This window comes from Olsenella sp. Marseille-QA0557, from assembly GCF_965119725.1.
GTDB lineage: Bacteria > Actinomycetota > Coriobacteriia > Coriobacteriales > Atopobiaceae > Coprovicinus > Coprovicinus avistercoris.
The window spans coordinates 1,671,518-1,729,188 of the sequence record NZ_CBCPMI010000001.1; the positions used below are offsets into that span (position 1 = coordinate 1,671,518).

The window sequence follows — 57,671 nt, forward strand, 5'->3', positions numbered from 1 at the left end:
CATCTCGAAATATTGCTCCGGCAGAGAGGCCACGAGTACAACGCAGAAGAAGCGATGTTGGCAGACGTCAGTTGCGCAGCAGAGATGAACGTCGTGCGCCACAAAGAAGCGGCATTGTGGGAATGCTTCAGGCGTATTTCTCGGATTCACGCAGGGCTATCATTACCGTTCTTGTCGGACTTGTTGTCATTTTGATTCTGATCATTATGTTGTCAGTACGAGCGTGCACCAGTCCTGCCCCAACGACAAATCGTTCGGTTTCAGTGCAGACGGTTTCTCCTTCCACCGATGATGAGGAGAACGATGATCAAACATCTCAAAATACTGACACTAACTCTGATGATGCATCGAATTCGAATGCCTCTCAAAATACGTCGTCAAAATCAAACGAATCCGTTGAGGAAGTAAACGTCACGGTAACAGTTGCGGATGGCTCGGTTACCTGGATTGAGATTACCAATGGTGGCCAGAGTGAGATTGCTGAAACTATTACAGGACCTTGGGAGGCAACCTATAGCGTTTCAGGCAGTATGACAATTCAGGTGAGTGACACCTCTGCAGTGACCGTAACAAGCAACGGCAAAAACGTCAGCTTTGATAGTCGTGCGTCTGGCATTGGAACAGCGGTTATTCAGGGACCTTCGAAGACTGATAATGCCAGTTCACAGAATGATTCATCTGATGGTGAAACAACAAACACCACGTCAGATGAAAATACAAACGAATAGATACGCAGAGTTTATCAATCGTTTCACACATGGGGAGGAGTAGGAGTTATGGCTAAAGAATCTAGCTTTGATGTGGTATCAACGGTAGATATTCAAGAAGTTGATAACGCTTTTCGCCAAACTGAGCGTGAACTTTCTCAGCGATATGATCTTAAGGGCTCCGGAGCACAAATTGCATTTGCTAAGGGCGACAGTACTGTCACTATTAGCGCTCCTTCAGAATTTGTTGCTCAGCAGGTTGTAGACGTTTTTAATACTCGTCTTACAAGGCGTAAGGTTGATCTTAAATCTGTGCGTTGGGACAATCCTGTTGCTGCAGCCGGTTCTTCCGTGCGCCTTGTTGGCCATTTAGTGCAGGGTATCGACCAGGACACTGCCAAGAAGATTTCAAAAGATATCCGAGACCTCAAGCTGAAAGCAAAAGCTACTATTGAAGGAGATAAGCTGCGCGTAAGTTCAGCTTCCAAAGATGTCTTGCAGTCGATAATTGCTTCATTAAGGGAAAAGGATTATGGACAACCGCTCCAATTCGTCAACTATCGCTAATCAGCAGCGCGTCCTCTATGTGACGCTCGGGTGTGCAAAAAATGAAGTTGATACCGACCGCATGCGCGCGCTTCTGAGGGATGCTGGCTTTGAAGATGCTCAAGATGTACGGGAAGCAAGTATCGTACTGATAAATACGTGCTCTTTTCTTGCGAGTGCAACTTCAGAGAGTATTGAGCGCACCCTTGAGCTTGCTGAAGAGGTTGCAGAGGGCGCTCGCAAGCTTCCCATCGTTATGTGCGGCTGCGTTCCTTCTCGATATGGGGATGACTTGCCTGAACAGCTTCCTGAGGTTGCCGCGTTTGTAAAAAGTGATGAAGAAGACGGCATTGTATCGGTAGTAGAAGAGGTTTTGGGTACCCCTCGGAGTTTTGCCGAAGTAGATGAATTGTTGCCGAATCATCCTCTCAGAACTGTTGAGGGTGCGAGTGCATACGTAAAGATTTCTGAGGGTTGCGATCGTTTCTGCACGTTCTGCGCGATTCCCTACATCCGTGGTCGTTATAAGTCTCGTGTTGCTGCAGAGATTCTTGAAGAGGTTCGTGCGCTTGTTGCCGGTGGCGTGCGAGAAATTGTACTTATCGGCCAAGACACAGGCATCTGGGGCCATGATCTACCTGGTAAACCCACTCTTGCGTCATTGATGCGTCAGGTTGCTCATGAACTGCGTGAGGTGCATGGCTGGGTGCGGGTACTCTATCTCCAGCCTGAAGGTATGACTGATGAGTTAATTGCGACCATCCGTGATACGCCTGAAATTCTTCCATATATCGATATTCCCATTCAGCATTGTTCTCCATCTGTTTTGAAGCGTATGGGACGCAAGGGAAGTTCTGAGGAATACGCTGCTCTCTTTGCTCGACTGCGCTCAGAAATACCTGGGATGGTGCTGCGCTCTACAGCAATGGCAGGATTTCCCGGTGAAACCGATGAGGATTTTGAATCCCTCATGGACTTTCTTGAACGTGAACAGCTCGACTATTGTTCCGTTTTCGCCTATTCACAGGAAGATGGCACACGAGCTGCAACGATGGACGATCAAATTGATGAGAATATCAAGCTTGAGCGTACTCAGGCACTTATGGATCTCTCCGAGCAGATGGGTTTTGCTGCAACAGCAGCACACGTTGGCCAACGAGCTCGAGTCATTATTGATGGCGTAGAAGAGGGTTCCGATGGAATTGAGCTTATTGGTCATGCTTGGTTCCAAGCACCTGATTCTGATGGCGCTGTCCACATTGAGTCAGGTGAGGCAACGGTTGGATCTGTCGTCACGTGTGAGTTCATAGATTCATTTTGTTACGAGCTTATCGGCGTTATCGTAGATGACTAAGGGAGGAATTGCATTGACGTCTTCTGCAACCGCACCAAAGCGTGGTATTAAATGGACGCCTGCGAATATTGTTACCACCATTCGCATTGTTTTCATTCCGCTTTGGCTGTTAGTCGCTGAATTAGTCACTGTGCAAGGCACAAGCGAAGTGAGTATCGGCGGAATAGTTGTATTTGCGTTTTATGCGTTGCTTTCTCTCACAGATAAGGTCGATGGATATCTTGCCCGCAGCCGTGGAGAGGTAACGGTGTTTGGTAAGTTTATTGATCCTATTGCCGACAAGCTCCTTGTCGTAACGGGTATGGTATGGCTTCTTACCTATGATGTGGTGCCTGTTTGGGCTATTGTTCTCGTGGTTGCACGTGAGTTTCTTGTTTCTGGTTTGCGTATGATTGTCGCCTCCGGCGGAACTGTAATTGCCGCGGGTACCTTGGGCAAATGGAAGACTGCAACTACGATGCTATCGCTTTGTGGATATATGCTTTTGCTTGCGCTGCCTGCTTCACCTGTTGTTGCAACAATAAAGTTTGGTTTGGATTTGGTGTTTTACCTTGCCATGATTCTTACTGCCTGGTCTGGCATTGATTACTTTATAAAGTCTAAGGATTACCTTGCCGAGGAATAGCATGCAAAACGATCTTGAGATTTCGACGCCGTCGGATGAAGAAATTACTTCTCTTGCTGCAAACGTTATTCACAAGGCTTTGAGTCGTGATTGCTCACTCGGAACTGCAGAGTCTTGTACAGGAGGACTGGTTTCAGGAGCCCTCACGGCTGTACCAGGGTCTTCTGCGGTCGTTTTGGGAGGCGTTACGAGCTATGCCCTCTCAGTGAAACAAGCAGTGTTAGGAGTTCTTCAGGAGACACTCGATGGTCCCGGTGCAGTTTCTAGTGATTGCGCTCGTCAGATGGCGGAGGGCGCCTGCCGCGTTTTGGAGTGCAACATTGCAGTTTCCACTACAGGTATAGCAGGGCCTGGAGGTGCAGAGCCTGGAAAGCCTGTTGGAACGGTTTGGTTTGGCATTTGTTCACATGGTTCAACGCAAACTGAGGTTTGTCTGTTTGAAGGTGACAGATCGTCGGTGAGAAAACAGGCAGTATTACATGCACTTCAATTGCTTCTTCAGGCGTTAGAAAACGAGTAGTGAACACGTGTTGACTGTCTGACAGATTATTGTTGTCACGTTGAGGGTTCGTATACAGCCATTTGTTTGAATGCTTTGAGAACATGGCGAAAGCAGTCGTTGACTACGAACGTCTGTTCGTATACGCTGACGGAGTCAGAGAAAAAGGAGTCGCCATGGCAAAGAGCAAGAACAACGTTCGAGAGGTTCATCCAAAAACAACCGGTGAAGAACGCGAGCGTGTTATAGACGTTACAACCGCAGAGATAGAAAAGAAGTTTGGTAAGGGTTCCATCATGCGTTTTGGTGATGGTGGTCCTGCCTTAGAGGTTGAAGCTATCCCAACAGGTTCGCTCGCTTTGGATGCTGCTTTAGGCATCGGTGGTGTTCCTCGCGGCCGTATTATTGAAATATATGGTCCCGAATCTTCTGGTAAAACAACACTCTCGCTCGAAATTCTTGCTGAAGCACAAGCTATGGGTGGTGTTGTTGCCTTCATCGATGCTGAGCATGCCCTCGATCCTGGGTATGCCGCTCGTATTGGTGTTGATATAGATGAGGTACTCATCTCTCAGCCTGACACCGGAGAACAAGCTCTTGAAATATGTGACATGCTTGTTCGCTCGGGAGCAATAGATGTTGTCGTTGTAGACTCAGTTGCCGCTCTTGTTCCTCGTGCAGAAATCGAGGGTGAAATAGGCGATACCACTGTCGGCCTTCAGGCGCGTCTTATGAGTCAAGCTCTGCGCAAGCTTGCTGGTTCGCTCTCAAAATCAAAGACTACCTGCATTTTTATTAACCAGCTTCGTGAGAAGATTGGTGTTATGTTTGGAAGTCCTGAGACTACGCCAGGTGGTCGTGCGCTTAAGTTCTTTGCTTCGGTTCGCATGGACATTCGCCGTATTGATAGCATTAAAGAATCAGGCGAAATTGTTGGTAATCGCGTTCGCGTAAAGATCGTAAAGAATAAGGTTGCTCCGCCCTTCAAGCAAGCAGAGTTCGACATTATGTATGGCATGGGTATTTCTAAAGAAGGCTCTGTGCTTGATATGGGTGTCGAGTACGAGATAGTGAATAAATCTGGTGCTTGGTATACCTACGAAGGCGAGCGTCTTGGTCAGGGTAGAGAAGCAGCTAAGGAATTTTTACGCACAAATCCCGAGCTGCTTGATGAGATTGACCATAAAGTACGTAAGGCTTGCGGTCTGGAATTTGACGATGATGAGCCAGTGGGAACTCCGGTTGCCGATAACTAAGTAAGGCATACCATCATGGGGCATTCATCGTTTGATTGGTCGTGCGAGCTGCCAAATAGAAAATCCTATGTCTCTGCGCAGCCTGCGCAGAGAGCAATTCTTATCGTGCGACCAGATTCTGCGGAGGAAGAACGGCTTTCGATTCCTGTGGCTGTAGGACGAATGTTGCGTCAGCAGTCCAAGGCGCTCGACGTTCATTCACGCGCCGAGCTTCTCTATGAGCTCAAGCGGTGTGCTGAATCATGCGCATGGGAGAAGGTCTGCTCACTTGTGAGTAGGCGAGATTACTCTTCAAAAGAACTCGATGACCGACTCAAAAGAAATGGTTACACCTCTTCTGTGAGGGAGCTCGTTGTTAAGCGTGCGCTCTCCTGTGGTCTTATTGATAATGATCGATTTGCTTCGGCATATATTCGAACAAAACTAGCCGCTGGATGGGGTGAACGCAGAATTGCCCTTGAGCTTTCTCATAAAGGAATAGAACTTGGAGATGTTCCTGGATGGCCTGAAGAGTTTATTGATCCGGACAATGAAGTAGATAGAGCACTGTCCCTTCTTGAACGGAAATCTCTTCCACGTGGCGATGCGTATGGAAAGCTCATGAGATTTCTGGTGTCTCGTGGTTTTCGTATGGGGTGTGCTCGCGCCGCCGTAGAAAGACGGCTTTCAGAAATCGAGGGTAACGACCAGCGTTAGTTCTTAAGACAACCGCATCGGTATCTCTCATGATGCGGTCTGTTAGCTGCGCATTGTTCGTTTGACAGGTTCGTTTTGTAACCATACGATAAAGGGGCTATTCGAGCTCAACGCCCGCCGCCTGGCGGCAGACGTCTTATATATGCCGCTTTTTGTTTCTTTACAAGCGAGCCAGATGATCTGCATGCCCTTTAGCCTGCGGTCGAAAAAGCCCGATGGCGGGTTCCGGTGGGCTGTGCCTGTCGGTCTCCTGAACTACCTTACTGAACTCGTAAATAAGGAGTACCGAATGGATACGTATCTAGCTATCGTCATTGGCATTGTGTGCCTAGCACTCGGTGCCTTTGGCGCTTCTTTAATGGCAAAAAGCCAACGCAATACAAAGGTACGGGATGCTGTCCAGCAGATTTCCGATGCCGAAGACAAAGCGAAAGAAATTCACGCTGAGGCACTTCGTCAAGCTGAAACCACCAAAAAAGAAGCTCTTATCGAGGCAAAAGAAGAAATTCTTCGATTGAAGCAAGAGTCAGAAGATGAGGCGGAGCAGCGTAAAGGTGAGCTTCGTTCTCGTGAGTCACGTATTATGCAGCGCGAGGAGTCTCTCGATAGGCGTAATGATGCGCTGGATAAACGTGAACACCAACTCTCTAGCCTGCAGGGTCAGCTCGATAGGAAACGCACCGATCTTGAGGATCTAGAACAAAAGCAGACTGCTGAGCTCGAACGAATCAGTGCTCTTACGCGTGATGACGCTCATCGTGAACTTTTAGAGCGAGTTCGCAAAGACGCAATTAAAGAAGAGGCTCAGATTCTTCGTGAATCCGAGGCGCGAGTTCGTGCGGAATCTGAAAAGACAGCTCGAGAGATTGTGTCTGTTGCTATACAGCGTTGTGCCGCAGATCAGGCAGGCGAGATTACCGTCACCTCGGTGCATATTCCCTCCGACGATCTAAAGGGTCGTATTATCGGCCGTGAAGGTCGTAACATCAGGACTTTCGAGCAGGTTTCCGGCGTTTCTCTTGTTATCGACGACACGCCAGAGACGGTTGTTTTGTCCAGTTTTGATCCGGTTCGTCGAGAGACTGCTCGTGTTGCTCTCGAAAATCTTATTGCTGACGGTCGTATTCATCCTGCTCGTATTGAGGAAATGTACCGTAAGGCTGAAGAGCTTGTAAATAAGCGTGTTCAGGAGGCTGGAGAGCAGGCAGCGTTTGATGCTGGTATTCATGATCTCCATCCCGAGTTGGTAAAGACGCTTGGCGCCCTTCGTTACCGCACGTCCTTTGGACAGAATGTGCTTTTCCATTCTGTTCAGGTTTCTGAGCTCTGTGGAATTATGTTCTCCGAGCTTGGTTTGGATCCAACTCCTGCAAAACGCGCTGGTCTTTTGCATGACATTGGCAAGGCAATCGATCATGACGTTGAAGGCCCGCATGCTGTTATCGGAGCTGACCTTGCACGACGCTATGGCGAGCGTCCTGAAATTGTTCATGCCATTGAGGCTCACCATGCTGATGTTGAGCCCTCCTCAGTTCTGGATGTGCTTGTACAGGCTGCTGATGCCATCTCCGCTGCTCGCCCCGGTGCTCGTAGGGAATCCGCTGAGGCCTATATCAAGCGTCTGGAGAAACTCGAAGAGATTTCAAATGCTCACGAAGGCGTAGAGCGTACCTATGCCATGCAAGCTGGTCGTGAGCTTCATGTTATGGTCGAGCCTGAGAAAATATCTGATGCCAAGGCAACAGTTCTTGCTCATGACATTGCTCGTCAAATTGAGGACGAGATGGAATATCCCGGACAAGTTCGTGTTGTTGTCATCAGAGAGTCTCGTGCTACCGATATTGCAAAGTAGGTAGTCGATTATGGCTGTTAACAACGAAGCCGGCAATTTGCTCGGCTTCGTTGCTTCGGTAACAGGGGAGCAGAATCTCCGAGTTGAAGAAAATCTCGGAGATGGTTTTGTTCGTCTTCGTGTTGCTGAGGCTGAGCGCCGTCAAGCGAAACATGATATTCGCTGCATCGAAGATGTGGTAATTGAGATGCTACGAAATGCGCGTGATGCTCGTGCGCGAAAGATTTTCGTCGCAACAACTCGTGATGCCAACACACGCACCCTGGTAATGATCGACGATGGAGACGGTATACCCGCTCATATGCAGGATCGCATTTTTGATGCTCGTGTTACCTCTAAGCTCGAAACTATTCATACCGATCGCTGGGGTGTGCATGGGCGTGGTATGGCGCTTTTCTCAGTGAGGGAAAATGTTTCAAGTGCCAAAGTTGTGACTTCCACACCCGGCTTGGGTACTTCACTGTGTGTTGTTTCGGATGCGACGAAGCTTTCTGAGCGTGCAGATCAGTCTACTTGGCCGACAGTGGGAACTGATGACGATGGACAGACTTCTGTCGTTCGCGGGCCTCATAATATCGTTAGGACATGCTGTGAGTTTGCTGTAGAAGAGCGTGGGGTCTGTGAAGTGTATTTGGGTTCACCCTCTGAGATTGCAGCGACTCTTCGCGATAGATGCCGTCCCGATGATGAAAGCCGACATCTGTTTGTTGATGATATTGCCGAACTTCCTGTATGTGAACGGCTCTATGCCGCCTCCGACGCTTCGGATTTTATGGAAATTGCTGCATCTTTAGGCCTTGTTATTTCTGAGAGAACAGCTCATCGTATCCTCTCTGGTCAAATAAAGCCCCTGCGCAGCGTGCTTGCAAGGCTTATGCATCGCAGTGATCCTTCAACTCCTGCCGAAGTAGATCTTATGAAAGATAGGCGAGGTCTTAAGGTTTCTTCAGACGATCTTGGTGAATTTTCACGCATGATGGAGCGGGATTTTTCCTATCTTGCAGATCGTTACTATTTATCCCTTTCGGCAGCTCCTCATGTTCGCGTTACAAAAAATCGTATTCTTGTAAGCTTTGATCTTGATAAACCGGATTAGTGAACTTGTACTTGAGCTTTAGATGTCTGCCTAAACCAGTACAATCATGAAATACAACACATGACTTCAGTCAAGAAGCTAAAACGTTGCAGGAGATAGTAATGGATTTTCTGAAGGTTTCGAGCAAGTCTTCACCGGCCTCAGTAGCCGGGGCGATTGCCGGCATGGTTAAAGATGGTGTTCCGGTAAATATGCAATGTGTCGGAGCGGGTGCTGTCAATCAAGCGATTAAGGCTATGGCCATTGCACGTGGTTTTCTTATTCCTACCGGTATTGATATCTCCTGTGCTCCAACCTTTTCAGATATTGAAATAGGAGGGGAGAGTAGAACGGCCATTCGTATTGCTGTTTACGTACACAAACTCCCCACTCCAGGATCCTTATCATCCGTATAAATGAGGCGGTAATTTTTGATGGTTGATTATCCTCATCTTGTTGGTCTTACCTACCATATAAAGACCTTCGGTTGTCAGATGAATCTTCATGACTCCGAAAGGGTTTCCGGTCTTCTTGATAGCTGTGGGCTGGTAGAGGTTGCAACTCCAGAAGAGGCTGATGTTGTTGTATTCATGACGTGCTGTGTTCGCGAGAAGGCGGATACGCGTTTATATGGACAAGTTTCTTCCATGGTAAGTGCTCCCGTTCCTCCAAGCGGCCGCAGGCTTGTTGCTGTTGGTGGTTGTATCGCTCAACGAGACGGCGAGAATATCCGTAAACATATTCCTAACGTTGATGTTGTATTTGGCACTCAGGCGATTGCTCGACTTCCGTATCTTCTGGAACAGGCACTTCTGGATGACTCTCATCAGCTTGAAGCGGATACGGCTGAGCCTTATGAGGGCTTTTCGACCGATCTCCCAAGTCATCGAGCACAGTCGTTCCATGCGTGGCTGCCTATCATGACTGGCTGTAATAATTTCTGCACATACTGTATTGTCCCGTATGTTCGTGGGCGTGAGCGTAGCCGTATCTTCGAAGACGTAGTCATGGAATGCGAACATCTTGTTCGTGATGGCGTTCGCGAAATAACACTCTTAGGGCAAAACGTTAACTCTTATGGCCGAGACCGCTATGGTAAGCCTCGCTTTGCGGAGCTTTTGCGCGCAGTTGGTCAAACGGGAATTGGACGTATTCGCTTTACGTCTTCGCATCCAAAGGATCTTTCTGATGAGACCATCGCTGCCATGGCAGAAACACCGCAGGTGATGCCACAGCTTCATTTGGCTGTGCAGTCCGGTTCGACCGAAATACTCCGACGTATGAATAGGAAGTATAGTCGCGAGGATTACTTAGAGTTGGTTCACAAAATTCGTGCAGCTATGCCAGATATTGCTCTTTCGACCGACATTATCGTCGGATTTCCCGGAGAGACTGAAGAGGACTTTGAACAAACACTTTCGCTTGTTCGAGAAGTTGAGTTTGCCTCTGCCTTTACTTTTATCTACTCAAGGCGCGAGGGAACTCCTGCTGCAAAGATAGTCGACAATACGCCCCATGAAGTGATTCAGGAGCGTTTTGAGCGGCTTGCAGCCCTTGTTGCAGATCTTGCTCATAAAGCAAATGTACGCGAGCTTGGCTCCACTGTCGAAGTGCTTGTTGAAGGTCCCTCAAAATCCGATGCACATGTCTTAGTTGGCCATAGCCCAAAAAATCAAACGGTACATTTTGCCTTGCCGGATGGCATGAGTGCTCAAGATCTTACGGGTCGTTACGTAGATGTGCGCGTGGATGAAGCAAAAACCTGGTATCTTCGCGGTCCCATGGTAGGTTCTGCTCGGTAAGACTGGAGGACTTTGGAACCTGTAACTGTTTGCATAGTAGGCCCAACTGCCTCTGGAAAAAGTGAACTTGCCGATAGGCTCGCCTTTGCTCTTGGCACTACTGTTATCTCAGTGGATGCTATGCAAGTTTATCGCGGCATGGATATAGGTACTGCTAAAGTTCCTGCTGCTAAGAGGCGTGTAGCGCTCGAGATGGTTGATATTTGCGATGTATCAGACACCTATTCTGTTGAACGCTTTCAAAAGGACGCGCGTGCTTGTGTAGATAGGGCTATCGCAGACGGACGTATTCCAATTCTGTGTGGCGGAACTGGTCTTTATCTTGATGCAGTTATAGATGAGATGGATTTCCCGGCAGGAAAACATGGCGATGCTCGTCGCACTTTTTGGGAGCAAGAGGCTGAGCGTCTTGGTCCTGATGAGCTTTATGCAGTTTTGCAACAACGAGATCCTGCAAGTGCTTCTCTTATTCATCCACATAACGTAAGGCGTTGTATTCGTGCGCTTGAACTGGCTGACGAGGGGCTTAGTTATGCCAAGCAGCATGAAGGTCTCTTGAAACGCACTCCTCATTACCATGCTGTGCTTTATGCCCCTGCAGTTCCTCGAGAAAAGCTCTATACGCGTATAGATGAGCGTGTAGATCAAATGTTTGCAGATGGCTTGCTGGATGAGGTGCGTCAGCTTCAAACAGATAAGCTTAAACAATCAGTTACCGCATTCCAGGCAATTGGCTACAAGGAAGCTCTTGCGGTTTTGGATAATGAGATGTCTCTGGAGGATGCGATACAGAAAACAAAAACGCGTACACGTCATTATGCAAAGCGCCAACTCAATTGGTTACGACGCGATGGTCGTGTGCACTGGCTTGATATCGACACGCTTGGAGTTGATGGGGTTGTCGATTATATCCAGCATGATATTTCGAAGACTGTCCAAGCCTCCCAATCTAAGGAGCGCATGTAATGGCGTCTCGGTTTGCTCCTTACTCTACTTCCCATGAGAAAGAACGTGCTGTTTTAGTCGGGGTCGATCTTGGTCCTGATAAATCTGAATGGCCGGTTGAGACTTCCCTTAACGAGCTTGAACGTCTTGTTGAAACTGATGGCGCGACAGTGGTGGGAAGATTAACGCAACGTCTTGACCGCCCTGTAGCACGCACATTTATTGGTTCTGGCAAAACTGAAGAGTTAGTCATTCTGGCGCGCAATCTCGAAGCTAATGTGGTGGTGTTTGATGATGAACTTACACCTTCACAACAAGCAAACTTAGAGCGAGCGATAGGCAATGGCATAAAGGTTATTGATAGAACTGCACTCATTCTTGATATATTTGGTGTTCATGCTAAAACGCGAGAAGGACGTCTCCAAGTTCAGCTGGCGCAGTTGCAATATCTTTATCCCAGACTACGAGGTATGTGGAGTCACTTAGTGCGCGAGCAGACGCGTGGAGGTATTGGTAGCCGTTTTGGTCAAGGAGAAAGTCAGCTCGAGGTCGACCGCCGTCTTGTTCGTAAGCGCATTGCAACCCTACAGGAAAAACTGAGCCAACTCGAGAAGCGACGTGCAACGCAGAGTAAGGCTCGCTGGGAGTCGGGTGTATGGCGCACGGCTCTAGCTGGATATACAAATGCTGGAAAATCTACTCTTCTCAACACTCTTGCGTCTGCAAATGCTTATGTACAAGATGAACTCTTTGCGACACTGGATCCTACTACGCGTGTATTGGATCTAGAAGAGGGCCGTAAAATTGCCCTTACTGACACGGTAGGCTTTATTCAAAAGCTGCCTACCACTTTGGTGGAAGCATTTAAATCCACTCTTGCTGAGGTGAATGCTGCAGATCTTATCTTGCGTGTAGTTGATGCGAGCGATGAGGGCTACCTGAGAGAGCTTGCCGCAGTCGATGAGGTGCTCCATCAAATCGGTGCAGCTGATAAGCGCTCTGTTGTTGTATTCAACAAGATTGATCTGCTCAGTGCGAATGAGTTGCAGCATATGCGTTCAGCATATCCTCAAGCAGTTTTTGTTTCCGCTTTAACAGGTGAGGGTCTCGCCTCCCTCAAATATCGTATTGCCAAAGAGGCTTCAGATGGCGATGTTGTACTTTCAGTCATGATTCCATATTCAAAAGGTCTGCTTATGAAAATGGCACACGAGCGTTGCCGTGTAGTTCATGAGCGCTATGTGGAAGGCGGACTGCTTGTTACGCTGAATGCTGATAAGCGCATGGCGGCTACTCTTGAGCCGTATCGTGTAGATGAGAGTTCTTTATAGCTATTGGCTGCAGGAAATCTGTAAGATACCTCGGGTTCATTGGCGAGAGATGCTAGACAAAAAGACTTGTTAGAACAAGTAACAGCGGCTGGTGAACAACATAAATGAGCAAGGCATGACGCCCGATAAATTCGAGTGGCGTGCAATGGAGGGAATACACCCAAGCTGGAAAGCCTTGTTCTATGGGTCGTGAGAGAAGCGCAGTGCCCGTAAGATACATAAAAAGGTAGGGGATTACAGGGTAATAATCTCCTGATAGAAAATGTGGACCCGGAAACCCTAACCAGCTTAACCAAGGCGTTTCATACAGCATTCTCGGAATGTCTACCGTAGTAAATCCAAGTTCAAGCGTGCCATGTGAAACATTGTATGTTATGAGAAAGAGACAGAAGCATATACATGCTGGCAAGATACCCGATGGAAGTAATCTTACGTGCTTAAGCAAGCCTGAAATAATGCCACAGGATCCCATGCAGAAAATAATTCCGAAGCTAATTGGAGTATCAACAGCTGCAATAGTTGTAACAATATAAATCCCAAACGATAGAGCAAGCAGTTTAGTGCCTCTCACAATATTGTTATGAGAGTAATAACACATACAACCTGCAATAAAAAGAAAAGTCCAGGAGATAGAGGCACGCCAAATATCTTGGAATAACCCAGAAAACCATGGAAGAGAAACATGGGATAGGTAGGCAAGGTCATAGCAGCCATGAAATAGCACCATTGAAACCACTGCAATACCACGGGCGATATCGAAAATGCGTATACGCCCGTGGTATGAATCAGTGGATACATCTTTTGCAGAGGTGTCAGTTTGATGCATGAGTAACACCATAAAATCGATGTGACAAATTAAGAGATGGACCTAATGAGAGCAGTAACGCGTCCCAGGATAATAGGATCCTTCACATAAATTGGCTCCATTGTGTCATTTTCAGGCTGCAGACGAACACGGTAGCGCTCACGATAAAACGTTTTTACGGTAGCTGAATCATCAATAAGAGCTACAACGATTTCTCCATTGTGTGCGTCTTTTTGTTCTTTAACGACAATGTAATCGCCATCAAAGATGCCTGCGTTAATCATTGAGTCCCCGCGAACCCGGAGAATAAAGGAACTGTAATCGCCCACAATACTTGTTGGAAGAGAGAGATTCTCTTCAATATTTTGCTCAGCCAAAATAGGTTGACCAGCGGCAACACGACCAACTACCGGCAGCGTAATGAGATTGGCATCTACATCAATGGAAACATTAGCGAGTTTTGGACCAGAGCTTTCTTCAGAACGTTCTTGACGCTCTGAAACAACCTCGATGGCGCGTGGCTTATTAGAATCTCGATGGATGTAACCGTTGTCTTCAAGATATTTAAGATGCATATGAACCGTGGAAGGGGAGGCAAGTCCTACCGCTTTTCCAATCTCCCGAACAGAGGGAGGAAAACCATGGGTTTTTGTATATGTGCAGATATAATCATAAATTTCACGCTGACGTGAACTGAGTTTACGTTGAGACATACTGCCCCCTTTCAATCTAAGAAATATGATACAGCCGTTCTAATTTTGTTGCAAACATCTGTTCGTTTATACTTGACACGAACAGATGTACGAACGATACTAATCACAGAACATTTGTTTGCATACATTTTATGTCCGAGCACTGCTGTATATAAAGTCTGCAAGTTATCGAAGGGAGGAAGACATGGATATTCGCGGGAACAACATTCAATATTTTTCTGAGGGATCTTCAGCTCTTGATATCAAACCAGTTCATTTTCGTGTCCTTGAAGGCGGGCAAGCTCATTACAAGAATGTTGACGATGTAAATATTCGTAATGATCGATCGCATGTGTATTGTCATCATTCTCACGTTCAGAACAAGAACACAATCATTACGTTCCTTGTCATTTGTTCTATGGTGCTTGCGCTTGTGGGCATAGCGTTTCTTTCTGATGCTTCTGCTATGGCTCGGAAAACTTCTTCCTTTACAGATATTTCTACTGAGATTGTTACGGTAATGCCAGGAGAATCCATCTGGTCCATTGCAGAAAATCATCCCGTAAATGGTTGTTCTACTGCAGAAGTCGTTGAATTCATTACACAGGAAAATGAGCTTTCTTCTTCCATGCTTTCTTCTGGACAGCAGCTCTCTGTTCCCGCTTCTTAGCTCTTTGGCAATATAGTTATTGGTCTAATCATTTGGGCTTTGTTTTTATGATAGGCTCCTTTGTATACAGCATTTTACAAGGGAGACTGCATGCGCTGTCCTAAATGTGGTTGCGAGGAGTCTAAAGTTGTAGACTCACGTCCGTCCGATAGCAATGATGCCATCCGACGCCGTCGAGAATGTATTGCATGTGGCTATCGTTTTACTACGTATGAACGTAAAGAAGAAACACCGTTAATGGTTCTTAAAAAAGATGGCACAAAAGAACCGTTTGATCACCAGAAGTTGATGCGTGGATTGCTTACTGCCACCGCAAAGCGTCAGGTTCCAATTGCTCAACTCGATTCCTTGATTGATGATATTGAGTCAGAATTGCGCGATAACGGTGTATCTGAAGTCCCTTCTTCTGAAATCGGAAACCTTGTATTAAAACGCCTTATAGACGTAGACAAGGTTGCGTATGTTCGTTTTGCTTCGGTATATCGAGATTTCAAAGATCTTGATGAGTTTAGTGAGGAATTGAGGAGCCTTTCACAATGATTGATGAGACCATTTCCGTTCCTATTAAACGACTTGATCCATCTGTTGAGTTGCCGACCTATGCGTATACAGGCGATGCAGGTCTCGACTTGCGTTCTAATGAAGACCTTGTTCTTGCACCCCATGAGCGCCGACTCATCGCTACAGGTTTGGCGGTTGCAATTCCCGAGGGATATGCCGGTTTTGTTCAACCTCGCAGCGGCCTGGCTTTACGTGAAGGTCTCTCCATGGCTAATACTCCCGGCCTTATCGATTCGCATTATCGTGGCGAGTTGAAGGTATGTGCAGTAAATCTCGATAATGAGAAGCCCATTCATATCGAACGTGGAGAACGTATTGCTCAACTTGTTATACAGCGTGTTCCTATTGTTAATTTGATTGAGGTTGACGAGCTGGATGAAACCGATAGAGGTGCCGGTGGATTTGGCTCAAGTGGCGTTTAAAATGATTGGCTGAGTGATTGTATGTCTGAATCTACCCTTTATGACCTTGTAATTATTGGTGCTGGTCCTGCAGGAATTTCGGCAGCAATTTATGCTTCTCGCGCGCTCTTAACCACGGTTGTTTTAGAGCAGACATCTCCTGGTGGGCAGGTTCTCTTAACATCAGAAGTTGATAATTATCCAGGAGTTCCATCTACCAGTGGCTATGAACTCATTCAGGCGATGGAAAATCAAGCTAAGGATTTGGGCGTTACTATCCACTCAGCGCAGGTGTCTTCTATTTCTTCTACATGTGATAACTATTTCATTATTAGTTGCAATGGAGGAACTTCATACAACGCTAAAGCTGTTATATTGGCGAGTGGTTCCACGCCTCGAAAAGCCGGCTTTGAAGGCGAAGAAGATTTCATTGGGCGTGGAATTTCATATTGTGCGACCTGCGATGGAATGTTTTATCGCAATAAACCCGTTTATGTGGTAGGGGGAGGTAATTCTGCCGCCGAAGAAGCACTTTTTCTTACAAGGTTTGCAAGTGAAGTCCACATGATTATTCGTAAGGATCACTTGCGTGCTCAAGCTGCACTGGTTGATCAGCTTCAGCAAAATGAAAAGGTATTTGTCCATTTTCGGACAACTATCTCTAAGGTAGAAGGGAAGGATCTTCTCACTAAACTCTATCTTCATAATGAGGATACCGATGAGATTACATGTATATCAGGAGATCCAGGCTCGTTCGGTGTGTTTGTATTTGTGGGCCAGCTACCGTCATCTGAACTCATTAAAGAATTTGCTGAACTCGATCAAACCGGCGCGGTTATCACTGATGAATATATGGCCACAAGGACACCTGGTTTATATTGTGCAGGAGATGTTCGCTCAAAGGTATTGCGTCAAATTATTACTGCGGCATCTGATGGTGCGGTGGCAGCAACATCTGTTGCAGGCTATCTCGGGCAGCCAATCGCTGGGTAATTTATCGTACCTGCATCTCATGTGATTATCTTTGGCTGTCTGAGGCAAATATCTAAAGCTATATATAAAACTGCGATAATATATCTTATGTAAAGTAGATCTATAGAAAGAATAAGGTTCTATGTTGGCGTTACGGAGCTTGTTTCTTCTAGCGATGGCATGCAGATCTCTTTGATCATCTGCTCTTGTTCTATCTCGAACTCTGCATCTTCTAGTACAAGAAGCTGATCGAGTGCTTTGAGGCGTGTGTTTCCTTGTGGAACCAGTTCTTTACCAGAGCGTGTGATCATGACAATGAGCATATGCTCTGGTAAGACAAGTTCTTTGATAAGCCTTCCTTCGGCCTTACTTCCTGCTCCAACTACATGCCTATGAAAGACTCCCCGCTGTTCTTCTTCTAGATTCTTCTCCGTCTGGTTGGACTCTGAGATATCAATTCTTCCAAGCAGGTGCTCATAGAAGGCATCTACGCCTATAAGGTCTGATGTGACGTATGCGATTATTGAGACAAGCGAAGCTGCTAACAGCGAATCGAGTGAGCCTGTGAGTTCAAAGGCAAGTACGATGCCAGTTATAGGAGCTCTTACAACACCTGCAAATAGGCTTGCTACTCCAAGTACCGTGTAGTTAACAACATAAACTGAAGGTATTGCCGTGACATCTGTTACGCAGATGCCATAAATACTCCCTATTAGAGCCCCCATTACTACTAATGGAAGCAACGTGCCTCCTGGAGCTCCTGACCCAAAGCATATGGCTGTTAGAAGATATTTTCCGATAAGCAGTACGACTAATACATTAATCGGAGTGACATAGCCTCTTTCAAGGAGCTGTATGATGGCATCTCCGCCACAGAGCAGCTGAGGTATGGTAAAAGCAGCTATTCCAGACATCAGAAAGGCTGGAATGAGTTTTGCATATGGCTTTACCCAAGTAATTCGATCAAACAGATCCTGCATCTTGAACATACCAGCATTGTGTAAGGCTCCAAGTAAGCCTGCGATAACACCTAGTATTGCTACAGATATATAGGCAGATGGCGGCAGATCAGCAATAAATGTGAGTGAGAGCACCAAGTGGTCACCCATAAGTATGCTCGAGAGTAGGTCTGACATGACTGACGCAACCATGACAGACACAATGACGGGTGCAGAGAAAACCTTATGAATCTCTTCGAGAGCAAACATCACGCCAGTAAAAGGGGCATGAAAAGCGGCGGCCATGCCAGATGCTGCGCCACACGTAATAAGAATCCGTTCTTCTCCCCGATTTGTGCGAGTAAGTTTGGAGACAAGCTTTGCAGCCATTCCGCCAATCTGTATAGAAGGACCCTCGCGGCCGAGGGATAACCCTCCAAATGAGCAGAGAACACCCTCTACAAATTTGGTAGGAAGTATACGCAGCCAAGGTGCCTGTATGGTTTCTGCTACTTCAGCCTCTACTTGAGGGATACCAGACCCTGCTGTGAGAGGAACTTTATGAATAAGAAAACCAACGACAAGTAAGATAAGCGCCAGTACAACAAACCAGATAAGAATTCCTAGGGCGCTTTTTCCAAGTTCTGTAGTAAAAGAGCGCATGAGCTGCTCTGCTTGTGCGAGGGCAAGCCGATAAAGCGTAACGGCTAAACCTGCAACAAGACCCGTAGCAGCTCCAATGCAAACAAGCCAGATTCGATGACGATGCGAAAGCTCATTCTCAAGAGAGGTGTGTTTCTGATGAGATGTATGTTTCCTTAAGCTAATCAACGGTTACAAGTGAAAATACATCAGCAGAACTTGCGCGAGCGATGGTATCCCGTGGCTTTAAGAAAGCAAGCTCCAATATAAAACCAAAGCCTTCTACCGTAGCCCCTGCTTTCTCGGCCAATTTAGCACTTGCAACGCAGGTACCACCTGTTGCGACTAAGTCATCGACTATCAGAACATGGTCATCGGGACCAAGAGCGTCCTGGTGGATTTCCAAACTATCGGTACCATACTCAAGCGAATAGGCTTCTGAGTAAGTAGTGCGAGGAAGCTTACCAGGCTTACGGGCGGGTACAAAACCTGCTCCAAGACGATAGGCTACGGGAGCACCAATGAGAAAACCACGCGCTTCAGCACCAATAACTTTCGTAATGGAATGGCCCATGAAGTGATCTGCGATCTGATCGACAGCAGAAGCAAGGCCACGTGGATCAGATAAAAGCGGTGTAATGTCTTTGAATACAACTCCGGGCTCAGGATAGTCGGGAATATCTACGATGAGACTCTCAAGATCGAAACTGGACACGCCTTCTCCCCTTCCCATTAAACCTCACAAAAGCAAGGATAGTTTTACCGTAATAGTACCGTTTCTAACTAATATGAATGCCGTCTCCCCTGTTAGTGATCGATCGCTTTATGAGCTCATCGCGAAGCTCATTGGTAAGATAAAGCATCTGGTCAAGTGCTTTTTCATAAGCATCGTGACGGCGCTGAGGGTCTTCATCAGATGTTCTGCCGTATACCACAAGCGCCTGTTCAAACATGGTGGATTCGCGTCTTGCGGCTGTTACATACTGACGAAGATTTTTAGGCCCGATTCCATAATGCCGCAGATGATCAGCAATACGAATGAGGGGGAAATCATGTCCATCGACTAAATCTCTCCCATGAGGAGAGCGTCTTAGTGATAGTACGCCAGCATCAGAGAGACTTCTCACAAAACTGGCTGATACACCAAGCAATTCAGGCATTCGATCAATGGGATGAAACTTATTGATAGTTTCCTCATCATCTGAACTTAAGACATGCTCATCATGATGCACGACAACAGCTTGGGATGGATCATCGAGACGGTCTAACTCTTCTCGGATAACCGAAAGCGGCATAAAGCGATTCTTTTGTAGATACAAAATATTTTCAAGCCGCTTAATGTCGCGTGAAGAATAGAGCCTGTATCCCCCTGGTGTACGAGAGGGATTGAGCAGGCCTTCATCCTCTAAGTAGCGAACTTTAGAGACAGTAAGATCGGGGTACTGCGGCTGCAACCGCTTTACAACTTTACCAATTGTAAGGTAGCTTGCATCCGCCATAGTCAGTTATGCCCCGGTAGAAATGCGTTCTGAACGATTTGCATGGAAAACCATACGGAATGTACCAATTTGTATGGTTGAACCATCTTGTAATACAGCCTTACTGACAATAGCGCCATCTACCCATGTGCCATTGAGAGAGCCAAGGTCTTCAATGGTGGCCAGCCCAGAACCGTTGTTAATGAGATCCATACGTGCATGATGACGAGAAACCGTCATGTCATTCAAAAAGACACTGTTTGAAGGATCACGCCCGATAGTAATTACTGGCTGATCAAGCTCAAACGTCATACCAGTTTGAGGGCCTTTTACAATACTGAGCGAGGGCGTGGCATCTTTGGTTGAACCCATAAGATCGGGCATTGTTGAATCTTCAGAAGGGATGCGGAACATCCTTGTGGCGCCCGGATCGTTAATGGGATGTACGTCTTGCTCTGCCATATCTGGCCTTTCCTCGCAATTCTTGTCAGATTTATAGTATAACGCGGCTATCGGCAAGCTACACACTCAACTTCGATACGCGCACCGTCTCTTAAACGACGCACTTCAACACAGCTTCGTGCCGGACGAGGCGAAGAAAACCGTGTTTTCCAAATCATGTCTACTATAGGTAAATCTTCCAAATCGGTGAGAAAGACCGTAGTTTTTACGACATCTTCCAACGTGAGCTTTACCTCAGCTAATACAGCTTCGATATTTGTTATTGCCTGATCAAGCTGCATGTCTACGGTATCAGAGACAAGTGCATCAGTTGCTGGGTCGATGCCAATCTGGCCAGAAACATATACATAGCGTCCTGCTGCGGCACCTTGGGAATACGGTCCATTTGCCTGAGGAGCGTGAGACGTATGAATGCCATAAGTCATAAAAACTCCCTACCTCACGGTTGCGGTGCTATCAGTCTTTATATTCATTAAACGAGAGCCCGTGCGCCTATATAGCCACCATTATGACGGGCTATACCCCACTGTTCGAGCTCTTGTTTAGAAAATGCAACATGTTTTGTATTGTCCGAAATAGGCTCCATCCATGGAAGCTTAGTTTGAACAAATTGAGTAAGCGCCCGAATACCTACAGGTTGCATCTCGGTAAAAGACAACAAGCTCCGCCACATGATGCGGCTATAGGCAGGCGGAATGAGCAAAAGAAACGCATTGCTCTGATGTATATGTGTGCATATGGTAAGAATCTTATCAAGGTGAAGCGACACCACGCTGCCCTGAGGTGGTAGCTTTTCTCCATCATGAAGATAATCCTCGAGAATGGTTCTGGCTTTTGGGCCTGTAACAAGTAATGGCACCAATGATCCTGTGACATCGCTTACTTGAGCATCGCTGAAAGGTGTTTGCTCTTCAACAACGAGATTGGAGAGCCATATAAGCCATTCCTTGAGTGCTTCCCAACGTGACGTTACATCACAGAGAAGATATTCATGATCACCAGTTCTTAAAGCACAAGGAACGGCAACTACTGAACCATCGCCGGCAAGAACGGCTCCAAAGGAGCATTCCCCTACGGAAAGAACTTTGCCTGCCCAGGCCGCCTCAAAGAGGCCTGAGGCATTCTCTCCTGAGATGAGTATAAGATGCATGCAGGATACGTCTGTTACTCCACAGGCATTCTCAAGTGCCTCTTCTTCTGCAATTGGAGTACTTTCATAGGAGAGCGGCACTGCAACTCCCTCACGCTCTTCTAAAACACCACCGAGTAGAAGATGCTCTTCTGTGAGCGTGTTGAGTGCATCTTTATCTACACCCATTTATGCTTCCTTATGACTTTCATTGTTGGCATGAGATCGCTGAATTACTTTGACACCCTCAATGGTGTAAACAACAGCAGTTATCGTAGAAAAAACCAACCCAAGGTAGACAAATACCATGCCGAGTGCTGCGCTCTCACCATTTAAGAGAGGAAGCCAAGAAACCGTTACAAGATTGGTGCCATGAAGCTGTGGAATGCCAAGCAAAAGGTCGCAAAAACCAATCATGAGCAGTGCGGTGGTAAGCTTTCCAACAAATACCACATCAATTGGTCGACGGCGATAATGCTGCAGAATTTGTGCTCCAATGGCGAGGTACACATCGCGTCCGATGACAAAGACCGCCATCCAAAGCGGTAGCTCACCTGTTGCCACCAGGCCTAAAACGCCAGTGAAAAGCAGAACACGATCCATAATGGGATCCATGATCTTTCCGACCCAACTAACCGTTTGGGTTCGGCGAGCAATTTGTCCGTCGAGAAAATCTGTCGAGGCAGCAACCGCATAGAGGACAAGAGCAAGCATTCTATTCGACCCTGTGATAAAGAGGTAAAGGAATGCAAAGGTTAAAAGCAAGCGACAGAATGTAATAACATTTGCAACAGTGAATATTTGTGTTGAAGGGTTATTGGGGGTACCCACCGGATCGGTTGCAAGGTCATTTTTCTGTGCCTTGAGAGCATCATAGTCAGCCTGATTTTTGAGATTATTTTTAATACGCTCTTTCGTAACACGCTTTGTTTTACTTTCAGCCAACGTAGCGCCCTCCGCGTAATACAAATACTCGCAAGAATTGAACCTGAACATAGTAACGCATACCCAATTTGTCCACGTAAGCATTGTGGAAACACTATTTAATGCCACAAGGACAAAGATTCTTGCATGAGTAGTTATGAACCAGCAACTTCAAGAAGTAGATCACCTAAAAAGAATCCTAAAACGATTATTCCGACAATAAAGAGCAGAACAACGATAAGAACAATACGTCTCGTGCGCTCCGCCTCTGCTTCCTGGAAACGAGCAAACTCCTCTTCATCATTAAACGGATCAGCAAAGGGATCGTAGTGCTCCTTAAAAGCGCGGGAATCCTTTATTGCATCATTACGATGCGTGTTCGAGACGGGCGTGACGTCTGGCATGTCTTTTTGGCGTATATGTTTGGCCATAAAAGGTGCCCTCCCATGTATATAAAAGCCACCAACAAAGGTTGGTGAGTAGTATTCCGTGCCCATGGTATCAAAGGGTTCTAAAGAGATGAGCCACTATAAGAGAAGGATGAAGAAAAGGCCATAAAGATCACGACAAATTTGAATAAAGACGATATGAGAAAGCCATTGGAAAGAAAGCCTCCCCGCGACATACCCTACTCGCGGGCTGGGCGAGGACAATGGCTGTATATCGTCAACCTGCGGTGCTCGCCATACCGCACGTATGGGAGGAGGCTTCCCATGTCACATGTTACCTCCATCGGCCTCGACGTACATGCTCGCTCGGTTGCCGCCTGCGCGTTCAATCCTTTCACAGGAGAGATAATACAGAAATCGTTTGGCACCAATACAGAGGAAATAACTTCCTGGATTTGCCACTTTGAAGACCCTAAGGTTGTCTATGAGAGTGGACCTACTGGCTTTACGCTTTGTCGCACACTCCGTGCTCACGGCATAGACTGTGTTGTCGGAGCTGTATCAAAGATGCAAAAACCCGCCAGTGATAGAAGACAAAAGAATGACAAGCGCGATGCAGCATTTCTTGCACGTTTGCTTGCAACACACAACATTGTTGAGGTATGGGTTCCTCCTGTTGAGGTTGAAGCGAGCCGTGATCTGTCGCGTGCACTTGATGATGCGCGGGAAGACTTGCAGCGTGCCCGGCAGCGCCTCTCAAAGTTTTTGCTAAAACGTGGACATGTATTTGATGAAGTTGATGCACTTGGGCGTAGGAAAAGCGCCTGGACACGCTCATTTTGGAGATGGGTTGAGGGATTGAGACCAGATGAGGTTGCAGCAGCAACAGCGTTTAATCACTACGTTACCTGTGTGCGCTGTGCCGAGTCGGACAAACGCGCGCTGGAAAAGCAAGTTCTTTGTGAGGCTCAAACCCAACGATGGAGCCCTGTTGTCGGAGCACTTGCATCCATTAAGGGTATCGATATCATCTCTGCTTTTTGCTTAGCTACCGAAGTCGGCGTCTTCAGCCGTTTTCCAACAGCAAGATCGTATGCCTCTTGGGTTGGTATCACACCTTCTGAACACTCAAGTGGTGAGAAGAAGATATACGGAGGCATTACCAAAAATGGCAATTCAGCTTCTCGCCGTACCCTTATCGAATCTGCTTGGCACTACATAACATGTTCTCCAAAACCAAAGCCAATACCTGATGGCTTTGATGTTTCGCGAGGAATCAAACGCAGAGCAGATGATGCTACAGCCCGTCTTGTATATCGACACAAAGCACTGAGATCAGCTGGCAAACGTACTTGTGTTGCCAATACAGCAGTTGCACGAGAGCTTGCTTGTTGGGTGTGGGAAATTGGTAGACGTGCTGAGGGAACACTCAGCTAGACGACACTACTCAAAAAATTTCTTGCCAGTGAGAGTTGCATATCGACGCATTGTCGAGACCGGTTTACGAGGCTTTTATGGGCAACCAAAAGGCAGTACCCGATAAGAAAGACTATAGGTTTTTTCGAATGACGGTCTCGGACGGAGAATCGAAATGCGGTACGTACGCAATCTCAAACATATATCTGAGCTACCCGCTGGTATACAGCGTACAAGCCCGCGGATATTAGCTTGCCAGGCAAGCGACGACTAACGATCATCAATGCGACAGAAGCTGGCCAGAAATAGTTGCAGACTCGGGCATTAAAACCTGAGTCTGCAACGTCATGCCTCTTGACAATGGCTTTCTCATATTAAAAGCCGGAAGAAGCTTCTTCCGGCCGAAATAATCTGGTCGGGTGGACTGGATTCGAACCAGCGACCCCTTGACCCCCAGTCAAGTGCGCTACCAAACTGCGCCACCACCCGTTGGGGCAATGCCCGAACGAATTAGAATCATACTCTGCTCTTGAAAAAGAAGCAAGAGAAATCTTTGCTCGCTTGCCGAGATTCTAGAATCCAAACTCTTTGCGTGTCTGGCGGATACCTATGCGCTTTTCGGCAGCTTCCCAAGCAAGTCGTTCTTTTTCATTCGTAAGGGCGAGTCCAAACTGTACCTCTTGTGGTACGCCTTCGCTGTTTACATGCACTTCTGTAAGGTATGCGGTATTGATAATGGCACGCTCGCCAGAGGATGGATCCTCAACGTAAGAGATCACTTGAATCTCTAATGAGCTATGTCCTACATGAGTAACACATGCCTCAATGACAACAATATCGTTGAGTTTAGCGGGATGCTTAAACTGCAAGGTATCAACGCATGCTGTAGTTACCGAACCGCCACAGTGACGGCGTGCAGCTATGCCTGCTGTCTCGTCAATCCATTCCATCAAGCGTCCGCCAAAAAGGCGGTTCTCACCATTTACATCAGGATGAGTCACAATGCGTACTGATTCGGTGTATGAATCAGCTACTCGTTTACAGGGACGTCCATCTTGTGTGCCATAAGAGATGGGCTGCAGAGAAGTATCTGAGGAGTTATCCATCATAGCTCTCCAATTGTTCATCTAAAGCAAGCCATTCATCTTCTAAGCTGCTTATTTGTTGTTCGGTTTGAGCAAGTTGTTCTGTTAGTTGTTGGAGTGTTGCAAAATCACTGGGATCACATGCCTGCATTTCTTTGCGAATGCGATCGGGTTCACCATCTAGTTTTTGCAATTTTCGCCCTATGGCATCATGCTTGCGCTTAATTTCACGCCGCTCAGCACCAGCGGGTTTGTTATTTTGCTTATGCGGAGCAGGTGCGCATGCTTTCTTTTTTGCCTGTGTAGCTTGTTCGTCCAACAGTTTGAGATACTCATCCACACCGCCAGGAACATGACGCACTTCCCCATCAATCAGGGCGTATTGATCGTCGGTAACGCGTTCCATTAGATGGCGGTCGTGAGTTACTACCAACAGTGTTCCAGGCCAGGTGTCGAGCAGGTCTTCTAAAACAGCCAACATGTCGGTGTCCAGATCATTGCCCGGCTCGTCCAAGACAAGTACATTTGGCTCGTCAAGCAGAACACACATAATTGCTAAGCGTCTACGTTGACCTCCTGAGAGATCTTTGACATAGCTCATGAGCTCGCGTGTTTCAAAACCCAGTCGCTCAAGCAGACGCTCTGGAGAGTAGCTCTTGCCATCAATGAAGTAATTTTTGCGATATTGTGCAAGTATTTCGTTTACTCGCCAGTCCATACGTTCAGAAAGAACAGCTAAATCTTGCGTGAGAAAACCAAAGCGCACGCTTGCGCCTACCTTAACTGACCCAGACGTGGGAGCAAGACCGCCGGTCATAACTTTGAGCAAGGTTGTTTTTCCAACGCCATTTTCACCAAGTATTCCATAGCGATCACCGGGACCAATAAGCCAGTCGAGATGAGAAAAGACTGGCTTTTGATTCTGGGAATAGGAAAAAGAAGCGTCGTGCATTTCGATAACTTGCTTGCCGAGGCGTGCGACAGCAAGGCGTTTGAGCTCAAGAGGGTTTCTCAGTGGAGGATCATTCGCAATGAGGTCCATCGCTGCTTCAATACGAAAACGAGGCTTTGAGGTACGAGCTTTAGCGCCATGAGCAAGCCAATTCAGTTCCTTGCGCAGCATGTTTTGACGGCGTTCCTCTGCTACAGCTGCCTGTCGTTCGCGCTCAACTCGCTGCTGGATATAGGCTGAATAGCCGCCTTCAAAAGGCTCAACTACCCCATCATGCACTTCCCACATCGATTCGCATACCTCATCGAGAAACCATCGGTCGTGGGTGATAACCACCAGGGCGCCCGTGTCACTGCTCCAGCGATTCTTAAGGTGGTGAGCAAGCCAAGAAATTGCATGCATATCTAAGTGGTTGGTTGGCTCGTCCATAAGGAGTACGTCCCACGTACCAATGAGTACGCGTGCGAGATCTACACGACGCCTTTGTCCGCCAGACAATTCGCCAACAAGGCTTTCGAGAGAAACATCGGAAAGCAACTCAGCCATAATGGCGCGGATCCGTGCATCTGAAGCCCAGAGATATTCCTTTGTGTCGCCAACGACGTTTTGGCGTACCGTTGCTTTTTCGTCGAGGGTATCTGATTGTCCAAGATAGCCAACAGAAATGCCGTTTCGCCACGTTACCGTTCCCGAGTCGGGCTCAAGTTGGTGGTCTAGAAGCTCTAGTAGCGTTGATTTGCCATCGCCATTTCGTCCTACAACACCAATACGGCTTCCTTCGTATACACCAACTGTTTGATCGACAAGAACTTGCTTGCCAGGCCATTCCATCGAAATCTGTTCGCAACCAATGAGAATACCCATCAAATACCCTTACTGCAAAAAAGAAGATTCATGAGCGGCAGCGCGCAAGAAGGCAATTTCTTGTGCGTAGCCATCAAGATCGTTTGGTGTTTCTAACACCATGGGAAGCTTGCAAAGTCGCTCGTCACAAACGATTTGTTCAAACAAGCCTAAACCAAGCGTACCCTTCCCGAGACATTCATGGCGATCTTTATGTGCACCAACTGGATTTTTGGAGTCATTGAGATGTAAAGCACAGAGACGGTCGAGTCCAATTACGCGATCAAACTCTTCTAGAACACCATCTAAGTCATGTGCTATATCGTAGCCGGCATCGTTTACATGACAGGTGTCGAGACAAACTCCCACCAGCTCATCATGCTTAACTGCATCAATGATGCGTGCAAGCTCCTCGAAGGTACGCCCCACCTCAGTTCCTTTTCCCGCCATGGTCTCGAGAAGAACTTTGGTAGATTGTCCAGGAACTAAGACTTCATTGAGCCCTTCGGCGATAAGGCTACAACCAACTTCAGAACCCTGTTTTAGATGAGAGCCGGGATGAAAGTTGTAATACATCCCAGGTAAATACTCCAGAGTTTCCAGATCTTCTCGCATAGCTCTACGTGCGAAGTCAATAACGTCAGGCTTTGCGGAGCAGAGATTGAGCGTATATGGCGCATGAGCAACAAGCTTTCCAAATCCTTGCTGCTCCATAAGTGTATTCAAGCGCTTCATATCATCTGGATCGGGCTTGCGTGCCGAACCGCCACGAGGGTTTCTCGTGAAAAAAGCAAAGGTCGTAGCACCAATCCGACAGGCTGTTTGGCCCATCCCTTCATATCCGCCCGATTGGGAGATAGAAAGATGGCATCCTACCGATAACGTCATGAAACTTCTCCTTGGCAGCCTGAATCATTCTCTTTAAGCAATTCGGCAGCACGGATAATCAGTTCTTTTGCCACCTGTGCTTTAGACATGGTGGGAAGCTGTTCTTCCCCTTCCGGAGAAAGAATAGTTATGCGGTTTGTATCCGAACCGAACGTAGAATCTTGGCGAGATACATCATTGGCCACAATGAGATCGCAGCCTTTACGCATGAGCTTTTCTTGTGCGTGGGTGAGAAGATCTGTTGTCTCGGCGGCAAAACCAATAACAACGCGCGATCCTTTTTGGCGAGAAAGCTCTGCGAGAATATCGTCAGTCTCTTTGAGGGCGAGTGTGGAAAGCAACGACCGGTCCTGCTCGTGTTGCTTTTTCAACTTATGATCCGCAGGATGTTGTGGTGTGTAGTCGGCCACGGCTGCAGACAAAATAGCAATGTCAGCCTGCTCAAAAGCCTTACAAGCAGCCTCATACATCTGCGCCGCTGATTCCACATACACCACCTCAACACCATAAGGTGCTGTAAGGGCGGTGGGGCCAGATATGAGAACTACGTCTGCTCCAGCATCTCGCGCTGCCTCGGCAAGGGCATAACCCATCTTTCCTGACGACCTATTGGCAATATAGCGAACAGGGTCTATTGCTTCATGGGTTGGTCCAGCAGTGATAAGAACACGTTTGTTGCTCAGAAGTGAGGGCTGAAGACGAGAAATTCTAAAGAGCGTCTGGTTCACAATATCTGACACGTCTGCCAATTTACCTGTACCCGTATCACCACAGGCAAGAAGCCCGGTATCAGGACTGATAACCTCAATACCTCGATGTATGAGCGTAGTGAGGTTTGCTTGTGTGGCCTGATTTGCCCACATGCGATTGTTCATAGCTGGAGCAATTAAGACAGGAATATCACAGGCAAGCAATGTTGACGTAACACAATCATCTGCAATTCCTGCGGCAACCTTTGCAAGTACATTAGCGGTGCACGGGCATACAAGAGCAACATCCGCCCAGCCAGAAAGAAAAATATGAGGGATGGAAGAGTCTGGGTAGGTGGAGAGATCAAGTGCGACCGGATGCGTACTTAAAGCTTCAAATGTGGTGCCTCCAACAAAATGACAAGCATCTTCTGTCATAGCAACACGCACGTCACAACCGGCACGTTGGAGCCCTCTAAGAACTTCACAGGCTTTATATGCTGCAATACACCCAGTCACGCAAAGCAGTACGCGAGGAGTTTGAGAGACTTGCTCTTCTGTTGTAGCCATAAGTGTCGCCTTACTCAAATGCAGTTGAAGTTACCAAAATACGATGGCAGTAGGGACATTCACAGATATCATCGTTAGATCGACGTATGTCTGCGAAGTCACTCGGCTGAAGGGTTACACGGCAAATTGAAGGTCTGTTCCCCGTAAGTGTTTCTACTGCGAGGCCATCAAATCGTTTGCATGCCTTTGCATAGGTATCGAGAAGCTCCTGTGGAAGCTCACTCACAAGCATTTCACGTTCAGCGCTGAGTTTTTCAATCTCAGCAGTTATCTGAGCGCTCTGTTCCTGATAGGACGTAGCCTGTGCGTGCCCCTCCTGTGAAAGACGCTCAGCAACTTCACGGGCCTTTTTCTCTGACGTCTGAATTTTAGCGAGTTTGCTTTCCAGCTCGTTGCGCTCAAATTCAAGCTTCTCCAAGCGCTTGGCTAAATGGGTAAGCTGCTGCTCAAGTTCCCGTACAGCTTTGTAATCCTGTGGGCCTTCAAGCGCGTCTTGCTGAACCTTATCTACAAGATGAGCCATTTTATCGTGCTGCTCTGAGTTTTCAGCAAGATCCATCTCAATATCTTTGCGAATACCTACGATTTTAGTGAGCTCGGAAGCAAGCTTTTTTGCTGCAGCTCGAATCTCTTTGATTTTGTTTCCTTGAGGCAAGGCTTCCAATGCGCGCTTGCGGCGAATGAGTTCGAGATCTACTTGCTGGAGCCTTACCAGGGCTTCCGTGCGCGTCATTAGAACCTCCATGGTTGAGTAGTAGTTATTCCTTTTGAAAGAACACCATGCAGCATAGCACGGTATTAACGTGCAGATGCAACGATGTCGAGAAGTGCCTCTGCGAACAAATCTAATTCACGATCTGAAACGCGTTCATCGAATGATATACGAAGTGAGCCCAAAGCAAGGTCTCGTGGAATACCCATTGCGAGAAGTACATGACTTGCATCAAGGGATCCGGACGAACAGGCAGACGCAGCAGAGACTTCAAAACCCGCTTCATCAAGACGCAAAACGAGTGACTCTGAATCTACATGTGATGCCATAACACTTACCAAACCGGGAAGACGTGTGTCATCAATATGGGCCTGTGTTGTAGGGACAATCTGGGTGCCAGGTGCGCAGAGTCGCTCGTAAAGACGATTGGCACGTGCAGCAACGAGGGGCCGTACCGTATCCATGTTATGAAAGACGGCATCTGCTACCTGGGCGAAGGTAACCGCACCACAAACATCCTGGGTCCCCGCTCGTTTTCCTGCTTCTTGTCCCCCACCAAACGATTGAGCTTTCAGAGGACACCGTGAGCGAACGGCGAGCACGCCGGTCCCTACAGGAGCGCCAATCTTATGACCGGCAACACTGACAGCATCGACATCAGCAAGGTCAAGCGGAACACGGCAAAATGCCTGTACGGCATCGGTGTGGAAAAGTGCGCCCGAGGCATGAGCAAGCTTTGCAAGGGATGCTATATCCATCAAAACGCCAGTCTCGTTATTTGCAGCCATAACAGAGACAAGCGCGCAGTTTGTATCCAACACAGAACGCAGCTCGTCAGATCCTACGGTGCCGTCGTGTTTCGGTCGAATGATGCGCACTTCAAAGCCACGACCACGCAAGACAGGCGCTAAATCGAGAACTGAATCATGTTCAATTGCAGCGAGCACGACGCATGTACGCTTGCTGTTGCGCGCACGCATTCCTTCTGCAAGACCAATAACGGCAAGGTTGTTTGATTCGGTACCACCTGAGGTAAAGATAATATCGCTTGGCCGAAATCCACCACCAAGTACGCGAGCAAAGGTATGACGTGCTTTATCGAGTTCTCGCGCAGCTTCTCGTCCCAGCGTATGGAGGGAGTTGGGATTTGCACCAGCACATCGCAGGCTTCGGTATGCAGCTTCAGCAGCAAGTGCCTCCGGACGCAATGGTGCGCTTGCTGCATAGTCAAGATATATAGGGTCAGTTGTTGATTTCTGCATCGTTATGCTTGCCTCGAAATGCCCTGTCGTGCTTGTTCGCGGATGCTTTGAATATTGTCAGCATAATCACCGCGGAAAACCGAGCTTCCTGCAACTAGAACATTAGCTCCAGCCTCACAGATGGCCGCGGCATTAGCAGTACCAATACCACCATCAACTTCAATGAGGGGTGCAACACCATGACGATCACAGAGCGCCCGCACCTCGCGAACTTTTTCAATCGACGAAGGAATGAAGGCCTGTCCACCAAAACCAGGATCTACGGTCATGACCAAAATCATATCGAGATCGCCAACAACCGACTCCAACACACAGGGAGCTGTACCGGGATTGAGTGCCATGGCTGCTTTGCAACCCCGCTCATGAATATGAGAGATAAGTCGATGAGCATGTGGAGCGGCTTCCTGGTGGAAGCATACATAGTCGGCACCCGCATCAATAAAATCATCAAGAAGACTATCGGGGTGCTCGATCATAAGGTGGACATCCAAAGGAAGCTCTGTTGCCTTTTTTACCTGTTTCAAAATGGGAATACCAAAAGAAAGGTTGGGAACAAAACTGCCGTCCATTACATCAAAGTGCACTAAATCAGCGCTGGATATACGCTCCAGCTCACTGCCCAACTCCAAAAAGTTTGCAGAGAGAATTGATGGGGCAATGAGAACATCTTCGAGCATGGAAAGCCTCCACTCTTACTCTTTATCGAAACCGTAAAACTCTTCGCCAGGAACGCGCGACAAAAGCTCACCCATAGCAGTTTGAACAGAAAGCCCCTCATCGAGTACGCGATGCACAATACTTGTAATTGGTGCCTCTACGTTCAAACGACATGCGAGTTCATGGACAGCAGTGGCAGCATAAGCGCCTTCTACTACCATGTGTGTCTTACGCTCATATTCTGAAAGTGTAATACCTCTTGCGAGTTGTTCGCCAAAGCATCGGTTACGAGAATGGCGAGATGTGCAAGTGGCCACCAGATCGCCCATGCCAGCAAGACCCATACACGTCTGCGGATCGCCTCCGCATGCAGCAGAAATGCGTGCCATTTCAGCGAGTCCACGCGTCATGATAACAGCAAGTGCATTGTCGCCTAAGCCAAGGCCAGCTGCTGTACCCGCTGCGATAGCCATAATATTTTTGGTAGCGCCACAAACCTCAACGCCAACCAGATCGGAACTCACATAGATACGAAATGCTCGATCAATGAGAAGGTCACGAAAAGAAGTACAGACTTCACGAGAGCTGCCGGCAATTACAGAAGCAGACAATTTACCAGCGGCGATTTCTTCTGCATGGTTGGGACCAGAGAGCGCACAGATTCGAGACTGGTTTCCCAACACTTCGCCCACGAGTTCAGCCATGGTGTAGCCAGTTTTGCGCTCAATTCCCTTTGTGAGTACCAAAACAGGCGTGGACGATGCGATAAATTGAGCTCCTGAAAGAAGTGTTTTTCTCAAATGTGATGAGGGAACAGCAACAAGAAGAGCGTCTATCTTTTCGAGAGCATCAGTAAGGGAGGTCGTAGCTTCTACATTATGCGGAAGCTCGTAATCACTCAGATAGCGTGGATTCTTGTGGGTTAGGCAGATGCCATCGGCAACTTCTTGGGAGTGTGCCCACAGCACAACTTCATCAGCATGTTTTGCGACAAGGCCGGCAGCAGCAGTACCCCATGATCCTGCTCCAATTATTGCTATGCGACTCACTTTGTTTTGCTCTCCGAATCGTCATGATGAAAGGCAAAGCGACGTTCTTCTCCATGAAGAAGCTTATTGATATTGGTACGATGAGCCCAAATAACAACAAGACATGCAATGAGCGCAGGAATAAGAAAGCCAAAGGTAGCGTGATAGATCACAACGCTCCAAATTGGAAGAGAAATTGCCGCACATACCGATGCTGCCGAAACAAAACGCGTGGGAATTACCACGACAACAAACACCAGCAAAAGCCCTAAGGCTCCTAAAGGTGCAGCAGCGAGCATGGCACCAAAACCAACAGCAATGCCCTTACCGCCATGGAAACCTAGATATGGCGTGAAAATATGACCAAGAACTGCGCTGAGCAAAAGCATGCCCGTGATCCAACTCAAGGGACCTGAAGGAACAAAGGGCCACAGAGCTCCCCCAAAGAAGATTTGAGAAGCAATGAGCTTTCCGAGTCCAACGCAGATAAACCCTTTGCCCGCATCGCAAAGCAGCGTCAGAGCAGCGGCTCCCTTTCCAACTGAGCGCGCAACATTGGTAGTGCCAATGTTGCCAGACCCTTCTTTGCGGACATCTACATGTGATCCCTGCTTAGAGATGAGATATCCCGAAGGAATTGCGCAGATAAAAAAGGTAATGAGCACTGCAACAATGCAATAAATAAGCGCTTCTAAGGAAGTCACGCTACTCCTTCCTTCTAAAACGAAGTCTTACCGGCGTTCCCTCAAGTGAGAATGTTTCTCTCAGGCGATTTTCGAGATAACGCTCGTAATTATCGTCAATGAGCTCTGGGGCATTGCAGAAGAAGGTAATTTGGGGCGGGCAAACGCCTGTCTGAGTTGCATAGTGAACTTTAAGTCGACGCCGGCCATCTACGATGGTATGACCAGATTCACGAATCTTTGTCACCATGTCGTTGAGGCGTGGAGTGGGAATACGCTGTTCACGCGTTTGAGCCAGACGGGCAGCGAGCGGCAAAACCTTATCAATGCCACGTCCGGTTAAAGCAGAAATGCGCAGCGCAGGAGCCCACGAAGCAAATGTCATGCGCTGTGCGAGCGAATTCATCACAGTTTCGCGAGCGTAGTCGTCGGTGAGAAGATCCCACTTGTTAAGAAGGATGGCCAAGCCGCAACCACGCTCGATAGCCATTGAGGCTACCTTTTGATCCTGCTCGGTCACTCCGTCGGTTGCATCTACCACGAGAAGACACACATCTGCTTTATCCATGGCTCTGAGACCACGAACGATGCTGTAATATTCAACGTCTTCGTGAACAACACTGCGACGTCGCATGCCTGCAGTGTCTACCAGACGGAAGCGCTCGCCGTTCTGCTCAACGAGAACATCGATGGCATCTCGAGTCGTTCCTGCGATGTCAGAAACAATGGAGCGACTCTTTCCTGCAAGCCTGTTGGTAAGTGAACTCTTGCCCACATTTGGCCTACCAACAATGGCGACATTGATAAGGTCCTCTGGATAGTCGGGTTCTTCATCCTCGGGGAGCACCGCAATGACATCATCCAACAAGTCGCCAGTGCCATGGCCATGTACAGCAGATACCGGTCGAGGTTCACCTACGCCAAGAGAGTAAAACTCCCAGATAGCACCATCGGAATCAGGGTTGTCGAGTTTATTAACAACAAGGAATACCGGTTTTTTAGTCCGACGAAGAATACGTGCAACTTCTTCATCTTCATCGGTAACACCGACGGTTCCATCTACGACAAAAATGATAGCGTCGGCCTCTTCACAGGCGGCCTCTGCTTGTTCACGAATGCGTGGCGCAAATGCATCATCGGTTCGTTTTGGTTCCAAACCGCCCGTATCTATCACTACAAAATCCCGACCTGACCAGTCGGCAGTGTGATACGAACGATCACGTGTGACACCACGAGATTCGTGGACAATGGCATCACGGGCAACACAAATTCTGTTTACCAGGGTGGACTTCCCCACGTTGGGGCGGCCTACCACGGCAACGATGGGCTTTGACATGAGATTCTCCTCATTTGTATCCGTCGGACCTACTTCAATCCGGCGCAAATAAGTCTACTCCACTCCGGCTGCTCCAGAGCGCTAACCGAGATGTTCCATGAGATGTGCCAAGAGTTTACCCGGAGAGGTCTCGCATACAGAAACAGTTCCCCCACGCGCTTCAAGAGCTTGAGCAAGATCAGCAAGTGACCAATCGTCTAGGGTCATATGATCAAAATTGAGCATTGTTTCAGGAAGAACGATATGTGTGTGAGAAAGCTGCTGAGGAAGCTGAGAAAGTAAATCAGTGGCAACCACAAGGCCAGTAACGTTAACGTCTCCCCCGTAATAATCATTACGGATAGCATAGGGCTGCACATCTTTTGCTATTCCCCACGCACTGCAAAGATGTGAAATAACATCAAAGGCTGCTTCTCCACAGATGAGAAGGGCTGTTGTTTCATCTTGTGTAAGCTGGCTTTGAAGCTGCTCTATCTCATCAAGGGCGGATAAAAGGAGCTCATCGGTTTCATCAAGAAAACTCCTGAGCATACCAATGCCATCGTAGAACTGCGGATAACCATCGTAGGTATATGCGGGTGGTACTTCCACCTGAGCGTCGAGATAAAATTCGTCAGAAAGTTGGAAGATAGTTTTTCCCCGTTGCTCGCGAGCGCGTTCCTGAAATGGACGAACCACTTCTATAACAGCTCGCGAAGCCTCTTTGTCATCTGAATATGAGCTTGTAAAAGCCTTGCTGTATTTGGTATAGCCCATTGGCACTATGGCAAGCGAGGTAATGGTGGGGTGTTCTTCAACCCAGGTAAGAGTGCGAAGAAGCTCTTCCCCATCGTTGATATGAGGACAAAGAACAATTTGAGCATGTACTTCGATACCTGCATCACAAAGCTTCTCGAGTGCTTCTCGTCCACGAGCTTCGTTGCGTCCGATGAGATGACGACGCACTTCCGGCGTAATGGCATGAAGAGAGACATTCATGGGTTCCAAACGCCAAGAGATAATACGCTCAATATCTTCATCGGACACGTTGGTGAGCGTAACAAAGTTGCCCTGTAGGAAGCTGAGACGATAGTCATCATCTCGGAGCAGTAAGCTCGAACGAACATCCGGTGGCAGCATACCCATAAAACAAAACAAGCAGGCGTTACGACATGTTCTTATGCCGTCAAACAGGACATCTTCAAACTCAATACCCCACGATTGTCCTGGCTCACGTACTAATTCGACCTCATAAGCAACATCTTGATCATCTTTCAAATCAAGCTCAACAGTCGCTCCGGAACCCTCCCAACGCCAGGTGATAATATCGTCAAGCGGCACACCATTAACGGTTTCAATGCACAGTCCCGGATATATTCCTGCTACATCGGCAGGACTTCCGGGCTCCACGTGAGAAATCCATGCGCCCTTTCGTTGAACGCGTGTGGAGGCATAATCGGAGCGTTTTGTATCAGGAGAACCCTGATACCTTGTGTTTTGTAAATCTTGGTTAGTCATGGCAGAGTTGTTCGATCTGAGTTTGAACCGATGCGATTTGTGAGGCGGGTGTCGATGCGCCGGCAGTAATACCAATTATTTCAGCATTTTCAAACCAATCCGCAGCCAGTTCATCGGCCGTTTCTACATGATGTGTGTTATTGCAGTATGTGGCACAAATCTCTGCCAAGCGGGTGGTATTTGCCGAATTACGGCCACCAATAACGATCATGACATCAGCTTTTTGAGCAAGAGCAGCTGCTGCACGTTGGCGCTCGGCAGTAGCTTCGCAAATGGTATCTACAACCTTAAGCTCATCAACAGAACCTTTAAGGAGAATCGCAGAAACAAGAGAAGCAAGCGTGGTACGCGATTGCGTGGTCTGCACTACAACGCCAACCTTGCGTGAAAGTGAAAGATGCTCCAAATCATCTGGATTAACCACAGCAACAGCACTCGGAGCATGGCCTAAGATACCTTCGACTTCGGGATGTCCAGCTTCGCCTACAACTAAGACTTGATATCCTTCGCGTACCAGACGTTCGGCGGCTGCATGTACTTTTTTTACATAAGGACAGGTGGCATCAACCACGTCTTTATCAAGATCATGCAGATGCTGTATCACATCTGGTACGACGCCATGAGAACGAATGACAACGGTATCACCGCTCACATGATCCGCATCTTGTGCAACAGTAACGCCATGGTTGTGCTCTAGTTCTTCTACTACCTGAGGGTTATGGATGAGCGGACCGAGGGTCTGCACGCTCCCTTCATGGGATTGAGCTGCTTCTCGTACCATTCGTAAAGCACGTTCAACGCCATAGCATGCCCCTGCATGTTCTGCGCATATTATCGTTGCCATAAACCCTCCTGAACAGATTAAAAATGGCCGGGATGCTCTTTGCGCAGCTCATCTCTTAAAGCGTATACCCGCTCCATTGCAACTTTTTCCATTGCCTCAGCCTGCTCTTTGCGACCTTTAATACCCAGCTCTTCAAATGAAATGGGGTCGCCAACCTTTGTCCAAACCTTCTTAGGATGCGGAATGTGATGTCCACGTGGGGTAATGTCTCGAGCACCAACAATGGCCATGGGGAGAACTTTTGCTTTGCCCATGCGTGCCATAAGGGCAAAGCCACCATGAATCGTTACCGGCTCATCATCAGACTTAATACGGGTGCCCTCAGGGAACACAAGAATAGAGTCTCCGGATTCGAGGGTGTGCTGGGCGTTTCGAAGCGCTTTGAGATCTGCGGTGCCTCGACGAACTGAAATGCCGCCTACCCAGGCAAGTATTTTTCCAAGGGGCCCTTGGTCGTTAAACTCGTCCTTATAAATCGGGCGAATGCGAAGTCCCAGTGCAACAAAAGTTAAGTAAGCAACAATTGGGTCGAGCATCGAAACGTGATTCATAACGAGAACAACGCCACGCTCTTTGGTTGCCTCTACAATTTTTTGACGATCTTCAACGGTCCAGCGCCACATCAATTTACTAAAAATGGCGACAACACTGATGGCGATCCATCGAAATATGCGAGCACCTAATGGAAACTCAGGAATCTGATGAGCGTGATAATCGGCAATCGTATTGCCCCACCAAGGCATTGGTCCAGAAGTTGTTTTTACCTTCTTCTTAGGAGTGGCCTTTGCTGGTTGTTTGGTTGTTTGTTGTGAGATCTCGGCCTTCTGGGGAGTTTTACCCTCGGAAGAATTCTGGGAGGACTTTGCGTCGATAAGTGCTTCGATTTTTGCGCAAACCTCATCGACCGTAAGGTTTGAAGAGTCAATCTGTACCGCATCAGCAGCGGCGGTAAGCGGGGCGACTCTGCGGGTTGAATCCATTTTGTCCCGACGCTCAATATCAGCCAAAATTTGTTTTTCTTCTTCTGAGCTCACTGCTTTATCGGCCTGTGCTGCATTGCCACCATCACGCTGAACTGCACGGCGGTGAGCGCGTGCCTCTGCATTTGCAGTGAGAAATACTTTCACTTCAGCATGCGGAAAGACAACAGTACCAATATCTCGGCCTTCAGCAACAATGCTTCCTTGCTCTCCCAACTTACGCTGAAGATCTCCCATGCACTCTCTTACGGCTGGAATGGCAGAAACAAGAGAAACTGCCGAGTCAACGCGTTCCTCTCGAATAGCCTGGGTTACATCCTTACCATTGAGATAAACGTGCTGTGTTTGATCATTGTCAGAAGCAAATGAAATAGTGCTATTGGATGCAATATGAGCAACTGCCTCAGTATCAGCTATATCAACCTGATTATCGAGGCACGCCAACGTAACACTTCTATACATTGCTCCTGTGTCCAGGTAGATAAAGCCGCGACGTTGTGCAATTGTGCGAGCAACCGTGGATTTTCCAGACCCTGCAGGTCCGTCAATAGCAACAATCACGCACGTTCTCCCCTCTTGATATGTGACACAGTGGCATAAGAGCCCTTCTGATGTGAAAGTATGCGCTTGATCTCACTATCAGACAATTCTCGCCATGAGCCACGTGATAGGTCTCCAAGTTGTAATGGGCCAAACGTATCACGATGAAGACGCACCACAGGATGGCCAATTGCTTCAAGCATACGCTTGACTTGATGTTTTCTACCTTCGTGTAAGGTTATCCCAATCACGCTGTAGTTTTTGTCGTCAAAGTTTTGAGCCTCAACAGAGCGCGCATAGGAAGATTTCTGTGGCAAGATTTCTGCAGGTGAAGGCTGGCAGGGTCCATCGTCTAATACGATGCCCAAACGCAGAGGAACAAGCTCCTCATCAAATACACGTCCTTTCACCAGTGCTACATAGTGTTTTCTCGCATGATGAGAAGGATGAAGAAGTTGCTGTCCGATCTTGCCGTCGGTGGTAAAAAGCAACAGACCCGTCGTATCTTTATCAAGACGCCCTACAGGAAAAAGCCCAGGATACTGTTTGGTTGGTACAAGGGACGCTACACAAGGGCGACCTTGTGGATCATGCATGGTAGTGAGATATCCTGCAGGCTTGTTAAGCATTAAAAACACCGGAGAATCCGCAAGAGAACAGCGGTGTCCATCCACCTCAACAATATCCTTTAGAGGATCAACTTTGCTTCCAAGCTCAGTAACTACCACACCATTGACGCGTACCCTGCCTGCGGTCATGAGTGCCTCTGAACCACGGCGGCTCGCCACACCTGCTCGCGCTAAAAAGCGCTGAAGACGCATAGGAACTGGCTGTTCGTCCTTATTGAGCATGTTCTTGCTCCTGATTGAGATCTCCCTCGTCACCAGCCAGGTCTTTATCCTCATCGATATCGCGTGCCATCTCATCCACCGGCTTGGCATTTCTGGTGGCAGACAGACGTTCGCGAATGAACTGGCGAGACTCCTCATCGGGAGCAAATTGCTCAAGATCCGGGAGCTCTCGAAGTGATTTCAGGCCGAATTGCTCCAAGAAAGCTTGGGTTGTTCCATATAGAATTGCCTGGCCTCGCTCCTTATCCCGTCCAACTTCATGAATGAGGCCTTTATCTACAAGAGATGAGATAACGCCGTCTGAATTAACGCCACGAACCGCTTTTACACTTTCGCGTGTAACAGGTTGATGGTAAGCGACAACTGCAAGGGTCTCGAGAGCTGCTTGTGAAAGACGGCGAACATCCCATGACATTACGAATGACTCCACCTGATCATGATAGGCAGGGTGCGTATAAAACCTCCAGCCGCCTGCGACCTCACGAAGTTGAAAACCCCTATTGGCGTCCGCATATTCTGCCGACAGTTCCGCGAGCGCTTGAGCTATCTCTCCAGGAGCAACGCCGAGCACGCGTGCTAAATCAGTTGCAGCTACGGGATCGTTTGCAACAAGCAAAAGCGCTTCGAGTGTTGGTTTAAGGCTGTCGTTATCGAGCGTTTCGAGGTTATCCATTCCTACTGCTCCTCTACGCTGGTTAATTCTTCATCGGGCTCATATGCAGGAGCACCTTCAATGCGCGTGATATCAATTTCACCAAAATTCTCTTGCTGTTTTATGTCAATCGAACCACGTTTGAAGAGCTCAAGAACGGCAAGGAACGTAACAACTACGGTTTCAGGTGTAGCTTTATCGCCTAAAAGATCGGTAAAAGTGAGGGCGCTTCTTAAGCGAGTCATTCTGTCAACAGATGCAACGGTAAGCGCAACTGGGAGTCGACGTGGAGCAATGTGCTCTGCTTCGAGAAGAAAGCTTTCGCGCCGGCTATCCAAATCGGCACAGATAACCGCGAGACCATGCATGGTCATACCCGCAAGATAGTCGGGCATAAGATTGAGAAACTCCGGGTCAGGACCGGCTGTACGTGGATGCATGTGGCTCTCGGCTTCCATGCGGGTGCCAAGCGCACTTGCAGCGTTTCGGAACTGCTTATATACCATCAGACGTGCAACTAATACCTCACGCGCCTCATCGGGACTGAGATCGGCGAGATCATCCTCTTCATCCCAATCAGTTGTCGTTATTTTTTCCTGAGGTATGAGTGAGGCTGCTTTTATATCAAGCAAAGTTGAAGCTACTAGTAAGAAATCGCTTGCTACGTCGAGATCCATATCCTGCATGCGCTCAATTTCATTGAGGTATTGGTCGGCAACCTCAGAGATAGATATTGCTCCAATATCCACCTTTTGACGTCCCACAAGCTGCAAGAGCAGGTCAAAGGGGCCACTGAACGATTGAGTTTTCACACGAAACGATGGCATGTTACAACCCCAGAAGAACGTCGAAAAGAGCGCCGCCTACATGGGAAATATAGGCGCCAATGGGATTCCAACCCAACAGATAAGGAAGTATATAGAGCGCTGCAATAAGAATAGGCATGGCGTAGGCCTGAATGCGGTAGTACATCTCACGAGCTTTGTTATGCAGCAACGGAGAAATGATTGCCGACCCATCCAGAGGTGGAAGAGGAATAAGATTGAACAGCATCAATGAAATATTGACCCACATGTAGGTGGAAAGCACATCGAGTACGACCAAAATGGCTTCATTTGAAGCTACCCAGGTAAGTGCAGATGGATTGTCGAGAAAACCAAAACGCAATATTGCCGCAGCAAGAGCCGCCTGCAAAAGGTTTGATGCAGGACCAGCTAGCGCAACGAGAACCTCATCTCGTACCGGGTGCCGTAAGCGTCTTGGGTTATAGGGTACCGGGCGGGCATAGGCAAATACTGGTCCTCCGAGCAACGCCATAACACAGGGAAGCACAATTGAACCGGTGGGATCAATATGTGCAAGCGGGTTAAGGGTAAGTCTCCCCGCCTCTTTTGCGGTGGGGTCTCCACAGGCATAAGCTACCGCACCATGTGCCACCTCATGGATAATCGCAGCGATCATGAGGCACAGGACGGTTATCAGTATAGAAATGATTCGTTGCATCGAATACATGCATTCACCTCATGCGACGGATACGATCCAAAAGGCTTGCACCACAAAGAAGAACAACAGCCATAATGGCTAAGTCTCCCCTAAAGGCACCTCCTGTAGGTACCGCGAAGACTAAGAGCCCACGCAATGGCGGCAGTACAACGTGTGAAGCAAGCCTCTGAGCGCTTATCAAAAGAGGACGAAGTTCTCCGACTGGAAGACATACAACAACGATGAGGGCAATCAGGAGTGCTGCCAGAATACGAAAAACCAGCGCAGCATAGCGCAATATGTGCGTAAGCAGGTCAGTTTTATACATTCTGAGAAACTCCCTCTTCAAGTATTTCTGTTAGCTCGAGCCACTCATCTTCAAGTCGAGGTATTTTCTTAGACAAAGCAGTATATTCCTGCATACAAGCATCGAAGCGTTCAGAGTCGGCATAAAGTTCTTCTGAAGCCATTAACTCCATAAGCTCTTGATATCGTTTTTGTGCGGGAGCTAATGCTGCCTCAACTTCTTTGAGCCGTTGACGCTCCTTACGCAATTGCCTGCTTGCCCTTTGACGCGCCTCTGCCTCTGCACGTCGTTGTTCACGAGTTTTTACGTTGCGACCTTGGGTTCGCTGTTGTGGTTGCGTCTCTTGAGCCGATGCAACTTCTTTTTTACTCGGTGCAGTCTGCTCGGCTTCTTGGAGAGCCCGAGATTCCAGTTCAGCACGCTTGAAGAGATAGTACTCATAATCTCCGTCATACAGCGTGACCTTATGGTCGCGCACATCCACAACCTTATTAGCAACTGCTCGTACCAAGTGTTCGTCGTGAGAGATAAGCACAATCGTGCCCTTAAAAGAAACAAGAGCTCGCTCAAGAACATCAACAGAATCAATATCCAGATGGTTGGTTGGCTCGTCGAGCAAAAGCAATGGATCGGGGGCTACAAGCATTTTGGCGAGGGCAAGTCGGGCGCGCTCTCCTCCCGAAAGAACACTTACGCGCTTTTCCACATCGTCTCCGTGGAACAAAAAGGCACCCAACAAACGCCGTTCTTCTGATGACGTCCAACCAGGGGCCACACTATCGAGTTCACCCAATACCGTGTTTGCTTCATTAAGCGTTTCGAGTTGATGCTGCGCGTAATACGCCTGGGTAACATTTTGCCCCAGTTCAACAGATCCGGTGTCTGTTTGAAGCTGTCCGGTAATGAGCTTCATCAAGGTGGATTTGCCAGCGCCATTAGGGCCAACTAAAACGACATGGTCACCTCGATACAGCTTGAGATCGACATGATCATAGACATGGTTTTGCCCAAATGACTTCGAAACGTTTTCCAGCTTTACCACTTCATCGCCTGTTCGCGGCGGATCAGGAAAAGAAAAGTGAACCTTTTTCGTTCCTTCTGGCAGTATGACAAGCTCTTTTTTAATTTGTTCAATACGCTTCATACGCTCCTGAGCCTGCGCTGCTTTTGTTGGTTTATAGCGAAACTTATCAACAAAAACCTGCATGTGAGCAATTTCGCGCTCCTGAGCTGCGCGTTTTGCCTTCATCTGCTCGAGGTTGTCTTCGCGTTGTTTGAGATACGAGCTGTAGTTACCGGTATAGGTCATAAGACGGCGATTCTCAATGGAAGCTACGTGGCTCACACAAGCATCCATGAAAGCGCGGTCATGGCTCACGATAAGAACAGCACCATCATAAGAAGATAAAAATGACTCAAGCCAACGTACACTCTCAAGATCAAGATGGTTGGTTGGCTCGTCGAGCAAAAGTAAATCGGGATGGCGCAGCAAAAGCTTTGCAAGAGAGATGCGCATTTGCCAACCGCCAGAAAACTCTTCGGCGGGCTTGTCAAGATCATCAACAGGAAAGCCTAGACCGCAGAGAATTTGACGTGCACGGCTCTCCAGCTCATAACCACCTGCATTCTCAAACCTATCGCGTGATCGACCGTAGTCAGCGAGAAGCGCTTCCAGTTCAGGACCCTCAGGGGTGGTAGAAATCTTCGCTTCTAATTCAGTAAGTTTTGCTCCGAGGTGCTGAATCTCAGTAGCCGATGCCATAACTTCAGCCAAAGCACTCTGATGGCCAGCAAGCTTTGTCTCTTGTTCAAGATATCCAACGGTTGTATCACGAGCAAAACTAATAGTGCCTTCGTCTGCAGATTCCTCCCCCATCAAAATTTTTAAGAGGGTAGTTTTACCGGAGCCGTTAGGCCCAACAAGAGCCCAACGTTCTCCAGCATTCATCTGCAACGTAGCCTGTGTATAGAGGGTACGACCCCCAAAAGATTTCGATATCTTATCTGCAAGAACTATCAAGCTGTATATCCGTTCGGTCGTTGTGGCGCAAAGCTATGAGAAGAGCATGTAGCGCCAGAGCTAATCCTCAGTAATATGAATGGCAAATCCACCGATGGGCTCTTTAAAATACACAAGATGCGTAGAGCCATCGGGATTGAGTGCGCGCGAATCATTGTCAATGGTAAATCCACGTGCTTCAAACCACTTTTCAGCAGCTGGAATATCGTCAACATGGAAACCAATATGTCCATGCTCGCCACGTCCACAGCCTTTCATAATCTCAACAGCTGTATCTGAAAAGACTGATATAGGTGCAACAACGTTGCGTTTAAGACCCATAAGAGTTTGAAAACGTTCGGCTATTGCCTCTGCTTCCTCATCGCTTGCAGCGTTAATTCCAACATGAGCCAAACGAAGTCCAAACAGCTGTTTTGGATCATCCTGGCCATTTGCAGATGTGTTAGCAGAAGGTGTCTCAGGTGTAGACATGCTCATTCGCCTCTTTGTATTCTCGTAATAAACCCGTGATGCATATTTCTACACATCACGGGAAATTATAAACAAGCTATAAAGAACAGCTGCTGGAGTTCTTAATGAACTAGCTTATATATTGCGATCCGCGTGCCCGTTCTATTTCAAGAATAGTATCGGCGTTCTGCTGTTCTACAGAATTTAGTGAAACCTGGCTATCAAAGGCTTCGGGAGAATAGCGTTCGGTATACCAGGATTTGCCAGCAAAGTAGTCTCGCAAGTCCTGATTTTGGAATCCGCGACCATGGCGGGCATAAATCTCATTACGTGCAATATAGAGTTCCCAGTTGGAAAGGCCTGAGAGCTCATCTTTTGTATATACGTGCGTAGCACTATCGGGAAGCACATAATCGCTGCTGCTTGAGGTGCTCGAGCTCGAAGAATTACCCGAAGAGCCAGTTGACTTTGATGAGCTTGATGAATTCGAAGAGCTTGAGGAGTTGCTCGATGAAGAATCGGAAGACGAATCTTTGTTGCTGTCCGAAGATTCCTTCTTGTCATCTGAGTCTTTCTTGTCGTCTGAGTCCTTCTTATCATCGGAATCTTTTGATTCCTTAGAATCGGAGGAGTTTTTATCAGAAGAATCCTTGGATTCTTTTTCCTCATCTTTGTTGTCGTCTTCGGAGGTATCTGCAGGCTGCTCTTTCATCGGCAAAAAGCGCAAAAATGGAGGATCACCAAGTACGCCAAAATAGTGTAAACCGACAACAGAGCCACAACCAATAATAATGACCGCGGCAATAACAGCCCCAACAATAAGACCCGTGTTCTTCTTACGCCGTGGTGCCTGATAATTATTTCCAAGCATCTCTGAGGGGATAGCTACATTTTGTGCGGTTGAATCTGAAGTGTTTTCAGAACCATATACCGGCGTTCCACATTCTACGCAGAAAGCACAGCCATCTGGAATGCGAGCACCGCAGTTGGTGCAGAACTGCACTGAGTCGTCTGCTGAAGAAGACTGCTGAGCAGAAGGCATAACACGCGTTGCGTCATCCAAAGGAGTCGTTTCATTTACCTGTGTTGGTGTGGAACCTGAAGCGTCTCCCAGAGGTTGGCCACATTCAGTACAAAATTGAGACCCATCAGGGAGCTGTGCGCCACAGTTGGTGCAAAACATGGTATGTACCCCCAGTCCTTATTCAGCGGGCATCGCATTATGCGTGCGATGATCTTTATAGTTTACGAGATACTCAGCAAATTCTGCCGAAGTATCAGAGTTTCCTGAGCGCCACTCTTTGTGATCAATGATGGCACTCTCGAAACCATAATACGCATCTATATAAGCAATCAGATTATCAAGTGCAACAAGTTGCTCCTCAGGATAATCGCCAGCACCACCAACATGGACCATCTCTATACCAACTGAGTAGGAATTCATACCGTAATCAGATGCCCAAGAGCCAATTTCAGTGGTGCCGATTTTATCGTCACGAGATTCATCGGGTACCCCAAATGACTCATTGTGACCAGTATCACCAAATCCAGCGTGATGAGCTATGCGATCCAACGGAACACACTGCATCATGGTGCCGTCGGTGTTGACAACAAAATGTGCTGCCACACCTGCGCCATTAGAGTCCCACCATGAAATGACTGAAGCGGCATCGCCGGTTCCTTCAGTATCATGCAGCACAATATATTTCTGGTATTCAGGTCCCTTCTCGCCATGATCAAAACTGTCGCGATAATCTTCCGTAAGTGCGAGATTTGCACGCAATTCTTCGGCGGTAGGCTCTGTTTGTTCTGGAGTCTCTTCGACAACAGATTGAAGCTCTTTAGATACATCGTCTGTCATGCTGGTGTTGGACTGTGATGTGTCCTCAGTGTCTTGAGTGCATCCGCTAAGCGCGCCAATGCCCGCAAAACCGCACAGTGAAATAAAGGCGCGGCGTGAAATTAGTTTCATAGAGGTTATCTGCGTCCGCATAACTACTTATTCCTGTTCCATGACAAAGGCAATGCGATCGGCCTGATAATACGGGTCGAGATCGGAAGGAACGTCATACCAGCGCCATGAGCCATCGATATTAAACACAGCGAGATAATCTTCATTACCACCATCGTCATTAGGCTCACCAGAAGCAAAAACACTGTAAGTAAATGGCGTGCCATCAACCCAGGTAAAATCATCCCCGCTTCGTGTGCCGCCAAGCCAGAAAATCTCTTTTCCACTTTGTTGCATGACCGCAAGAACTTCGTTCCATTCTTCCTCATTTGCAATAGTGGCAAGGTGTCCGCCGTGTTCTTCGCAATACTGCTCTGCTTCTTGCCATGTCATGCAGTCGTTTATAACGGTGTAGGTTGGTTTTGAGACAGTTTCCTGCTTCTTACTAGGATCAGGACCATCAGATATAACAAGATCAACACGCGTGCCTTCAGGAACTTCACCCGGTGCTACCGACTGAGAAATAACGTGATCCTTTGCTACCTCGTCACTATATTCAGTCGTAATTGTTCCAACAACTAAATTGCTTGAAGCAAGGTTGCTGCGTGCAGTTTGCACGGCCATTCCAGTGAGATCATCAAGCTCAACCATGGCTGTTTGTTTACTGTCAGATGCTTCTTCATCGGACTTATCGTCACTTTTATCAGTATTGTCATCGGTTTGCTCTTCCTCAGATTGCTTCTGTTCCTGCATGGGCAAGAAACGTAAAAACTCAGGATCTCCGAGTAAACCAAAATAATGTGCTGTAGCAACACCGGCACAACTAACAATAATCACAATGAGAAGAATGCCTACCACAAGTGCAGCGGTATGACGCTTCTTCTGGGGAGCGGCCCCGGTTTCTAAAGCTTCTGAAGGAATTGCCTGCTGATATGGTTGCTGCAAAGAAGTGGCTTCCGATTGCTCTGGAACATTTGGAGAGGCTTGAGCTGGTTTGCCACAGGAAGGGCAGAAGCCACATCCTTCGGGAATAGGGGTGCCGCAATAGATGCAAAACCTATTTGGTAGTGGTGAGGAAGTTTCCTCAACAGGTACATCGAGCCCATCGGCAGAATCTTCTGCTACTGGCTCTTGTGTAATTGTTTCATTTAATACCGTTACATCGAGAGCAGATGGGGAAATCTTATGCCCACATTCGGGGCAAAAGGTTGCCTCATCAGGTATTTCATGCCCACAAGCTGAACACTTCATGAAACTTCCCCTTCAAGCTCATTAACCCGATTTTTAATGATTTACTCTACTGCTCAAGTGTTAGTTTTACGCGAAGAATGCGACGTAGTGATTGATTAATTCTCTCTTCGGTAACACTTCCATCAGAAAGAGCACTCAGAACTCCCTGATAGGCTGCTTCAAAATCCTCTGGCATAAGAATCATGTCATTTCCAGCATTGAGCGCTCGCACACCTATTTCTTGAGGTGTACATATGCTGGTAACTGCCCCCATGCCCAATGAATCGGTAATAACAATTCCATCAAATCCAAGTTGGGTACGGAGTAAATCTTGAATAACAACTGTGGAGAGAGAAGCGGGAGTATTGTCTCCTGTAATTGCAGGACAGCTAAGGTGTCCAACCATAATAAAAGGTACACCAGCAGCAATAGCTGCCTTGAAAGGCAAGAGCTCTTCCTCAGCCATCTCGTCGGCAGTTTTATTGCTCACGATAGTATCGGTATGAGAGTCTCCTACGGCTCCTCCTATACCAGGAAAATGCTTTGCTGAGCAAAGAATACCTGTTGAAAGAAAGCCCTCAACTGCAGCTTGCGTCATAGAACTTACAATGTCGGCAGAAGCTCCGAATGAACGCTTCGCCATCGTGGTGCTTTCTGGGTTGTTGGCAATATCTGCTACCGGAGCAAAATCAAGATTAAAACCAAGATCGCGGAGATAATTACCAATATAGGCAGCTGCATCCCATGCCGCCTGTGTATCTCCAGCAGCTCCGATTGCACACATATCACCAACATCGCTCACGCCGTAGTTTGGATTAGAAGCTATTCGTGTAACAGTTCCCCCTTCTTCATCAACAGCAAGAAAAGGAGGAATTCCAACAACTTCCTCAGAAAACGTTGCAACATTTGCAAGCATTTCTTTTGTTTGGTCAGGGTTTTCTAGGTTTTGCGCAAAGTAGCAAATACCGCCAACTGGTCGATTATGAAACGCTTGCTCGGTTGCTTCACCAGCCGCAACTACAGGGTTATTTTCTACAAGAGCTTCTGGAGCAACAATAAAAAGTTGTGACACCTTTTGTTCAAGCGGAAGAGATGAGAGTATCTGTTCAATCTGTTCATCTACGGAAGGTGGATCTTGAGAAGCAGTGGTATCTACATGCTCTGATGATGCATCCTGTTCAGGTGTTGTAGTGCAACCAGAAAGAGCTGAAGCAGAATAACTGCCCGCAAGCGCTAACGCAGTAATAAAACCTCTTCGAGAAAAGAGATCCCTTTTGTTCTTTGAATTGAAAACGCGTTGCATATAGTCTCCCAAAGCGGTTTAGTTAACTTGTCCATATGATTATTACAGAAAGCCACTTGACCACTATAGGTAGCTTTCTGCTAGAATACCCTCGCTAATGGGCGATTGGCTCAGGGGTAGAGCACATCCTTCACACGGATGGGGTCGCTGGTTCGAATCCAGCATCGCCCACCAGAGGTATGTTTGAGAGACAGGGACTACTCCCCTGTCTCTTTTTTCACTTATACGTGTGGCAAGGCATTTTTATAAAAAATTAAACCCTCAAGTGCTAGTTGAATCTTTATTGTGTCCCTCACAAGCAAAGGTTCAAGGAGCTCATTAAATATCTCGCCCTACGTCTCTCTTAAACCATTCGCATAAATAAACGATTACATGTACAAATCTAAAAGCAAACTTAAAAATATCCCAGGTTGGCATATAGTAGGATGATAACCATCTGTTTTTATATATGCGGGTATTTGGTAGTAGATAGACAACATATTTCTTACCATACTTGCGAGAGGTGAGGTGAATTACCTACCAATTTTTGAACCTTCATAGATTTCAGAGGTATCAGGAATTGGCGAAGTGCGGGAGGTTATATGAGTACGCAAAAGCAGACTAAACGGTCAAGAATGAAGAGAGCTGCCCACGCATTCGGTCGTACTGTGCAGCATTACTCTCCAAAGGTACTGAGCGTCTTCCTTTCTATGCTGCTTATTTATCAGTGCTTCATGACTGATGGAGTAAGCTATGCTCTCGCTGAAGCTCTTGCTCCCAGCACAGCAACAGAGCTTTCTGTAGATCAGGAGAGCCTCTCTAATAGTGTTGAATCTGATTCAAGCCAGGAGGAGTCTGCGGTTATCTCTCCTCAAGAGGAAACTACAAATTCTGAAGAGACTACTCAATCTGACGATTCCTCTTCCACAGATACAACTAACGATCAAACCACCTCTCCTTCCAACACCTCCCCATCCGAGCAAACAGATAATGCAGGTCAACAACAAGACGCTGCTTCCGACAATAGCCAAACTGATGCTTCTAAACCTGAGGAAACAATAGCCGAGCGTACTGAAGTCCATTCTTGGAATGGCGATGTAGACGCCTTGGTACTTTCTAGCAAAGGCCTTACGTTTACTAACTCCTCTGAGAGCATGCAGTCAGCACTTTCCGGCAACGCTGATTCTTCAGATACTCGAAATCAGAACCTCAGTGAAACTCTTTCTGTCCCCGCAGATCCTGATGCCCCCGCTTCCGCCGAAACCATACTTCCCGAGCAACTTGATGCAACCCTCAATCTGAGCTTTAAGGTTGATCCCTCTCTTTGGAGTGGCAATCCAGAGCAAACCTGAGCTTCCGTTATCGCTGGCGACTCCTTCTCTGTAGAACTGCCAGAAGGCATTACCCCTTCCGATGCAAGTGCAAAGTTTGATGTATACCAAACCAATGCTGACGGTTCGACAAGCTCAATTCGAATTGCTACCGCTCGAGTAGAAAATAATTCGCTTATTGTTACTTTCTCTGATCCTGTGGATACCGCCACAGGCACTTCGTATCTTGTTGGAGCTGCTTCTGATTCTTCTAATCTTGAAGTCCTCTCCACTCTTCAGGCGTCCATAAACCTTGATGTTCAGGTTTCATCGTCGCTTGTTCATCAAGATGCATACGACATGGAATGGGTCCTTCAAACCTCACAAGACGGTCGTACACAAACAGCACAGTTGCATATTCCTTCAGCTTCCGAACTGGCAGACCTCCTTGGACTCCCTGATGCCTCCGACCAAAATGCTCAAAACAATGCCGTGATTCCTAATAATGATGTTTCCACCCAGGCAGAAACCGACGAGAAGACCTCATATGCATTTGCCGACTACAACGGTACCCTCTCAATGGACATTACCTGGGCTGACAATAATTACGAGGGTCGCCCAACTATTAATGCGTGGAAGCCTAACTTTATTCCGCAGTTCTCTTTGGATGGCGGTAAAACTTACATCAATCTCATCGATACAGACGGCAATCTGACTTCGCAAGCAAAGGACGAGCTGCATATTGAAGGGGAAACACCTTCTTGGGTAAAGCAGGCAACCGTCAACTCTGTGAGTGTAAACAATTGGACTGTCCGATTTTCAGGACTTCCCACTACGCTCAATACAACGGTGAGTACACCCCAGCGCGATGATGATGGCAACCTTGTTTATGATGAGCATGGCAATCTTGTTTATGACGATGAAGTAACTCCGACGACTATCTCCTGGCGTCTCTTTGATGGTAATTCTTGCCCTGAAAACTATATGTATGGTCAGGGAGATGGCGGCAATACTAGTGATGGCAGTACCTTATTGCAACGCTATTTGATGCTTAAGAGAAGCTATACCTTTACCATTCAAGGTAAGCTTGGCAATAAAACGCTCAAAGATATTTTCGGAGATAATCTTGCAGGTAACTACTCTGAAGATTTTCTCTTCTCTGCGTTAATTAATAACAGTAGTGAGTGGAACGGCGAACCAATAGGCTCACAAACCCTCACTCAGATGGCTACTAATGATGACTATGATTTCGACATAGCCTTTAGTGAGGATGGCAATACCGCCACTATTACTGCCACCTTGCCTATGTATACCATTGAAAACGCGCCAATTGATTACTACATACAGTTTGAGGACCAGCAGACAGGCACCGACCAAGGCGACCACTATCAGCCTACCTATAACAATTCTCCGACTTCAGGGCATGGCAGTGCAACAGATGCTCTTTATAACAACGGCTCTATGACAATTCGCCCCATTGGCAATACGAGCTATAGTGCTACAAAGGATTGGCTTGATGGAAATAGCACTCAGCGCGGAGAAGTAACGTTTACCCTGTGGCGCTATGCTGCCAATGGCACTTCTGGTCCGGCACAAGCCTCACCCGTACAGCTGGATAACTCATCAACTCCAGATACTGATCTCAATACAGTGGAGTATGTCAGCATTACTGTACCTGCCAACAGCGCAAATCCTGTTGATCTTGGACAGCTTCTTCGCAATAAATACGGCAGCGCAATAGATAACCTTGTGAAGTATGACCCCGATGGTTACCCATATATTTATGCTTTGCGCGAGGATACAAAGCTTCCTGGCTATGAAGAGGTCTATGGTACTGTTGATGCCTCCGGCAATGTAACTGATACTGCACCTAACTATACCGATGCAGATGGTCAGACAGTTTATTTGAATGCTCCCGATAGAGCTAACGACCCGCTTATTTATAACGGCGGCACGGTCACCAATCGACTTACCGGCACGGTTACCGTTGAAGCTACCAAGACGTGGGAAATCGCGGCTTTCCAAGATTCTCTAAAGGATGTTCAGGTTACCTTTACTGCTCAAAGCAGACTTGAAGGAACAGAAGACGCATGGCAAGACACCTCAACGACTCATACCCTTACCGGTTGGTATTCAGAAACGCTCACACAGACGTTCTCTGACACGTTCCCACAATACGACTCCCAAGGTAGAGAGCTTGAATATCGCTGGGTTGAAACTAACGTAACGCTGAATGATCAGGATACGAATTTCCAGCGCAACGATAATGGCGGAGGTACCTTTACACTTCAGCTCACCAATGTTGAAGGCGATCTCGAAAGCCTTAATTTCACCTCAACCCTTGATGAGGATACCAACACCATCACAAACACGTTCTCAAATATTACCGATGAGCATGTTGATAAATACTGGCAGCAGCCCGATGGTTCTATGGCACAAATTAAGCCTGCAAATGACGGCTATCCTGATTATCCAAACCTTGATACGTCAGGCGTAGTAACGGTTCAGCTCATCCAAAATGGCGAACTTATTGGCGAATATACGATGGATGGTCTGACTGACCCGGTTCCAACCGTAATCGAAGGTCTTGATGGTGCTACCTATCAGGAAACTCGTTCCTATCACCTCGATTTTGCCGAATTGCCAAAATATGATGCCAACGGTGTGCGCTATTCCTACCTTCTTCTTGAGGTTTCTCCAAGTGGATGGCATTCTGAACGCACCTATGACCCGGAGACCCGTCTTACCACGATCGAGAATACTGTTGGCCCGGGCGAGGGATCAGAGATCCGTGTAACCAAAGATTGGATCGACGGCAACGACGCTTCTCACCGTCTCCCTGTTGTCGTAGATCTTGTTGCTACGCACCATATGCAATCTCAGACAACCAATGAACAGGGAGAACCCCTCTATTCATATGACGCTGGAGATGTGGTAATTCCTAACATCACACTCTCTACAGATAACTCCTGGTACCAGGAAGTCGATGTTCCCATTGGTGGACTCACCTATCGAGATTTCAAACTGGTAGAAAGATATCTCGTTGGTAGCGATGACACTCACTACCCCGTTGTTACAAAGAATGAAGCTCTGACGACCTATGAAAATCTCGGTATTGATACAGACTGGATCAATACTGGTTGGGACTACGATGCAATGACTAATACGTCTCGTGTTGCTACGCCCGACCATATTTATCAGGTCTATGCAACTGAAGACGCTGCTGCAACATATAACGAGAGTATGAGTGCAGTAAGTGCACGTAATCGCCGTCTGGGACTTCTGGATCTTACTGTTACAAAAACCTGGAACGACGGATTTGAGCATGATCGTCCTACCGCAGAATTAGTCCTGAGTTGCACTGAGGAACCCGATGTCTTTTCTATTGATGGCGATGGAAACGTTTGGGTTGAGCTTGACGGCGGTAACCAAGTTCCCATTATGAATGGCTCTGGTGAGGGCGCTCGCCAACTCAACAGTACAAAAGACAATATTCGACTCGATGGCAACAATCTTGTACTGACAATTTCAACGCCAGATGATGAAAATGAATCCGAGTACCACTTCTTTGGCCTTCCAAAGTATGACGGCAATGGAAATGTCGTTCACTATGACGTAACTGAGCAGTGGGCTACTAAAGCTGGTGAGTACACCTCTTCGAAACATGTTGGCGACTACATCGTTGGCGCGCAGCATTTCCATGACACAAAGACGATTAGCTTTACCAATACTCGCCAGGCAAATCGAGATGTGACGTTCTATAAAAATTGGAACGACCATTACGTAAACGATCAGCTTTCGCAGCGTCCTGATATTTACCTCACCTTATATCGCGTTACCGTAACGCTTGGTGAGAATAATCAGCCACAATACTCCGCTGCTGAGAAGGTGCCTGGATATATCAACTATAAGTGGGACGGTGTTGAGCAAGCTGATAACCCTCAGTACAACCAGAAATGCACTATTGCTGGACTACCTGCTTACGACAGCAAGGGTAATGAATATATTTATTACGCAAGCGAATCGATGTCTGCGGATGGCAATTCACTCGACTATGCTCCAGTGAAGTTTGATTACGGGACGCTCCCTCAAGATAGTGACGGAGAAAACGCAATTAAGGTTGATAGTACTGCTGATGATGCAAATCCCACTGAGAATGGTTCTGCCTATGCAATCCATGAGGATGGTACGTTTGTAAATTCACTTACCAGCACACTTGTTGCAAGTGGTGCAAAGCTTTGGGGCAATATACCGGGTAATGTGGATCAGGCAGATTTGCCAAGCATCACTATCTATCTTCAGCGGAAACTTGCCACTGATGCAGATTGGCCTGCGCTTACGTTCACTAAGACTGCCGATGGATGGGAACCTGGTAAAGGTCAGGTTGTGGCATGGACTTCTACCCTCAATCCAGTTACGACAAACCAATTTAGTTACACATTAACCCATGAGGGTGAGAACGGTGAAAACCCGCAAGAGGAAGAAGGAACGCTCCTTGCTCGTTACGATGAGGACGGAAATCTTTATCAGTACCGCGCTATTGAGGTTCCTTGGGGTCTTTATAATCAGCCCGGCGGCTTTGATGATGCCGATCTTGGTATAGTGGATGGCGTAACTGAAGATGTGACTCAAGTCACTACCTTTGGTGTTATCACTATCCACCATGGAGAGACTGGCTCGTTCTTAATTAACAATGTGTACGATTCTGAAGCGGGACAGCTCACCGTTCAGAAGCATTTCGATGGAAGAGAGACAGGCGATCTCTATCCAAATACAACATTTGACGTATATCGCTATTACATCAACAGTGAGGGTCAAGAGAGCAAACCGGCACTCGTAGCGAGCCATACGCTTACAAACGACGATCTTGCTGGTAAAACACAGGATCCCAACCTAACTCTGAGTGGTTCTGATGCTGCTAACAATACAGCTCAGTACACCTTCACTGACCTTGATATATACGCTCCAGACGGCAGTTATTGGCAATACTATGTGGTCGAGCGCGATATTAATGGCTACACAACTTATGTAGGAACAGGCAACTTAACAGCCGATCAAACCACCACAGAAGGCTCTCAGTCTGACAATTTGTGTCCTGAGTCACAGGATAAAGTCACTGGTACTGTCCTCAGCGATGACAAAGATCCAGATGTGACCTTTAAGAATACGTACCAGCCTGAGGATGTAGATCTGTCTGGCACTAAGACGTGGGTTGACTTTAGTAATACCTTTGGTCTGCGTCCGACCGCCGAAGAGTTTAAAGCGGGCCTTACGGTTTATCGTATTGGCAACGGTGGAAAAGAAAACATAACTACACAGCTTCAGTCAAAAGATCCTGATGATGCTAACTACTTTACCGTTGAAGACACTGGCGATACCTATACCATTTCTCTCGATAATCTCGAGAAGTGGGCGCCAGATGGTACGGCTTGGCAATATCAAATTACTGAAGATTTAAGCAGAATGAATCTCGGGGATTCCGGTAAGACTGCTGATGACTATTACACGATTACAACTGGGCCATCATCAACCGTCTCTGCCAACTCTAATAATCAATTCCAGCTTGTGAATTCATTGGAAGGCCAGGCAGCGGTTACTAAGATATGGGTAGACGGAGATGATCCTTATGGCCTTCGTCCTGATGAAGTAACCGTTCGGCTCCAGGCACGAGTGAACTATGCCAATGGAGATCAGATTGGCTGGACAGATGTTTGGGCTCTGTTTGAACAACTTGGCTACAGTGATAGCCTTGCATCTCAGGGCACTACCTCGCCCGATTACACACATACTTTGTCTGACTCCAATGGCTGGCGCACCTCTTGGACTGGTCTTCCTGTTGGCGGACGAGGTACAGCCGCTGGTGGGCATGAAGGCGAACTCTTTAGCATTGAATACCGCATAGTCGAAACAGCTATCGGTGACCAAACAATTACACAACCAACCGAAGACTCCAGTGTCAACAATGGTGATATTTACAAGGATTACCACCCCTATCAGCCCACGCAAAATGACTCAGGCAATGCAACAGATGGCTTCACAAGTGTGATTACAAACACACTTGAAGGCACCTCAATTTCTGCATCAAAGTCTTGGAACGACCAGAGCGATGCATGGGGAACGAGGCCAAGGTCTGGCGATCCTTGGACAGTAAAGTATCTGCTTCAGCGGAAGCTCACTACAGATCCAGATACAGCCTGGTCATGGCTTATGGAGTATGGTGAAGAGCAAGCAACTTCACCCCTTGATGAAAATATTGTTTCTGAAACCATCTCCAGTGAGGATGAATCGGCTACTGTTACCTGGGATAACCTTCCCCAATATGATACGAACCGAAACGAATACCAATATCGTGTCGTTGAGCAAGTGCCTGGTAGCTATGACGTAGACGGTGCAAAAGAAGTTGCAACTGCTGAAGACGATAACGGCATAACTTACCGTTACTACGTGGTTTCACCTACTGTTGATGGAACTGGCTCCAGCACGCAATCCTTTACCAATGTTTTGCGCACGGTCAATCTCCAAGGCACAAAGGTTTGGAACGACGATGGATCCAGCAGCATCATTCCAAGTTTTGATGAAGAAAAGCCAACGATGGTTCTCTATCGTGCTGTTAAGAACGCTGATGGATCCGTTGGCTCAACAGGCGAGCTTGTAAAGATGAAGAATGGTTCTGACCCAGTCCAGCCAACTTGGGAGGACAAAGGTAATGGAACTTGGACCTTTACGTACAGCGATTTGCCTGCCGCAAATGAAAACAACCTAGCCTACGTCTACTACGCTACTGAGCAAGAAGGTACTGGCTCTGCTGAAGGTTTCTATCCGCTATATGCAACAAGTGGTGCAGGCGGAACAAATACTGCGGGAGATACTCAGATAGGTACTACTATCACCAATCAACCGACGCGTTTGACACTTACCAAGAAGAGTGACTTCGCGGGTGAAACTAAAGCACTGGCTAACATTGAGCTCTCGGTTCTGTCTCCGGATGGTCAAACTACCTATGCTGTTTGGAGAAACGGTGCGAATGGCATGACTTATTCCACCACTACCTGGGTTGATGGAACGACAAACACAGGTGATGGGAATGGCATTACTCGAAACGACGGACTCATTATTGGTTTGCCAGCAGGTGATTACATTGTTCGTGAGACCGGCACGGTACCTGAGGGATATGCTCAAGCAGCCGATGTAAACCTTCATATCAACACCAACGGCACAGCCACTACTTCCCCAGCTGTCACCTACACAGAAGAAAATGACATCTATACCATCAATGTTGCGGTTACCGATCCGGTGCTCCGCGGACAACTGCAGCTCACAAAGCGCGTCTCTGATGATGGGGATTACAACGGTGCTAACGCCGAGTCCCTTGCTGGCGCCACGTTTGATCTCTATCGAGTCGA

At 47.5% G+C, this 57,671-nt stretch carries 54 protein-coding genes and 2 tRNA genes (2 of these 56 running past the window's edge); 21 read left to right on the forward strand and 35 right to left on the reverse strand.

The genetic code is table 11. The features are described 5' to 3' along the window. The 13 genes from ACQY6Y_RS07580 to hflX form a co-directional block, all read left to right on the forward strand. Window positions 1-728 carry the 3' portion of a helix-turn-helix domain-containing protein gene (locus tag ACQY6Y_RS07580; protein ID WP_428379725.1) on the forward strand. Its footprint begins 709 nt before the window's first position, so only the last 728 of its 1,437 coding nucleotides appear in the window; its start codon lies beyond the left edge, outside the window; its stop codon occupies window positions 726-728. Window positions 729-776: 48 nt separating this feature from the next. Then, window positions 777-1,274, forward strand: a complete 498-nt coding sequence (locus tag ACQY6Y_RS07585; protein WP_428379727.1) for a YajQ family cyclic di-GMP-binding protein — start codon at window positions 777-779, stop codon at window positions 1,272-1,274. Then, on the forward strand, window positions 1,240-2,607 hold the full coding sequence (rimO, locus tag ACQY6Y_RS07590; protein WP_428379729.1) for a 30S ribosomal protein S12 methylthiotransferase RimO: 1,368 nt from the start codon (window positions 1,240-1,242) through the stop codon (window positions 2,605-2,607). The genes ACQY6Y_RS07585 and rimO overlap by 35 nt, the downstream gene beginning before the upstream one ends. Window positions 2,608-2,620: 13 nt before the next feature. After that, window positions 2,621-3,232: a CDP-diacylglycerol--glycerol-3-phosphate 3-phosphatidyltransferase gene (gene pgsA, locus ACQY6Y_RS07595; RefSeq protein ID WP_428379731.1), complete on the forward strand. Its 612-nt coding sequence runs from the start codon at window positions 2,621-2,623 to the stop codon at window positions 3,230-3,232. A gap of 1 nt (window position 3,233) precedes the next feature. After that, a complete protein-coding gene (locus tag ACQY6Y_RS07600) occupies window positions 3,234-3,752 on the forward strand; it encodes a CinA family protein (RefSeq protein WP_428379733.1) in 519 nt (172 codons plus the stop codon). Window positions 3,753-3,907: 155 nt separating this feature from the next. Continuing rightward, on the forward strand, window positions 3,908-4,987 hold the full coding sequence (gene recA / locus ACQY6Y_RS07605) for a recombinase RecA (RefSeq protein ID WP_428379735.1): 1,080 nt from the start codon (window positions 3,908-3,910) through the stop codon (window positions 4,985-4,987). Window positions 4,988-5,002: 15 nt separating this feature from the next. Then, window positions 5,003-5,683, forward strand: coding sequence for a regulatory protein RecX (locus ACQY6Y_RS07610; RefSeq protein ID WP_428379737.1), 681 nt, complete (start codon window positions 5,003-5,005; stop codon window positions 5,681-5,683). A gap of 289 nt (window positions 5,684-5,972) precedes the next feature. Next, entirely contained in the window at window positions 5,973-7,535 is a 1,563-nt protein-coding gene (rny, locus tag ACQY6Y_RS07615; RefSeq protein ID WP_428379739.1) for a ribonuclease Y, read from the forward strand. Window positions 7,536-7,545: 10 nt separating this feature from the next. After that, window positions 7,546-8,631, forward strand: coding sequence for an ATP-binding protein (locus ACQY6Y_RS07620; RefSeq protein WP_428379741.1), 1,086 nt, complete (start codon window positions 7,546-7,548; stop codon window positions 8,629-8,631). Between the two features lie 101 nt (window positions 8,632-8,732). Further along, entirely contained in the window at window positions 8,733-9,026 is a 294-nt protein-coding gene (locus tag ACQY6Y_RS07625) for a stage V sporulation protein S (RefSeq protein ID WP_428379742.1), read from the forward strand. Between the two features lie 18 nt (window positions 9,027-9,044). Continuing rightward, the gene (gene miaB / locus ACQY6Y_RS07630) at window positions 9,045-10,412 is read left to right on the forward strand and encodes a tRNA (N6-isopentenyl adenosine(37)-C2)-methylthiotransferase MiaB (RefSeq protein ID WP_428379743.1); all 1,368 of its coding nucleotides are present in this window, start codon (window positions 9,045-9,047) and stop codon (window positions 10,410-10,412) included. A gap of 12 nt (window positions 10,413-10,424) precedes the next feature. Then, window positions 10,425-11,378 (forward strand): tRNA (adenosine(37)-N6)-dimethylallyltransferase MiaA, encoded by a 954-nt coding sequence (miaA, locus tag ACQY6Y_RS07635; RefSeq protein WP_428379745.1) that lies wholly within the window; start codon window positions 10,425-10,427, stop codon window positions 11,376-11,378. Then, on the forward strand, window positions 11,378-12,688 hold the full coding sequence (hflX, locus tag ACQY6Y_RS07640; RefSeq protein ID WP_428379746.1) for a GTPase HflX: 1,311 nt from the start codon (window positions 11,378-11,380) through the stop codon (window positions 12,686-12,688). Before miaA ends, hflX begins: the two co-directional genes overlap by 1 nt. Window positions 12,689-12,740: 52 nt before the next feature. On the opposite strand, the gene ACQY6Y_RS07645 is transcribed toward hflX, so the two are convergent. Next, window positions 12,741-13,514 carry a heparan-alpha-glucosaminide N-acetyltransferase gene (locus ACQY6Y_RS07645; protein WP_428379748.1) on the reverse strand — a complete coding sequence of 258 codons (774 nt, stop codon included), beginning with the start codon at window positions 13,512-13,514 and terminating at the stop codon, window positions 12,741-12,743. Window positions 13,515-13,543: 29 nt separating this feature from the next. Next, window positions 13,544-14,206, reverse strand: a complete 663-nt coding sequence (gene lexA, locus ACQY6Y_RS07650; RefSeq protein ID WP_428379749.1) for a transcriptional repressor LexA — start codon at window positions 14,204-14,206, stop codon at window positions 13,544-13,546. A 184-nt stretch (window positions 14,207-14,390) separates the two neighbouring features. On the opposite strand from lexA, the gene ACQY6Y_RS07655 reads away from it, so the two are divergent. The 4 genes from ACQY6Y_RS07655 to trxB all read left to right on the forward strand — a co-directional run bounded on the left by ACQY6Y_RS07655 (window position 14,391) and on the right by trxB (window position 16,810). Further along, window positions 14,391-14,855: a LysM peptidoglycan-binding domain-containing protein gene (locus ACQY6Y_RS07655; protein WP_428379750.1), complete on the forward strand. Its 465-nt coding sequence runs from the start codon at window positions 14,391-14,393 to the stop codon at window positions 14,853-14,855. Window positions 14,856-14,945: 90 nt separating this feature from the next. Continuing rightward, window positions 14,946-15,395: a transcriptional regulator NrdR gene (nrdR, locus tag ACQY6Y_RS07660; RefSeq protein ID WP_428379751.1), complete on the forward strand. Its 450-nt coding sequence runs from the start codon at window positions 14,946-14,948 to the stop codon at window positions 15,393-15,395. Continuing rightward, complete coding sequence (gene dut / locus ACQY6Y_RS07665) at window positions 15,392-15,838, forward strand: dUTP diphosphatase (RefSeq protein ID WP_428379752.1); 447 nt, start codon at window positions 15,392-15,394, stop codon at window positions 15,836-15,838. Before nrdR ends, dut begins: the two co-directional genes overlap by 4 nt. Window positions 15,839-15,859: 21 nt before the next feature. Continuing rightward, entirely contained in the window at window positions 15,860-16,810 is a 951-nt protein-coding gene (gene trxB / locus ACQY6Y_RS07670) for a thioredoxin-disulfide reductase (protein WP_428379753.1), read from the forward strand. A 119-nt stretch (window positions 16,811-16,929) separates the two neighbouring features. Here trxB and ACQY6Y_RS07675 read toward each other — a convergent pair whose 3' ends face one another. The 8 genes from ACQY6Y_RS07675 to ACQY6Y_RS07710 all read right to left on the reverse strand — a co-directional run bounded on the left by ACQY6Y_RS07675 (window position 16,930) and on the right by ACQY6Y_RS07710 (window position 22,793). Then, complete coding sequence (locus ACQY6Y_RS07675) at window positions 16,930-18,390, reverse strand: chloride channel protein (RefSeq protein ID WP_428379754.1); 1,461 nt, start codon at window positions 18,388-18,390, stop codon at window positions 16,930-16,932. A gap of 160 nt (window positions 18,391-18,550) precedes the next feature. Continuing rightward, the gene (locus ACQY6Y_RS07680) at window positions 18,551-19,084 is read right to left on the reverse strand and encodes an adenine phosphoribosyltransferase (RefSeq protein WP_428379755.1); all 534 of its coding nucleotides are present in this window, start codon (window positions 19,082-19,084) and stop codon (window positions 18,551-18,553) included. A 64-nt stretch (window positions 19,085-19,148) separates the two neighbouring features. Further along, complete coding sequence (locus ACQY6Y_RS07685; RefSeq protein WP_428379756.1) at window positions 19,149-19,868, reverse strand: MerR family transcriptional regulator; 720 nt, start codon at window positions 19,866-19,868, stop codon at window positions 19,149-19,151. 6 nt (window positions 19,869-19,874) lie between these two features. Continuing rightward, window positions 19,875-20,309: an FHA domain-containing protein gene (locus ACQY6Y_RS07690; protein ID WP_428379757.1), complete on the reverse strand. Its 435-nt coding sequence runs from the start codon at window positions 20,307-20,309 to the stop codon at window positions 19,875-19,877. Window positions 20,310-20,356: 47 nt separating this feature from the next. After that, a complete protein-coding gene (locus ACQY6Y_RS07695) occupies window positions 20,357-20,734 on the reverse strand; it encodes a Rid family detoxifying hydrolase (RefSeq protein ID WP_428379758.1) in 378 nt (125 codons plus the stop codon). Between the two features lie 47 nt (window positions 20,735-20,781). After that, on the reverse strand, window positions 20,782-21,627 hold the full coding sequence (locus ACQY6Y_RS07700) for a hypothetical protein (protein ID WP_428379759.1): 846 nt from the start codon (window positions 21,625-21,627) through the stop codon (window positions 20,782-20,784). After that, window positions 21,628-22,383, reverse strand: coding sequence for a CDP-alcohol phosphatidyltransferase family protein (locus ACQY6Y_RS07705; protein WP_428379760.1), 756 nt, complete (start codon window positions 22,381-22,383; stop codon window positions 21,628-21,630). A gap of 134 nt (window positions 22,384-22,517) precedes the next feature. Then, window positions 22,518-22,793, reverse strand: a complete 276-nt coding sequence (locus ACQY6Y_RS07710; RefSeq protein ID WP_428379761.1) for a hypothetical protein — start codon at window positions 22,791-22,793, stop codon at window positions 22,518-22,520. Window positions 22,794-23,075: 282 nt separating this feature from the next. Between ACQY6Y_RS07710 and ACQY6Y_RS07715 the strand changes: the two genes are divergently transcribed. Then, window positions 23,076-24,188: an IS110 family transposase gene (locus ACQY6Y_RS07715; RefSeq protein ID WP_428378653.1), complete on the forward strand. Its 1,113-nt coding sequence runs from the start codon at window positions 23,076-23,078 to the stop codon at window positions 24,186-24,188. A 391-nt stretch (window positions 24,189-24,579) separates the two neighbouring features. Here the strand turns inward: ACQY6Y_RS07715 and ACQY6Y_RS07720 are convergent. From ACQY6Y_RS07720 to ACQY6Y_RS07840, 25 genes are all read right to left on the reverse strand, one after another. After that, window positions 24,580-24,656 (reverse strand) — tRNA-Pro (locus ACQY6Y_RS07720). An 83-nt stretch (window positions 24,657-24,739) separates the two neighbouring features. After that, entirely contained in the window at window positions 24,740-25,276 is a 537-nt protein-coding gene (locus ACQY6Y_RS07725) for an acyl-CoA thioesterase (protein ID WP_428379762.1), read from the reverse strand. After that, a complete protein-coding gene (locus tag ACQY6Y_RS07730) occupies window positions 25,266-27,068 on the reverse strand; it encodes an ABC-F family ATP-binding cassette domain-containing protein (RefSeq protein ID WP_428379763.1) in 1,803 nt (600 codons plus the stop codon). Before ACQY6Y_RS07730 ends, ACQY6Y_RS07725 begins: the two co-directional genes overlap by 11 nt. Before the next feature lie 9 nt (window positions 27,069-27,077). Beyond that, on the reverse strand, window positions 27,078-27,935 hold the full coding sequence (locus ACQY6Y_RS07735) for a deoxyribonuclease IV (RefSeq protein WP_428379764.1): 858 nt from the start codon (window positions 27,933-27,935) through the stop codon (window positions 27,078-27,080). Continuing rightward, entirely contained in the window at window positions 27,932-29,194 is a 1,263-nt protein-coding gene (coaBC, locus tag ACQY6Y_RS07740) for a bifunctional phosphopantothenoylcysteine decarboxylase/phosphopantothenate--cysteine ligase CoaBC (protein ID WP_428379765.1), read from the reverse strand. The genes ACQY6Y_RS07735 and coaBC overlap by 4 nt, the downstream gene beginning before the upstream one ends. Before the next feature lie 10 nt (window positions 29,195-29,204). After that, window positions 29,205-29,927, reverse strand: a complete 723-nt coding sequence (locus ACQY6Y_RS07745) for a zinc ribbon domain-containing protein (protein ID WP_428379766.1) — start codon at window positions 29,925-29,927, stop codon at window positions 29,205-29,207. A 65-nt stretch (window positions 29,928-29,992) separates the two neighbouring features. Beyond that, entirely contained in the window at window positions 29,993-31,168 is a 1,176-nt protein-coding gene (locus ACQY6Y_RS07750; RefSeq protein ID WP_428379767.1) for a cysteine desulfurase family protein, read from the reverse strand. A 2-nt stretch (window positions 31,169-31,170) separates the two neighbouring features. Continuing rightward, the gene (rpe, locus tag ACQY6Y_RS07755) at window positions 31,171-31,845 is read right to left on the reverse strand and encodes a ribulose-phosphate 3-epimerase (RefSeq protein ID WP_428379768.1); all 675 of its coding nucleotides are present in this window, start codon (window positions 31,843-31,845) and stop codon (window positions 31,171-31,173) included. Between the two features lie 15 nt (window positions 31,846-31,860). Next, window positions 31,861-32,874 (reverse strand): NAD(P)H-dependent glycerol-3-phosphate dehydrogenase, encoded by a 1,014-nt coding sequence (locus ACQY6Y_RS07760; protein ID WP_428379769.1) that lies wholly within the window; start codon window positions 32,872-32,874, stop codon window positions 31,861-31,863. Next, complete coding sequence (gene plsY, locus ACQY6Y_RS07765) at window positions 32,871-33,557, reverse strand: glycerol-3-phosphate 1-O-acyltransferase PlsY (protein ID WP_428379770.1); 687 nt, start codon at window positions 33,555-33,557, stop codon at window positions 32,871-32,873. The genes ACQY6Y_RS07760 and plsY overlap by 4 nt, the downstream gene beginning before the upstream one ends. 1 nt (window position 33,558) lies before the next feature. Beyond that, a complete protein-coding gene (der, locus tag ACQY6Y_RS07770; RefSeq protein WP_428379771.1) occupies window positions 33,559-34,872 on the reverse strand; it encodes a ribosome biogenesis GTPase Der in 1,314 nt (437 codons plus the stop codon). An 81-nt stretch (window positions 34,873-34,953) separates the two neighbouring features. Continuing rightward, entirely contained in the window at window positions 34,954-36,369 is a 1,416-nt protein-coding gene (locus tag ACQY6Y_RS07775; RefSeq protein WP_428379772.1) for a DUF512 domain-containing protein, read from the reverse strand. Beyond that, window positions 36,362-37,213: a 4-hydroxy-3-methylbut-2-enyl diphosphate reductase gene (gene ispH, locus ACQY6Y_RS07780; RefSeq protein ID WP_428379773.1), complete on the reverse strand. Its 852-nt coding sequence runs from the start codon at window positions 37,211-37,213 to the stop codon at window positions 36,362-36,364. Before ispH ends, ACQY6Y_RS07775 begins: the two co-directional genes overlap by 8 nt. Window positions 37,214-37,230: 17 nt before the next feature. After that, a complete protein-coding gene (gene cmk, locus ACQY6Y_RS07785; protein ID WP_428379774.1) occupies window positions 37,231-38,754 on the reverse strand; it encodes a (d)CMP kinase in 1,524 nt (507 codons plus the stop codon). Beyond that, window positions 38,751-39,584 (reverse strand): pseudouridine synthase, encoded by an 834-nt coding sequence (locus ACQY6Y_RS07790; RefSeq protein WP_428379775.1) that lies wholly within the window; start codon window positions 39,582-39,584, stop codon window positions 38,751-38,753. Before ACQY6Y_RS07790 ends, cmk begins: the two co-directional genes overlap by 4 nt. Next, the gene (gene scpB / locus ACQY6Y_RS07795; RefSeq protein ID WP_428379776.1) at window positions 39,574-40,257 is read right to left on the reverse strand and encodes an SMC-Scp complex subunit ScpB; all 684 of its coding nucleotides are present in this window, start codon (window positions 40,255-40,257) and stop codon (window positions 39,574-39,576) included. The genes ACQY6Y_RS07790 and scpB overlap by 11 nt, the downstream gene beginning before the upstream one ends. A 2-nt stretch (window positions 40,258-40,259) precedes the next feature. After that, window positions 40,260-41,063: a segregation and condensation protein A gene (locus ACQY6Y_RS07800; RefSeq protein WP_428379777.1), complete on the reverse strand. Its 804-nt coding sequence runs from the start codon at window positions 41,061-41,063 to the stop codon at window positions 40,260-40,262. A gap of 1 nt (window position 41,064) precedes the next feature. Continuing rightward, window positions 41,065-41,748 carry a site-2 protease family protein gene (locus ACQY6Y_RS07805; protein WP_428379778.1) on the reverse strand — a complete coding sequence of 228 codons (684 nt, stop codon included), beginning with the start codon at window positions 41,746-41,748 and terminating at the stop codon, window positions 41,065-41,067. A gap of 4 nt (window positions 41,749-41,752) precedes the next feature. Then, a complete protein-coding gene (locus ACQY6Y_RS07810) occupies window positions 41,753-42,046 on the reverse strand; it encodes a hypothetical protein (protein WP_428379779.1) in 294 nt (97 codons plus the stop codon). After that, window positions 42,039-44,045, reverse strand: a complete 2,007-nt coding sequence (locus ACQY6Y_RS07815; RefSeq protein ID WP_428379780.1) for an ATP-binding cassette domain-containing protein — start codon at window positions 44,043-44,045, stop codon at window positions 42,039-42,041. The genes ACQY6Y_RS07810 and ACQY6Y_RS07815 overlap by 8 nt, the downstream gene beginning before the upstream one ends. 60 nt (window positions 44,046-44,105) lie before the next feature. Continuing rightward, a complete protein-coding gene (locus ACQY6Y_RS07820; protein WP_428379781.1) occupies window positions 44,106-44,522 on the reverse strand; it encodes a VOC family protein in 417 nt (138 codons plus the stop codon). Window positions 44,523-44,625: 103 nt separating this feature from the next. Further along, window positions 44,626-45,678: a YARHG domain-containing protein gene (locus ACQY6Y_RS07825; protein ID WP_428379782.1), complete on the reverse strand. Its 1,053-nt coding sequence runs from the start codon at window positions 45,676-45,678 to the stop codon at window positions 44,626-44,628. An 18-nt stretch (window positions 45,679-45,696) separates the two neighbouring features. Continuing rightward, window positions 45,697-46,467, reverse strand: a complete 771-nt coding sequence (locus ACQY6Y_RS07830) for an N-acetylmuramoyl-L-alanine amidase (RefSeq protein WP_428379783.1) — start codon at window positions 46,465-46,467, stop codon at window positions 45,697-45,699. Between the two features lie 27 nt (window positions 46,468-46,494). Continuing rightward, window positions 46,495-47,697: a PASTA domain-containing protein gene (locus ACQY6Y_RS07835; RefSeq protein ID WP_428379784.1), complete on the reverse strand. Its 1,203-nt coding sequence runs from the start codon at window positions 47,695-47,697 to the stop codon at window positions 46,495-46,497. Between the two features lie 46 nt (window positions 47,698-47,743). Then, window positions 47,744-48,979, reverse strand: coding sequence for a glycoside hydrolase family 3 protein (locus tag ACQY6Y_RS07840; RefSeq protein WP_428379785.1), 1,236 nt, complete (start codon window positions 48,977-48,979; stop codon window positions 47,744-47,746). Window positions 48,980-49,078: 99 nt separating this feature from the next. Between ACQY6Y_RS07840 and ACQY6Y_RS07845 the strand changes: the two genes are divergently transcribed. From ACQY6Y_RS07845 to ACQY6Y_RS07855, 3 genes are all read left to right on the forward strand, one after another. Continuing rightward, a tRNA-Val gene (locus tag ACQY6Y_RS07845) sits at window positions 49,079-49,153 on the forward strand. Between the two features lie 407 nt (window positions 49,154-49,560). Beyond that, window positions 49,561-50,310 (forward strand): hypothetical protein, encoded by a 750-nt coding sequence (locus tag ACQY6Y_RS07850; RefSeq protein ID WP_428379786.1) that lies wholly within the window; start codon window positions 49,561-49,563, stop codon window positions 50,308-50,310. 177 nt (window positions 50,311-50,487) lie between these two features. Then, window positions 50,488-57,671 carry the 5' portion of a SpaA isopeptide-forming pilin-related protein gene (locus ACQY6Y_RS07855; protein WP_428379787.1) on the forward strand. The gene runs 3,355 nt beyond the window's last position, so the window shows 7,184 of its 10,539 coding nt (coding positions 1-7,184); its start codon is at window positions 50,488-50,490; its stop codon lies beyond the right edge, outside the window.

Bases quoted from the DNA above. Each gene is read 5' to 3' on its own strand.
- ACQY6Y_RS07830 (WP_428379783.1), bottom strand. From the start codon at position 46,467: ATGAAACTAATTTCACGCCGCGCCTTTATTTCACTGTGCGGTTTTGCG.
- coaBC (WP_428379765.1), bottom strand. From the start codon at position 29,194: ATGGCTACAACAGAAGAGCAAGTCTCTCAAACTCCTCGCGTACTGCTT.
- ACQY6Y_RS07695 (WP_428379758.1), bottom strand. From the start codon at position 20,734: ATGACTTATGGCATTCATACGTCTCACGCTCCTCAGGCAAATGGACCG.
- trxB (WP_428379753.1), top strand. From the start codon at position 15,860: ATGTCTGAATCTACCCTTTATGACCTTGTAATTATTGGTGCTGGTCCT.
- ACQY6Y_RS07750 (WP_428379767.1), bottom strand. From the start codon at position 31,168: ATGCAGAAATCAACAACTGACCCTATATATCTTGACTATGCAGCAAGC.
- dut (WP_428379752.1), top strand. From the start codon at position 15,392: ATGATTGATGAGACCATTTCCGTTCCTATTAAACGACTTGATCCATCT.
- ACQY6Y_RS07610 (WP_428379737.1), top strand. From the start codon at position 5,003: ATGGGGCATTCATCGTTTGATTGGTCGTGCGAGCTGCCAAATAGAAAA.
- lexA (WP_428379749.1), bottom strand. From the start codon at position 14,206: ATGTCTCAACGTAAACTCAGTTCACGTCAGCGTGAAATTTATGATTAT.
- ACQY6Y_RS07655 (WP_428379750.1), top strand. From the start codon at position 14,391: ATGGATATTCGCGGGAACAACATTCAATATTTTTCTGAGGGATCTTCA.
- ACQY6Y_RS07800 (WP_428379777.1), bottom strand. From the start codon at position 41,063: ATGCCATCGTTTCGTGTGAAAACTCAATCGTTCAGTGGCCCCTTTGAC.
- ACQY6Y_RS07790 (WP_428379775.1), bottom strand. From the start codon at position 39,584: ATGCTCAATAAGGACGAACAGCCAGTTCCTATGCGTCTTCAGCGCTTT.
- ACQY6Y_RS07745 (WP_428379766.1), bottom strand. From the start codon at position 29,927: ATGACGCGCACGGAAGCCCTGGTAAGGCTCCAGCAAGTAGATCTCGAA.
- nrdR (WP_428379751.1), top strand. From the start codon at position 14,946: ATGCGCTGTCCTAAATGTGGTTGCGAGGAGTCTAAAGTTGTAGACTCA.
- recA (WP_428379735.1), top strand. From the start codon at position 3,908: ATGGCAAAGAGCAAGAACAACGTTCGAGAGGTTCATCCAAAAACAACC.
- ACQY6Y_RS07645 (WP_428379748.1), bottom strand. From the start codon at position 13,514: ATGCATCAAACTGACACCTCTGCAAAAGATGTATCCACTGATTCATAC.
- ACQY6Y_RS07585 (WP_428379727.1), top strand. From the start codon at position 777: ATGGCTAAAGAATCTAGCTTTGATGTGGTATCAACGGTAGATATTCAA.
- rpe (WP_428379768.1), bottom strand. From the start codon at position 31,845: ATGCTCGAAGATGTTCTCATTGCCCCATCAATTCTCTCTGCAAACTTT.
- ACQY6Y_RS07620 (WP_428379741.1), top strand. From the start codon at position 7,546: ATGGCTGTTAACAACGAAGCCGGCAATTTGCTCGGCTTCGTTGCTTCG.
- ACQY6Y_RS07735 (WP_428379764.1), bottom strand. From the start codon at position 27,935: ATGACGTTATCGGTAGGATGCCATCTTTCTATCTCCCAATCGGGCGGA.
- ACQY6Y_RS07625 (WP_428379742.1), top strand. From the start codon at position 8,733: ATGGATTTTCTGAAGGTTTCGAGCAAGTCTTCACCGGCCTCAGTAGCC.
- ACQY6Y_RS07840 (WP_428379785.1), bottom strand. From the start codon at position 48,979: ATGCAACGCGTTTTCAATTCAAAGAACAAAAGGGATCTCTTTTCTCGA.
- scpB (WP_428379776.1), bottom strand. From the start codon at position 40,257: ATGGATAACCTCGAAACGCTCGATAACGACAGCCTTAAACCAACACTC.
- ACQY6Y_RS07810 (WP_428379779.1), bottom strand. From the start codon at position 42,046: ATGTATAAAACTGACCTGCTTACGCACATATTGCGCTATGCTGCGCTG.
- ACQY6Y_RS07675 (WP_428379754.1), bottom strand. From the start codon at position 18,390: ATGCGCTCTTTTACTACAGAACTTGGAAAAAGCGCCCTAGGAATTCTT.
- rimO (WP_428379729.1), top strand. From the start codon at position 1,240: ATGGACAACCGCTCCAATTCGTCAACTATCGCTAATCAGCAGCGCGTC.
- ACQY6Y_RS07600 (WP_428379733.1), top strand. From the start codon at position 3,234: ATGCAAAACGATCTTGAGATTTCGACGCCGTCGGATGAAGAAATTACT.
- der (WP_428379771.1), bottom strand. From the start codon at position 34,872: ATGTCAAAGCCCATCGTTGCCGTGGTAGGCCGCCCCAACGTGGGGAAG.
- ACQY6Y_RS07690 (WP_428379757.1), bottom strand. From the start codon at position 20,309: ATGGCAGAGCAAGACGTACATCCCATTAACGATCCGGGCGCCACAAGG.
- miaB (WP_428379743.1), top strand. From the start codon at position 9,045: ATGGTTGATTATCCTCATCTTGTTGGTCTTACCTACCATATAAAGACC.
- ACQY6Y_RS07805 (WP_428379778.1), bottom strand. From the start codon at position 41,748: ATGTATTCGATGCAACGAATCATTTCTATACTGATAACCGTCCTGTGC.
- rny (WP_428379739.1), top strand. From the start codon at position 5,973: ATGGATACGTATCTAGCTATCGTCATTGGCATTGTGTGCCTAGCACTC.
- ACQY6Y_RS07835 (WP_428379784.1), bottom strand. From the start codon at position 47,697: ATGAAGTGTTCAGCTTGTGGGCATGAAATACCTGATGAGGCAACCTTT.
- ACQY6Y_RS07820 (WP_428379781.1), bottom strand. From the start codon at position 44,522: ATGAGCATGTCTACACCTGAGACACCTTCTGCTAACACATCTGCAAAT.
- ACQY6Y_RS07775 (WP_428379772.1), bottom strand. From the start codon at position 36,369: ATGACTAACCAAGATTTACAAAACACAAGGTATCAGGGTTCTCCTGAT.
- ACQY6Y_RS07730 (WP_428379763.1), bottom strand. From the start codon at position 27,068: ATGGGTATTCTCATTGGTTGCGAACAGATTTCGATGGAATGGCCTGGC.
- ACQY6Y_RS07725 (WP_428379762.1), bottom strand. From the start codon at position 25,276: ATGATGGATAACTCCTCAGATACTTCTCTGCAGCCCATCTCTTATGGC.
- ACQY6Y_RS07850 (WP_428379786.1), top strand. From the start codon at position 49,561: ATGAGTACGCAAAAGCAGACTAAACGGTCAAGAATGAAGAGAGCTGCC.
- ACQY6Y_RS07710 (WP_428379761.1), bottom strand. From the start codon at position 22,793: ATGGCCAAACATATACGCCAAAAAGACATGCCAGACGTCACGCCCGTC.
- hflX (WP_428379746.1), top strand. From the start codon at position 11,378: ATGGCGTCTCGGTTTGCTCCTTACTCTACTTCCCATGAGAAAGAACGT.
- ispH (WP_428379773.1), bottom strand. From the start codon at position 37,213: ATGGCAACGATAATATGCGCAGAACATGCAGGGGCATGCTATGGCGTT.
- ACQY6Y_RS07825 (WP_428379782.1), bottom strand. From the start codon at position 45,678: ATGTTTTGCACCAACTGTGGCGCACAGCTCCCTGATGGGTCTCAATTT.
- ACQY6Y_RS07685 (WP_428379756.1), bottom strand. From the start codon at position 19,868: ATGGCGGATGCAAGCTACCTTACAATTGGTAAAGTTGTAAAGCGGTTG.
- ACQY6Y_RS07700 (WP_428379759.1), bottom strand. From the start codon at position 21,627: ATGGGTGTAGATAAAGATGCACTCAACACGCTCACAGAAGAGCATCTT.
- ACQY6Y_RS07715 (WP_428378653.1), top strand. From the start codon at position 23,076: ATGTCACATGTTACCTCCATCGGCCTCGACGTACATGCTCGCTCGGTT.